The 56,781-nt window shown below is 38.0% G+C and carries 55 protein-coding genes, 1 tRNA gene and 1 riboswitch; of the genes, 31 read left to right on the forward strand and 25 right to left on the reverse strand.

The window, feature by feature from the left end:
• Positions 1–425 precede the first annotated feature (425 nt).
• The 4 genes from H5968_RS12040 to H5968_RS12055 all read left to right on the forward strand — a co-directional run bounded on the left by H5968_RS12040 (position 426) and on the right by H5968_RS12055 (position 5,304).
• Positions 426–1,289 (forward strand): PD-(D/E)XK nuclease family protein, encoded by an 864-nt coding sequence (locus tag H5968_RS12040; protein WP_255427113.1) that lies wholly within the window; start codon positions 426–428, stop codon positions 1,287–1,289.
• Between the two features lie 158 nt (positions 1,290–1,447).
• A complete protein-coding gene (locus tag H5968_RS12045) occupies positions 1,448–2,089 on the forward strand; it encodes a GNAT family N-acetyltransferase (RefSeq protein ID WP_187040150.1) in 642 nt (213 codons plus the stop codon).
• A 133-nt stretch (positions 2,090–2,222) separates the two neighbouring features.
• Positions 2,223–4,541 (forward strand): single-stranded-DNA-specific exonuclease RecJ, encoded by a 2,319-nt coding sequence (gene recJ / locus H5968_RS12050; protein WP_187040151.1) that lies wholly within the window; start codon positions 2,223–2,225, stop codon positions 4,539–4,541.
• 49 nt (positions 4,542–4,590) lie between these two features.
• Entirely contained in the window at positions 4,591–5,304 is a 714-nt protein-coding gene (locus H5968_RS12055; RefSeq protein WP_187040152.1) for a Uma2 family endonuclease, read from the forward strand.
• Here H5968_RS12055 and H5968_RS12060 read toward each other — a convergent pair.
• From H5968_RS12060 to H5968_RS12075, 4 genes are read right to left on the reverse strand one after another with little or no spacing between them, the layout of a single operon-like run.
• Positions 5,292–6,113 carry an energy-coupling factor ABC transporter ATP-binding protein gene (locus H5968_RS12060; RefSeq protein ID WP_187040153.1) on the reverse strand — a complete coding sequence of 274 codons (822 nt, stop codon included), beginning with the start codon at positions 6,111–6,113 and terminating at the stop codon, positions 5,292–5,294. The genes H5968_RS12055 and H5968_RS12060 overlap by 13 nt on opposite strands.
• Positions 6,088–6,900 (reverse strand): cobalt ECF transporter T component CbiQ, encoded by an 813-nt coding sequence (gene cbiQ / locus H5968_RS12065; protein WP_187040154.1) that lies wholly within the window; start codon positions 6,898–6,900, stop codon positions 6,088–6,090. The genes H5968_RS12060 and cbiQ overlap by 26 nt, the downstream gene beginning before the upstream one ends.
• Before the next feature lie 9 nt (positions 6,901–6,909).
• A complete protein-coding gene (locus H5968_RS12070) occupies positions 6,910–7,212 on the reverse strand; it encodes an energy-coupling factor ABC transporter substrate-binding protein (protein ID WP_096570551.1) in 303 nt (100 codons plus the stop codon).
• Positions 7,199–7,978 carry an energy-coupling factor ABC transporter permease gene (locus H5968_RS12075; RefSeq protein WP_187040155.1) on the reverse strand — a complete coding sequence of 260 codons (780 nt, stop codon included), beginning with the start codon at positions 7,976–7,978 and terminating at the stop codon, positions 7,199–7,201. The genes H5968_RS12070 and H5968_RS12075 overlap by 14 nt, the downstream gene beginning before the upstream one ends.
• A 21-nt stretch (positions 7,979–7,999) precedes the next feature.
• Positions 8,000–8,141: riboswitch (cobalamin riboswitch) on the reverse strand.
• Positions 8,142–8,872: 731 nt separating this feature from the next.
• On the opposite strand from H5968_RS12075, the gene ctpB reads away from it, so the two are divergent.
• Positions 8,873–10,222: a carboxyl-terminal processing protease CtpB gene (gene ctpB / locus H5968_RS12080; protein WP_187040156.1), complete on the forward strand. Its 1,350-nt coding sequence runs from the start codon at positions 8,873–8,875 to the stop codon at positions 10,220–10,222.
• 249 nt (positions 10,223–10,471) lie between these two features.
• Positions 10,472–11,167 carry a response regulator transcription factor gene (locus H5968_RS12085; RefSeq protein ID WP_187040157.1) on the forward strand — a complete coding sequence of 232 codons (696 nt, stop codon included), beginning with the start codon at positions 10,472–10,474 and terminating at the stop codon, positions 11,165–11,167.
• A gap of 331 nt (positions 11,168–11,498) precedes the next feature.
• Here H5968_RS12085 and H5968_RS12090 read toward each other — a convergent pair whose 3' ends face one another.
• Positions 11,499–11,780 carry an Npun_R1517 family heterocyst differentiation transcriptional regulator gene (locus H5968_RS12090; protein ID WP_096570543.1) on the reverse strand — a complete coding sequence of 94 codons (282 nt, stop codon included), beginning with the start codon at positions 11,778–11,780 and terminating at the stop codon, positions 11,499–11,501.
• A 704-nt stretch (positions 11,781–12,484) separates the two neighbouring features.
• On the opposite strand from H5968_RS12090, the gene H5968_RS12095 reads away from it, so the two are divergent.
• The 4 genes from H5968_RS12095 (at position 12,485) to H5968_RS12110 (ending at position 17,646) form a co-directional block, all read left to right on the forward strand.
• Positions 12,485–12,841, forward strand: coding sequence for an NAD(P)H-quinone oxidoreductase subunit M (locus H5968_RS12095; protein WP_304944932.1), 357 nt, complete (start codon positions 12,485–12,487; stop codon positions 12,839–12,841).
• 308 nt (positions 12,842–13,149) lie between these two features.
• Positions 13,150–15,150, forward strand: coding sequence for a protein phosphatase 2C domain-containing protein (locus tag H5968_RS12100; protein ID WP_187040159.1), 2,001 nt, complete (start codon positions 13,150–13,152; stop codon positions 15,148–15,150).
• A gap of 141 nt (positions 15,151–15,291) precedes the next feature.
• A complete protein-coding gene (locus H5968_RS12105; RefSeq protein ID WP_187040160.1) occupies positions 15,292–16,881 on the forward strand; it encodes a CHAT domain-containing protein in 1,590 nt (529 codons plus the stop codon).
• Positions 16,882–17,004: 123 nt separating this feature from the next.
• The gene (locus H5968_RS12110; RefSeq protein WP_096570535.1) at positions 17,005–17,646 is read left to right on the forward strand and encodes a hypothetical protein; all 642 of its coding nucleotides are present in this window, start codon (positions 17,005–17,007) and stop codon (positions 17,644–17,646) included.
• A gap of 444 nt (positions 17,647–18,090) precedes the next feature.
• Here H5968_RS12110 and H5968_RS12115 read toward each other — a convergent pair whose 3' ends face one another.
• From H5968_RS12115 to H5968_RS12155, 9 genes are all read right to left on the reverse strand, one after another.
• Positions 18,091–19,461, reverse strand: a complete 1,371-nt coding sequence (locus H5968_RS12115; protein ID WP_096570533.1) for a PrsW family glutamic-type intramembrane protease — start codon at positions 19,459–19,461, stop codon at positions 18,091–18,093.
• A 201-nt stretch (positions 19,462–19,662) separates the two neighbouring features.
• Positions 19,663–20,118 carry a nitrate reductase associated protein gene (locus H5968_RS12120; RefSeq protein WP_137667144.1) on the reverse strand — a complete coding sequence of 152 codons (456 nt, stop codon included), beginning with the start codon at positions 20,116–20,118 and terminating at the stop codon, positions 19,663–19,665.
• A gap of 186 nt (positions 20,119–20,304) precedes the next feature.
• A complete protein-coding gene (locus H5968_RS12125; RefSeq protein ID WP_096570529.1) occupies positions 20,305–20,763 on the reverse strand; it encodes a phosphate-starvation-inducible PsiE family protein in 459 nt (152 codons plus the stop codon).
• A gap of 130 nt (positions 20,764–20,893) precedes the next feature.
• Positions 20,894–23,074, reverse strand: coding sequence for a molybdopterin oxidoreductase family protein (locus H5968_RS12130; protein ID WP_187040161.1), 2,181 nt, complete (start codon positions 23,072–23,074; stop codon positions 20,894–20,896).
• Between the two features lie 121 nt (positions 23,075–23,195).
• Positions 23,196–24,041 (reverse strand): nitrate ABC transporter ATP-binding protein, encoded by an 846-nt coding sequence (locus tag H5968_RS12135; protein ID WP_187040162.1) that lies wholly within the window; start codon positions 24,039–24,041, stop codon positions 23,196–23,198.
• Positions 24,042–24,087: 46 nt separating this feature from the next.
• Positions 24,088–26,034, reverse strand: coding sequence for a nitrate ABC transporter ATP-binding protein (locus tag H5968_RS12140; RefSeq protein ID WP_187040163.1), 1,947 nt, complete (start codon positions 26,032–26,034; stop codon positions 24,088–24,090).
• Between the two features lie 100 nt (positions 26,035–26,134).
• Entirely contained in the window at positions 26,135–26,977 is an 843-nt protein-coding gene (gene ntrB / locus H5968_RS12145; RefSeq protein WP_096570521.1) for a nitrate ABC transporter permease, read from the reverse strand.
• Positions 26,978–27,081: 104 nt separating this feature from the next.
• Entirely contained in the window at positions 27,082–28,407 is a 1,326-nt protein-coding gene (locus H5968_RS12150; protein ID WP_187040164.1) for a CmpA/NrtA family ABC transporter substrate-binding protein, read from the reverse strand.
• A gap of 113 nt (positions 28,408–28,520) precedes the next feature.
• On the reverse strand, positions 28,521–30,071 hold the full coding sequence (locus H5968_RS12155; RefSeq protein ID WP_187040165.1) for a ferredoxin--nitrite reductase: 1,551 nt from the start codon (positions 30,069–30,071) through the stop codon (positions 28,521–28,523).
• A 320-nt stretch (positions 30,072–30,391) separates the two neighbouring features.
• Between H5968_RS12155 and H5968_RS12160 the strand changes: the two genes are divergently transcribed.
• The 8 genes from H5968_RS12160 to H5968_RS12195 all read left to right on the forward strand — a co-directional run bounded on the left by H5968_RS12160 (position 30,392) and on the right by H5968_RS12195 (position 35,307).
• Positions 30,392–30,688: a hypothetical protein gene (locus H5968_RS12160; RefSeq protein WP_187040166.1), complete on the forward strand. Its 297-nt coding sequence runs from the start codon at positions 30,392–30,394 to the stop codon at positions 30,686–30,688.
• Between the two features lie 5 nt (positions 30,689–30,693).
• On the forward strand, positions 30,694–31,098 hold the full coding sequence (locus H5968_RS12165) for a type II toxin-antitoxin system VapC family toxin (protein ID WP_187040167.1): 405 nt from the start codon (positions 30,694–30,696) through the stop codon (positions 31,096–31,098).
• Between the two features lie 284 nt (positions 31,099–31,382).
• On the forward strand, positions 31,383–31,844 hold the full coding sequence (locus H5968_RS12170) for a DUF29 domain-containing protein (RefSeq protein WP_096570511.1): 462 nt from the start codon (positions 31,383–31,385) through the stop codon (positions 31,842–31,844).
• A gap of 269 nt (positions 31,845–32,113) precedes the next feature.
• Entirely contained in the window at positions 32,114–32,317 is a 204-nt protein-coding gene (locus tag H5968_RS12175; RefSeq protein ID WP_096570509.1) for a type II toxin-antitoxin system HicB family antitoxin, read from the forward strand.
• The gene (locus H5968_RS12180; RefSeq protein ID WP_096570507.1) at positions 32,314–32,520 is read left to right on the forward strand and encodes a type II toxin-antitoxin system HicA family toxin; all 207 of its coding nucleotides are present in this window, start codon (positions 32,314–32,316) and stop codon (positions 32,518–32,520) included. The genes H5968_RS12175 and H5968_RS12180 overlap by 4 nt, the downstream gene beginning before the upstream one ends.
• A 72-nt stretch (positions 32,521–32,592) precedes the next feature.
• Positions 32,593–33,036: a ubiquinol-cytochrome c reductase iron-sulfur subunit gene (locus H5968_RS12185; RefSeq protein WP_096570505.1), complete on the forward strand. Its 444-nt coding sequence runs from the start codon at positions 32,593–32,595 to the stop codon at positions 33,034–33,036.
• Between the two features lie 194 nt (positions 33,037–33,230).
• On the forward strand, positions 33,231–34,172 hold the full coding sequence (locus H5968_RS12190; protein WP_187040168.1) for a LysR family transcriptional regulator: 942 nt from the start codon (positions 33,231–33,233) through the stop codon (positions 34,170–34,172).
• Between the two features lie 100 nt (positions 34,173–34,272).
• Entirely contained in the window at positions 34,273–35,307 is a 1,035-nt protein-coding gene (locus tag H5968_RS12195; RefSeq protein WP_187040169.1) for an anthranilate phosphoribosyltransferase family protein, read from the forward strand.
• Positions 35,308–35,357: 50 nt separating this feature from the next.
• On the opposite strand, the gene H5968_RS12200 is transcribed toward H5968_RS12195, so the two are convergent.
• The 4 genes from H5968_RS12200 to H5968_RS12215 all read right to left on the reverse strand — a co-directional run bounded on the left by H5968_RS12200 (position 35,358) and on the right by H5968_RS12215 (position 39,174).
• Positions 35,358–36,260, reverse strand: coding sequence for an MBL fold metallo-hydrolase (locus H5968_RS12200; protein WP_187040170.1), 903 nt, complete (start codon positions 36,258–36,260; stop codon positions 35,358–35,360).
• A gap of 11 nt (positions 36,261–36,271) precedes the next feature.
• The gene (gene panD, locus H5968_RS12205) at positions 36,272–36,655 is read right to left on the reverse strand and encodes an aspartate 1-decarboxylase (protein ID WP_137666533.1); all 384 of its coding nucleotides are present in this window, start codon (positions 36,653–36,655) and stop codon (positions 36,272–36,274) included.
• Positions 36,656–36,832: 177 nt separating this feature from the next.
• Positions 36,833–37,345: an inorganic diphosphatase gene (locus H5968_RS12210; RefSeq protein ID WP_096570496.1), complete on the reverse strand. Its 513-nt coding sequence runs from the start codon at positions 37,343–37,345 to the stop codon at positions 36,833–36,835.
• 857 nt (positions 37,346–38,202) lie between these two features.
• On the reverse strand, positions 38,203–39,174 hold the full coding sequence (locus H5968_RS12215) for a DUF362 domain-containing protein (RefSeq protein WP_187040171.1): 972 nt from the start codon (positions 39,172–39,174) through the stop codon (positions 38,203–38,205).
• A 266-nt stretch (positions 39,175–39,440) separates the two neighbouring features.
• Between H5968_RS12215 and H5968_RS12220 the strand changes: the two genes are divergently transcribed.
• On the forward strand, positions 39,441–41,087 hold the full coding sequence (locus H5968_RS12220) for an alpha/beta hydrolase (RefSeq protein ID WP_187040172.1): 1,647 nt from the start codon (positions 39,441–39,443) through the stop codon (positions 41,085–41,087).
• A gap of 98 nt (positions 41,088–41,185) precedes the next feature.
• On the opposite strand, the gene H5968_RS12225 is transcribed toward H5968_RS12220, so the two are convergent.
• The gene (locus tag H5968_RS12225) at positions 41,186–42,592 is read right to left on the reverse strand and encodes an aspartate ammonia-lyase (protein ID WP_187040173.1); all 1,407 of its coding nucleotides are present in this window, start codon (positions 42,590–42,592) and stop codon (positions 41,186–41,188) included.
• Between the two features lie 115 nt (positions 42,593–42,707).
• On the opposite strand from H5968_RS12225, the gene H5968_RS12230 reads away from it, so the two are divergent.
• The 3 genes from H5968_RS12230 (at position 42,708) to H5968_RS12240 (ending at position 44,657) form a co-directional block, all read left to right on the forward strand.
• Positions 42,708–43,274, forward strand: a complete 567-nt coding sequence (locus H5968_RS12230) for a Uma2 family endonuclease (protein WP_187040174.1) — start codon at positions 42,708–42,710, stop codon at positions 43,272–43,274.
• A 118-nt stretch (positions 43,275–43,392) separates the two neighbouring features.
• Positions 43,393–43,905 carry a CDP-diacylglycerol--glycerol-3-phosphate 3-phosphatidyltransferase gene (pgsA, locus tag H5968_RS12235; RefSeq protein WP_187040175.1) on the forward strand — a complete coding sequence of 171 codons (513 nt, stop codon included), beginning with the start codon at positions 43,393–43,395 and terminating at the stop codon, positions 43,903–43,905.
• Positions 43,906–43,931: 26 nt separating this feature from the next.
• Positions 43,932–44,657: a Uma2 family endonuclease gene (locus H5968_RS12240; protein WP_187040176.1), complete on the forward strand. Its 726-nt coding sequence runs from the start codon at positions 43,932–43,934 to the stop codon at positions 44,655–44,657.
• 137 nt (positions 44,658–44,794) lie between these two features.
• On the opposite strand, the gene H5968_RS12245 is transcribed toward H5968_RS12240, so the two are convergent.
• Complete coding sequence (locus H5968_RS12245; RefSeq protein ID WP_187040186.1) at positions 44,795–45,727, reverse strand: NAD-dependent epimerase/dehydratase family protein; 933 nt, start codon at positions 45,725–45,727, stop codon at positions 44,795–44,797.
• 472 nt (positions 45,728–46,199) lie between these two features.
• Between H5968_RS12245 and H5968_RS12250 the strand changes: the two genes are divergently transcribed.
• The 5 genes from H5968_RS12250 (at position 46,200) to H5968_RS12270 (ending at position 51,557) form a co-directional block, all read left to right on the forward strand.
• The gene (locus H5968_RS12250) at positions 46,200–47,339 is read left to right on the forward strand and encodes a glycosyltransferase (RefSeq protein WP_187040177.1); all 1,140 of its coding nucleotides are present in this window, start codon (positions 46,200–46,202) and stop codon (positions 47,337–47,339) included.
• Positions 47,340–47,454: 115 nt separating this feature from the next.
• Positions 47,455–48,213 carry a sugar transferase gene (locus H5968_RS12255; protein ID WP_137666546.1) on the forward strand — a complete coding sequence of 253 codons (759 nt, stop codon included), beginning with the start codon at positions 47,455–47,457 and terminating at the stop codon, positions 48,211–48,213.
• A gap of 444 nt (positions 48,214–48,657) precedes the next feature.
• Positions 48,658–49,737, forward strand: coding sequence for a GDP-mannose 4,6-dehydratase (gene gmd, locus H5968_RS12260; RefSeq protein ID WP_187040178.1), 1,080 nt, complete (start codon positions 48,658–48,660; stop codon positions 49,735–49,737).
• Positions 49,738–49,854: 117 nt separating this feature from the next.
• Positions 49,855–50,799: a GDP-L-fucose synthase gene (locus H5968_RS12265; protein WP_187040179.1), complete on the forward strand. Its 945-nt coding sequence runs from the start codon at positions 49,855–49,857 to the stop codon at positions 50,797–50,799.
• A 185-nt stretch (positions 50,800–50,984) separates the two neighbouring features.
• Entirely contained in the window at positions 50,985–51,557 is a 573-nt protein-coding gene (locus tag H5968_RS12270; RefSeq protein WP_255427115.1) for a 5-formyltetrahydrofolate cyclo-ligase, read from the forward strand.
• Between the two features lie 2 nt (positions 51,558–51,559).
• On the opposite strand, the gene H5968_RS12275 is transcribed toward H5968_RS12270, so the two are convergent.
• The 4 genes from H5968_RS12275 to H5968_RS12290 all read right to left on the reverse strand — a co-directional run bounded on the left by H5968_RS12275 (position 51,560) and on the right by H5968_RS12290 (position 53,010).
• Positions 51,560–51,633: transfer RNA gene (locus H5968_RS12275), tRNA-Pro, on the reverse strand.
• A gap of 141 nt (positions 51,634–51,774) precedes the next feature.
• Positions 51,775–52,140, reverse strand: coding sequence for a DUF1818 family protein (locus H5968_RS12280; protein WP_187040181.1), 366 nt, complete (start codon positions 52,138–52,140; stop codon positions 51,775–51,777).
• 63 nt (positions 52,141–52,203) lie between these two features.
• The gene (locus tag H5968_RS12285; RefSeq protein WP_187040182.1) at positions 52,204–52,707 is read right to left on the reverse strand and encodes a hypothetical protein; all 504 of its coding nucleotides are present in this window, start codon (positions 52,705–52,707) and stop codon (positions 52,204–52,206) included.
• 66 nt (positions 52,708–52,773) lie between these two features.
• Positions 52,774–53,010, reverse strand: coding sequence for a DNA-directed RNA polymerase subunit omega (locus tag H5968_RS12290; protein WP_096570468.1), 237 nt, complete (start codon positions 53,008–53,010; stop codon positions 52,774–52,776).
• 237 nt (positions 53,011–53,247) lie between these two features.
• Between H5968_RS12290 and H5968_RS12295 the strand changes: the two genes are divergently transcribed.
• Positions 53,248–53,778 carry a hypothetical protein gene (locus H5968_RS12295; RefSeq protein ID WP_096570466.1) on the forward strand — a complete coding sequence of 177 codons (531 nt, stop codon included), beginning with the start codon at positions 53,248–53,250 and terminating at the stop codon, positions 53,776–53,778.
• A gap of 69 nt (positions 53,779–53,847) precedes the next feature.
• On the opposite strand, the gene H5968_RS25130 is transcribed toward H5968_RS12295, so the two are convergent.
• Positions 53,848–54,006, reverse strand: a complete 159-nt coding sequence (locus H5968_RS25130; RefSeq protein WP_222620663.1) for a hypothetical protein — start codon at positions 54,004–54,006, stop codon at positions 53,848–53,850.
• 289 nt (positions 54,007–54,295) lie between these two features.
• On the opposite strand from H5968_RS25130, the gene H5968_RS12305 reads away from it, so the two are divergent.
• The 3 genes from H5968_RS12305 to H5968_RS12315 form a co-directional block, all read left to right on the forward strand.
• Positions 54,296–54,712: a photosystem I reaction center subunit II PsaD gene (locus tag H5968_RS12305; RefSeq protein WP_096570464.1), complete on the forward strand. Its 417-nt coding sequence runs from the start codon at positions 54,296–54,298 to the stop codon at positions 54,710–54,712.
• A gap of 150 nt (positions 54,713–54,862) precedes the next feature.
• Positions 54,863–56,374: an anthranilate synthase component I gene (gene trpE / locus H5968_RS12310; RefSeq protein ID WP_187040183.1), complete on the forward strand. Its 1,512-nt coding sequence runs from the start codon at positions 54,863–54,865 to the stop codon at positions 56,372–56,374.
• 39 nt (positions 56,375–56,413) lie between these two features.
• The coding region (locus tag H5968_RS12315) for a DUF2887 domain-containing protein (protein WP_187040184.1) at positions 56,414–56,781 on the forward strand (368 nt) is incomplete at its 3' end.

Below are 56,781 nucleotides of genomic sequence, written 5' to 3' on the forward strand. Positions count from 1 at the left end.
TTTTGAAGGGTATACCGGAAAAAGTGTGCATTTTTGGGGATTTCAAGAGATGGCAAAGAAATTTTCAAATCTCCTCCTGACTCCTGACTCCTGACTCCTGACTCCTGACTCCTGACTCCTGACTCCTGACTCCTGACTCCTATGCCCTCACGGAAAGACTTTCTCAGCAACCCCTATTTAATTTAACAAAAAAATATAGAAAAATCCGTAGGAGAGAGGATTGATTTTTTTCTAGGGGCGTGGTAGGCTATATAACATATTTGATATAATGGGATGTAAGGTTTTTTAAAAATTTCAGCAACACTCTATTATAATAGAATAGTACCGCGCCCCAGAGAAAAAGTCAACGACCCAAAGATAAAAAGTTGCGCGACTCTAATTAAAAATAAAAAATAAAAATTGATAGATTGATAATCAGTAATTTGATGAAAACAGAAAATGCAAAAATGGTATTAACATCAACTGATAGTAAATTATTAAGACTTTCGCAAGGACACCTCAACTTACTAGAAACCTGTCCGCGTAAATTCCAGTATAATTATTTAGAAAAACTGACGACACCCACAGATCCCAAACAAGAAAAACATCAGATTGCAGGTAGTCGTTTTCACCTATTAATGCAGCAGAGAGAAATAGGTTTACCAATTAATAGTTTTCTGGAAGGAGATCAAGAAGATAAAGAATTGAAAACATTGAAAACTTGGATGACAGATTTTAACGAAACTGCACCAGAAATATTAACACCTGATATTAATAATCAAACCTTCCGAGAAAGTGAACATTATCGAACTTTGCAAATACAAAATTACCTAGTGACAGTAGTTTATGATTTATTAATTGCAGATCAAGAAAAAGCACATATCTTTGATTGGAAAACATATCAAAAACCACAAAAAAGAAATGATTTAGCTAAAAATTGGCAAACCAAACTTTATCTGTATGTTTTAGCAGAAACTAGCACCTATTTGCTGGAAAATATATCTATGACTTACTGGTTTGTTCAGGCTAAATCCCGATCTAACAATATTCCTTTTCACTATGAAACCCAAAAACACAAACAGACAGAAAAACAACTTCATCAATTATTAAATAAATTAACAAATTGGTTAGATGATTATGAAAAGGGTAAACCATTTCCGCAGGTAGAAGAATCTAAAACTTGTAATTTTTGTCAATTTGCTAAACAGTGCGATCGCTTTGCTGATCGGAGGTATGACTCAAAAACTTTAGTAGCACCCGCAATTAATAATCTACCTAATCTTGATATTATTGAAGAAGTAGCACTATAGCAGGGAACTCTTAACAGAGAACAGGAAATATAGCAAAAATTAACCAAATAAATCCAATAAATCCAATAAATCAAATAAATCAAATAAATCAAATAAATCAAATAAATCTAAATCAAATAAATCAAATAAATCAAATAAATCAAAAAATTAACAAAATTATGAAAACCTTTGATGAAAACGATACAATTTATGTTCGGGAATTAGGAATTGATGACATAGCACCTGTTTACCACTTAGGTGAAGAACTATTTACCAGTGATTTATATCCTTATTTATACCGTACCTGGGATGAATGGGAAGTAATAGGACTTTATAATACAGATCCAGAATATTGCTTAGTTGCGGAAACAGAAAGTGAACTTGCAGGATTTATTTTAGGGACAATAATTAGTAAAGCATCATGGACCTATGGTTACATTTTGTGGTTAGGAGTAAATCCTAAATTTCAACGTCAGGGAGTTGCAGATAAATTAGTTGATAAAATTGTAGCGCGAATGATTGAAGATGGGGCGCGGTTTATGTTAGTAGATACTGATCCTACAAATACTCCAGCAGTGAAATTTTTTAATAGAAAAGGTTTTGGTAACATTCGCCAACATATTTTCTTATCAATGAATTTGAGTAAACATCCATATTATGGCAGACTAATAGATTATGAACATCAAAAAGCAGAAAGGGCGGGTTATAGGCGCACACGAACTACAATTCGTTCTCGAAAATCCGAAGGTATTCCTGGGGAAATAGCGATGAATCCCTTAGTGAATGAATCATCAATAGATTTAATTATTAATGAGGAATAAAGAGAGGAGTCAGGAGTCAGGAGTCAGGAGTCAGGAGAATTTTAGATTTTAGATTGGATTCATGAAATACAATCCAAAATCCAAAATCCAAAATATAATCACCAATCACCAATCTCTATTTTAAATTAATTCAATGCAGTGGATTTTATTAGAAACAGAACAAATTCCTGAGTGCTTCATCCAAGCAGTTAAACAGTACACACCTTTATCAAGTGGTATTTTTGCTGCACAATTATTATGGCAAAGAGGAATAAAAACAGAATTAGAATTAGCCAGTTTTGTGAATTTCCAAAGTTATCAAGCTGCAAGTCCTTTTGAATTTGGACAAGAGATGCACTTGGCGGTTAACCGTTTAAAAAAAGCGGCTATATCTGGTGAAAAAATAGCGATTTGGGGAGACTTTGACGCAGATGGTATTACCTCAACTGCGGTTTTATGGGATGGTTTAGGACAATTTTTTATTCAACATGAACAATTAACTTATTATATCCCTAATCGGTTAACAGAATCTCATGGTTTAAATTTAGCAGGAATTGATAATTTAGCCCAACAAGATTGTACATTAATCGTTACTTGTGACACGGGAAGTACAAATATTGATGAAATTATTTATGCCCAAAAATTAGGAATTGATATTATTGTCACAGATCATCATACTTTACCTGCTGAACGTCCTCCGGTAACTGCAATTATTAATCCTCGTTACTTACCAAAAGAACATCCATTATTTCATCTTTCTGGAGTTGCAGTTGCTTATAAATTAGTGGAAGCATTATATGAAACTTTGCCAGATGTACCCCAACGTCCCCTAGAAGATTTATTAGATTTAGTAGCGGTAGGATTAATTGCTGATTTGGTGCAATTAAGTGGAGATTGCCGTTATTTAGCACAAGTAGGAATTGAAAAATTACAAGCAGATTATAAAAAACCTGTTGTTGAAAGAAGACGACCAGGGGTAGGTAGATTATTAGAATTATGCCAGAAAAGTGGCGATCGCCCTACAGATATTTCCTTTGGTTTAGGTCCTAGAATTAACGCAGTTAGTAGGATTCAAGGTGATGCTAGTTTCTGCGTGGAACTATTAACCAGTCGTGATATACAACGTTGTCAAGAACTAGCAGAAGAAACAGAATTAGCGAATACCCGACGCAAATCTTTACAGAAAGATGTACAAAATCAAGTATTAAAAAAAATCTCCCAATTAGATTTATCAACTACCAATGTCATAGTTTTAGAAGATCCACAATGGGCTAACGGTGTGTTAGGTTTAGTAGCAGGTCAAATTGCCCAAGAAACAGGAAAACCGACGATTTTATTAAGTACAGAAAGCGGAGAAGATGAACCAAACAAACCACAATTGGCGCGGGGTTCTGCCAGATCAATTAATGGTGTAGATTTATATCAATTAGTTAACGAACAATCCCATTTATTACATCGTTTTGGTGGACATCCATTTGCGGCTGGTTTAAGTTTACCTGTAGAAAATATCCCCTTATTTACAGATGCAATTAATCAAAAATTACGGCAATCTTTAGGGGGAATAAATCTCACACCCACTGTCCAAGCTGATGTGGTGGTGACAGTTGCAGATTTAGGGAAAGATTTATTTTTAGAACTGAAACTTTTAGAACCTTGTGGAATGGGAAACCCTGTACCAAAATTACTGATTAAAAATTGTTGGTTTGAAAATGCTTGGCATAGAAATCAACAAGATATAAAAGGTAAGAAAATACAATATATTAAAACCGAGTTTGACATTAGAGATGATTCTAGTAAAAATCCTTTTCCTGGTATTTGGTGGGGACATTATAAAGAAGAATTGCCTACAGGTAAATGTGATTGTATTGCGGAAATAGATTTTAATAGCTTTAAAAAACGTTATGAAATCAGATTAATTGCTGTGCGTCCTAGTGCTGATTTAGAAGTGCAAACTGAGAAATCAGCAATGATTTTAGATTGGCGAAATCAGGATGTTTCGGAATTTACTGTAGATGATTCAATATTAATTATTAAAGATTGTCCCACAACTTGGGAGGATGTAAGAGCTTGGTTGAGAAAATCGGTTTATAAACAACAAAAACTAGCTTTAGCTTGGGCAAAACCAGAAAACCAAACTCCCCAGGAAATTTGGTTAACGTTGGTAGGAGTTGCTAAATTTATCAGTCGCAAAAATCAGCTAGTTACCCGTGTACAAATATTAGAAAAACTGGGTATTAGTGATCCTAGTTTATATTTAGGATTTCAGGCTTTGAAATATTTAGGTTTTACTATTGAACGTCAAGATCGTTATCTACAAATTACGTGGAATGAATTTATCAATGATACAACTAAGGCTGAAAATGCAGTTAATCAATTTTTAGCCGCATTACAAGAAGAACAATTTCAAAAAAAATATTTTGCCACAGTTCCTATATCTACTATTCAGGCGATCGCTTTTAATGGTTTACTTTGATAACAGTAAGATATAATCAATTTACCTACCCATAATATTATTTGCAGTTATGGTTAACACTTCTGTAAAAACTGCCCATAATTATCCTGATTATATTCCGCCTTTGGAAAGTGGCGATCGCCTGACTCGTCCAGAATTTGAGCGCCGTTATAGTGCTATGCCAAATCTCAAAAAAGCTGAATTAATTGAAGGAGTAGTTTACGTGGCTTCCCCTCTGCGTTTTGAACCTCACGCCGAACCTCATGCTAATTTAATGGGTTGGTTGTGGTCTTATAAAATAGTTACACCTGGTGTCAGACTGGGTGACAATGCAACAGTAAGACTAGATTTAGACAACGAACCTCAACCCGATGCTGTACTATTAATAGATACAGCCTGTGGTGGCAAGTCTTATATAGGCGCAGATGGTTATATAGAAGGCGCACCAGAATTAATCGCAGAAGTAGCAGCCAGCAGTGCTACCAAAGATTTATATGATAAAAAAAGAGCCTACCGTCGCAATGAAATTGAAGAATATATAGTTTGGCAGGTTTTTGAAGGTACTGTAAGTTGGTTCAGTTTAAAGAATGGTGAATATATAGAACTGGTAGCAAATGAACAAGGAATAATTAAAAGTCAAGTATTTCCAGGTTTATGGCTGAATGTTTCCGCATTAGTAACAAGAAATATGTCACAAGTAATGGCTACTTTACAGACAGGTTTAAGTTCAGGAGAACATCAAGATTTTGTAGAAAAATTAGCTGGAAATAGTTATATATCCTGAAATATCCGTTGTTTCACCCGTTCTAAAACGGCTTTCTCCTCAACAGATAGCCCTGCAAATAACATTTCATATATTAATGGTACACCTAATTCTAACTCCTCTAAAAGATGATACTGACTAAATACATCCTCTGGTGTTCCTTCTAAGATCAATCTTCCTTTATCCATAACAAAAACCCAATCTGCCCAACGATAAACTAAATCTAAATCATGGGTAGCCATTAATAAAGTTGTGCCATTACCATGAATTTTTTTGAGCGTATTCATCAGGTTACGAGTGTGTTTTATATCTAAATATGCTGTAGGTTCATCTAATATTAAAAGTTGAGGTTCTAACACCATGACATCAGCTATAGAAACTCGTTTTTTCTGTCCTAAACTGAGATGATGTACAGGTTTTTCTGCTAAACTATCTAGCCCAAATTCACCTAATATTTTCTCGACTCTGATTTGAATTTCCGCTGGAGATAAACCCAAATTACATAACCCATAGGAGATATCTTCTTCAACAGTAGATGCGACTAATTGCTGTTCTGGATCTTGAAATACTAAACCAATTTTTTGCCGTAATTTTGTCAGATAGTTTCTATGATACCTTAACGGTTCATTCAACCATTTAATAATTCCCCGATCAGGTTCATATAAACCATTAGCTAATAAAAATAGCGTGGTTTTACCACAACCATTTTGACCAATTAAGGCACACTTTTTTCCAGAGGGAATTTTTATATTTAACCCATTTAAAACTGATTGTTGTGTACCTGGATAGGTGTAATATACCTGTTCAAATTCTAGTAAATATTCCTGCATTCCATCCTAATTCTATTGCTATTAAGACTACACAGCCACTAATTGCTTCAATAATATATCGTTTAGATAAATGATAACGTTGGGGATGCCAGACTCTAAATTCTTCTGTCATTCCCCTTGCTGCTAATCCCAAAGAAAAACGATGATATTGTTGTAAAGTACGCTGTAACAATTGTCCTATTAATATTGCTAAACTTCTCATTCCTATTTTCCAGTTGCGGTAGCCACAACGAGAATTTTGTGCTATCCATAATTCATTGGCTGTGTTTAGAAGTATGAAAATAAACCGATACATTAATAATAATAAATCGGTTAAAATTGCTGGAAATTTTAAGTATCGTAGCGTTTGTAATAATTCTGTAAATGGCACAGTTAACATGAGAAAATATAAACAAGAAATGGCTGCAAAGGCACGAAAAAAAATTGCCAAAGCTTGTATACTGCCACTGTGACTAATGTAAATATAAACAGCACCAAACTTTAAACCATAAAATAAATCTCTTTGAATTTGTGAAAAGTTAGCGAAGTTGACCATATTAATTATTAATGCCGGTAAACTTGTCAACCAGAAAAAACTAGCAAAAATTAACAACCGCAAATAGATTTTCAGAGGAATTTTAGCATATACTACCGTCCAAATACCCATCCATAATGATAGTAAAATTTGTACAAATGGATGGGTTAAAAGTGCAAGTAACAGCGTAGTAAAGGCAAAGATGATTTTATGTGTTGGGGGAATTTGTCGCAGTTGATTAGTATAAGCTAAAGTATCTAATTTTAGGCTCATTTTGTAGACTTATTCTTCATGTTTTTGTTGTTGAGAACGTCCTTTATACAAACCAATAACATAACCAATTACTCCCGCACCTATGGCAGCTTGAGCAGAAAATAATAAACTAGCTACTTCTCCACTCGGAGGTTCAAATATTGATTGAAACCAAGGTTGATATGCGGGTTGAATTTCACTAATGGCGGTTTTGGCTTGATCATCTGCACCACCAAATTCAGCATTTTTGACTAATATTATGGGAGCAAACGCTAAAGCGAAAACAGCTAAGACTAATAACCAATTATTGAATCCTTGTTTAGACTGATTCATTACTTTGAGTTTCCCGTTTGATTAACTTTAGCAATTCTAATTCTTGAGGATTATAGGATTGTAACAAATTCCATACCAACACCGTTAGTAGTCCTTCACTAATAGCTAAAGGAACTTGAGTAATAGCAAAGATACCAGCGAACTTGGTAAATGAAGCGATAAACCCACCAACAGGTGCAGGAAAAGCTAAAGCCAGTTGGATAGAAGTAATAATGTAGGTGAGTAAATTAGCGATCGCTGCTGATAAAAATATAGCAATTCTTTGTTTACCACTACACCGAATAATGAGATGATAGATCCAGTAAGCGGCAAACGGTCCAGCGATCGCCATTGAAAAAGCATTTGCTCCCAGAGTTGTCAAACCACCATGTGCCAATAACAAAGTTTGAAATAATAGTACCAAAGTTCCTAAAACTGTCATCGTCAAAGGTCCAAACAGCACCGCACCTAACCCTGTACCTGTGGGGTGAGAACAACTACCTGTCACAGAAGGAATTTTTAACGCTGACAAGACAAAAGTAAAAGCACCAGCTAACCCCAACAATAACTTCAATTCTGGGTTAGCTTGAGTAATGCGAGTCAAACTTCGCAAACCGAAAACAAAAAATGGTAATGCTACAACCCACCAAAAAACCGCCCATTGCACTGGTAAATAACCTTCCATAATGTGCATAGCATAGGCAGGTTTAGGTAAACCAACTACTAAGTAAAAACTAATAAATCCCATCAGGGTTAGACTCATCCAACCCCGTTTTTTTAGAGACATAATCTGTACCTCGCAGATTGATGTAAAAGTATTGTCATCGGCGGGCATCCTGACTTAACCTAATAATGGTTCACAGTTGCGGGACAGCGCCGGACTTGCACCGAACTTTCCCCCTTGCGTCCAATGACTGCTCCTCATCAGAACCGATGGGAGTAACAATATCATGACTAACGCCAGTTGCTAGTAAAGTTTTGCAAATATAGCAAAAGTCAGGAGTCGTATGAGCGAAGCATTCGGGCGACTAATTATCAATTAGACATCTCCGAAAATTAAAGGCGAAGCCATAGTACAATAAAGTATCGGAGCCACGCTCCGATACTTTATTTCGGTGGTTGTGGCTCACTCGATTTTCTTATAAATTTCCCGGACAATACTACCACCAAGCACAAAAAAGGCATCGACAGGCTGTGAAGAAGCAAAAACTAAGGTTATAGTAGGGAAAGTCAGCCAACTTAGCAGGATCAAACACAACCCAAAAGCAATATTTCGTAACAATCGCCACAGTTTTCTCAATCTCATCAGCTAAGAAACTAATGATTTGATGGTAGGTTTGTGCTTCATAACATAGAAAATTAAAGCTTTATTGTTTAATATTGAAAAATCCAGCCATCAATTCAACAAAGCGCTATCTTAGGAAAAGGATCTTAGTTGAAAAAAGAAAGGAGTGATGAAATTCACACAAATGCTGTGGCTGCTTTAACAGTAAAACCACTTCCATCCCAGCGATATTTATTAATAAAAAGACCGTAATTCCCACATCATTTACAAAGGAAAAAATGATGGATTAATCTTAGATTAAGCATAGCTCATAAGTAGAGTATAAAAACTTAAAAATTTCAGGAAAGCCTGATTGCTAAACTGTCAACAATACAATTATTTATTCCATCTGTATACATGAATCAATCTGCGAAACGTCACTCACCGCTCCAAGCAGCCTTGATTGGTGGAGCGATCGCTACAACTGCTACTATATCTTTATTTGGTCAAGCTTGGACAAAGTGTGTTCAAGCCGCTTTACAAGATAGTCCAAAAGCGTTAGTTGACCAAGTGTGGCAACTTGTAAATAGGGAATATGTTGATGGCAAATTTAATCAACAAGATTGGCAAGCAATTAGGCAAAGCTTGTTAAGCAAAGAATATACCTCTAATGAACAAGCTTATGTAGCTATCCGCCAAGCCTTGCAAAGATTGGGTGATCCTTACACGCGGTTTATGGATCCCAAGCAATTTGAAGCCCTCACCCGTCAAACATCTGGAGAGGTTACGGGAATTGGCATTCGCATGGAAATCAACGAAAAAAACCAGCGATTGACAGTGGTTGAACCTATAGAAAATTCTCCAGCCCAAAAAGCAGGTATTAAAACAGGGGATGAAATTGTAGCGATTAACGGTAAACCCACTCTCAATATGAAAGTGGAAGAAGCATCTAATTTGATTCGTGGTCAAGCGGGTACTGCCATCACCTTACGACTGTCAAGACCGGGAAAAAATCAGTTTGATGTCAAGCTGACGAGGGCAACTATCGAAGTTCCCATAGTAAATTATACCCTCAAACAAGACGGTGGCCGTCGCATTGGCTATATTCGGTTAAGGGAGTTTAGCGGCCACGCTGCGGATCAGATGCGAAAAGCGATTCGTGACTTGACTCGTCAAAACGCTGATTCCTTTGTCTTAGACTTGCGTGGCAACCCAGGCGGTTTATTACAAGCAAGTATTGAAATAGCGCGGATGTGGCTAGATAATGGTGGCATTGTCAAGACAGTAGACCGTGTGGGAGGTAGTGAAGAAACCAAAGCCAATCGCACAGCCTTGACAAATCGACCCTTAGCTGTACTTGTAGATGGTAATTCCGCCAGTGCTAGTGAAATTCTTACCGGCGCACTCAAAGATAATAACCGGGCAGTAGTTGTAGGTAGTCAAACCTTTGGTAAAGCCTTGGTACAATCAGTCCATGAACTGAATGACGGTTCTGGGTTAGCTGTCACCATTGCCCACTACTATACCCCCAAAGGTACGGATATTAACAAGACAGGAATTATACCAGATATTCAGCTAGATTTAACGGAAGCACAGGAGCGTCAGTTAGCTGCTAATCCCAATTTAATTGGAACTCTAAATGACCCACAATACGCTCGTGCTATTCTGGCTCTCTCTAATACAAAATTTGCCCAACCTACAACACCTTCTCAAACTTCTCAAAATACTCAACCTTTGAGTATTCGCGCTGAAGATTTGAAATTTTAATTTTAAGGAGTCAGGAGTCATCCAATTTTAGATTTTGGATTTTGGATTTTGGATTGATATCCACTAAAAAAAAGATCCCTGATTTCTCCAAGAAGTCGGGGATCTGCTATTATTTATACTATAAGCAGAGTTATCAGACAATTAGAACATAACTTGCCTTAAATCTTCCTCATCCCCAGTACCCAATCTTAACCAACTTTCGCTAAATTAGAGAAAGGTAAATCAACAGCAAATCTAAGGGAATTTTCAATGTCAGCACAACTGTTACTGGTAGATGATGAACCAGGGTTACGGGAAGCCGTGAAAGACTATTTACAAGAAAGCGGCTTTAGTGTTCAAGTTGCCAGTAACGCCCGTGAAGGTTGGGAATTGATGCAACAAAATACACCTGATTTGGTGATTTCTGATATTATGATGCCCCAGGTGGATGGCTATCAGTTTCTCAAACAACTGCGAGAGGATCCACGGTTTCAGGCATTACCAGTAGTATTTTTAACTGCTAAAGGCATGACAGGCGATCGCATTCAAGGATATCAAGCGGGTGTTGACGCTTATCTACCCAAACCATTTGATCCTGATGAATTAATAGCCATTGTAGAAAATTTACTCACCCGTCGCACTGCTCAAGCCCCAGGGATAGGAGAAGATAGTGAAAATATGGACATTGCCAAATTAGCCCATGAAATTTCCAAAATCAAAGATTTGTTAAGTCCCAGAACTGCCATTGCCCAGACTCCACCTCCATTTAAAATTGATTTAACCCCCAGAGAGCAAAGTGTATTGAACCTAGTAGCACAAGGGTTGATGAACAAAGAAATTGCTCGCCGCTTAGAAACCAGCGTCCGCAACGTCGAAAAATATGTCAGCCGGTTATTTAGTAAAACAGGTACTAATAGCCGTACAGAACTGGTAAGATTTGCTTTAGAACATGGACTAGCTCAGTAGTAGCCAAACGAAAAAAGAATATTACCATGATCAAGAGGATTTACAGAGACAGCTTTCTGATTCAAATTGAATGAAAACGATTAATAAGATTGGTAAAATGCACCTGGTTGAGTTTGCTATCAAACTCTACTAAATGGGTTCTTGTGGTAGAAATGAAACCCTAAGTTTTTGTGAAATTTCCCTGAGTATAAATTTTCAACCACCCTAACCAAAAATTTGAGCAAGGGATGAGCGAATCAACAGACATCCAGGTTTTGAGGTAGTGCAACTGGCAGGGGTATAGATAATCTTCTTGGTTGTGTTGTAGAGTGACTTTATTTCTCTCTATTGTCTATTGGCTATTATCAACAAAGTTTCTTAAGCGCATCAGTTGTCGTCTCATTTGAGGTGATGCTTTGAACTCAGAAACCTCCTGCGCCTTTACAGACGCTTGTAGTGTTTCCAAAAAGTCATCAGATCCCTCAGTGAGTGCGTCTAGTAGCACCTGCAAAAGCTGTTCGCGATCGCCTAACAGACTCTTTTCCTCAATCAAACGGAACTTGAGATGTATTTCGCACTCATAAACACCTACTTCGAGATTATTGATTTGACGCGGTAATGCTTTGGAGTTCATAGTTTTGAGGATTCCTTTACTGGGTGTTTATACAGGTGAGAAACTAAAATATCCAGAAAAAAAATTCTTTATATTTCTTTTAAATACAAAGAACTGATTGAATGTAAGAGGCTTTTCTCATCCATCAAATTTGCGTTCAATTTCTCACTCCCCCCTATTTTTATTCCAAGTGGTTTTTTACTGTCTAGGTTTTGATATTCCCGTGGTAGTTTTGGCATATCTAATTCATACACTATTATTCAGTTTTTAAGATTCTATACAATAAAGTTTCTGTAAGAACTTGTCCAACCTTTTTAAAAGTTTTTACATCAACTTTATGGAAACGTCAATAACTGTGCAACTTTTTACGCTAATCATAGTGAGGTTACTTATGGAAATTAGTGATTATTTTCCCTGTGTTATCAGCCAGTTAACATTTTAGGCAATTTAGGTTAAATCAACAATGTGTTCTTTTTGATATGTAAAAATTTAAGGGGTAAGATAGTCAGTTTGTCAACTGTAGAAATTCGGTTGTAGATCATCATATATACACTGAACTAAATTAGTTTAGCCCAGAATTTTTTCCAATTCTTACTGGTTCTAAATATTACTGGCTATGTCGAAAAAGATATTTTCAACTCAAAGCTTGTAAGTTAAAACAATTAAGGTGAGGGAGAGCAGTTAAAATAGTTGCAGTGTAATTAGCCGAAATCTTACACCTTTTTATGGATAACCCGATGCTGCTCAAGTCCACAACCCGTCATATTCGCATTTTTGCGGCGGAAATGGACAAAGATGAACTAGTTCCTAGCAATCACGTCTTGACGTTAGATGTTGACCCAGACAACGAATTTAACTGGAATGAAGACACACTACAAAAAGTTTATCGTAAGTTCGATGAACTAGTAGAAGCTTCCAGTGGTGTAGACCTAACAGATTATAACTTACGTCGGATTGGGTCAGACCTAGAGCATTTTTTGCGATCGCTCCTACAAAAAGGTGAAATTAGCTACAATCTCTCTAGTCGCGTTACTAACTACAGCATGGGACTACCCCAGGTTGCATCTAACGCCAATAAATAAGATGGAGAGTGGTTGTTGATGAGTTACAAGATTTATAACTACATTTATAACTCTATAACTCACCAACAAATTAGGTGTATGGCAAAACTACCCCCAAAGAGGTAGCTATCCTGGAGAAAGAGGAGAAAAGGCAAGGGTGCAGGGTGCAGGGTGTAGGGAAAAAGTTCAAAGTTCCCAGTTAATAATTCCCAATCCCCAATCCCCAGTCCCAATCTCCTATTATCATTGAGTACAAAAACATCAGCGGACTAAATTACCGCTACTCATGCTGTTGAATAAATTGCCAATCGCTGATCGGTTCGACAAATATGGAAAATGACGCGGCAACGCTTTACTGCCCAAATGAATATTGTCAAGCTGCCAACCCCTTGACCCACAAGTATTGCCAGCGATGCTCCACACCCTTACCCAAGCGTTACCTGTGGGCAGTGGCAGATAGTGTGATCCTGGGTAGTCCTGGAGAAATTTTAGCCGATCGCTATTTGGTCATTGGTCAATCAATCATTCTTGATCTCAAACCTGGTTTACTACCCCAAATACCTGAATTAGATAATTTATACCACATCAAAGCTTATCTAAAACTCATACCTTACCGCTTGCATATACCACAAGTGTATGGGATCATCTCTCTCCATGAAGGAAAATCTCAACCAGAAATCTTAGTTCTAGAAAAACCGCCCCTGTCAGTTGATAGTACATATACTCAAGTACATCTGTGCAGCCAGCTAACAGCAGCGTGGGATGATGCCTCATCAATGCGGCAAATGAATTGGCTGTGGCAGATAGCGCATTTGTGGCAACCGCTTTTGACTGAAGGAGTCGGTTCTAGCTTATTAGACCCCTATTTAATCAGAGTGGAAGGGGGTTTAGTGCGGTTATTAGAATTGCGTTTTGATCAGCAAACAGCACCAACATTGTCACAATTAGGAGTATTTTGGCAACAACTCCTCAAAAATGCCAAGCCAGCCATAGCTGAATTCCTCAAGCAAATTATTGATGCTTTAATTGATGGTGAAATCCACTCATCTGAACAATTAATTACGGTTTTAGATCAAGGACTGACAGGATTGGGGATCGGCTCCTGTCGACGAAACTCGCCAATCCCAAGCACTAACATTAAAATTATTACCCAAACAGATACAGGACCTTCTCGTCAACGCAACGAAGATGCTTGTTACCCACCTAGTGGCGTTCTCGTGAGTAAACCTCCCCAGCAAACCGCCTTAGCTATTGTTTGTGATGGTATCGGTGGACATGAGGGAGGCAACATAGCATCAAATTTAGCCATTGAAACTATTGAGCAAGAGGTGATGCAACTCACTTCTGTTGCTGATGAAAACATAGATCCCTTCAGAATCATCAATAATTTAGAACAAGCAGTAGCACTTGCAAACGATAAAATTAGTCAGCGTAATGATACGGAACATCGCCAAGGACGGCAAAGGATGGGAACTACTCTAGTTCTAGCCTTACCGATTGGCCATGAAATGTACATTACTCATATTGGTGATAGTCGTGCTTATTGGATTACGCGCCACGGTTGCTATCAAGTTACCTTAGATGATGATGTAGCTTCTCGTGAAGTACGATTGGGCTATGCTATTTATCGCGAAGCATTACAACATAGTGGTTCTGGCTCCTTGATCCAAGCTTTAGGCATGAGCAAGAGCGCCTCATTGCATCCTACGTCCCAACGATTTATCATTGATGAAGATGCTGTTTTCTTGCTCACCTCCGATGGATTGAGTGATTTTGATCGAGTAGAAGAGTTGTGGGAAACGGAAATTTTACCAATTCTTGGCGGCAATACAAATATAGAAGATGTTGCAGCCCGACTCATAGAAATTGCCAACACTAAAAATGGACATGATAATGTCACCATCGCTTTAGTACATTACCAAGTCAAATACGGTGAACCAGATATCATTCTCCAAGCGGACATTCCGACTATTACTTCGACTTCGCTCAGTAAAAGTTCAGCCAGTAAAACAGTAGATTTGACACCAAGAACCACAAATGTAACTGCTTTAAGCAATGAGTACCAGCAACCTCAAGGAACTTCAGAAACCAAGCCTCGGCGTACTGCCAAACTACCACTACAGTTGTTGATTATTTTAGGTGTGCTTTTAGGAGCCGGTGGACTGGGATATTGGCTCAAAATCCAACGAGAACCACAATCGACAATTACGCCATCAACTCCGTCTGCAACCCCACAACCAACAACAACGACAACACCAACACCACAAAGCTCAGAAAACCCACAAGATTTATCGCCATCAACTGATGACCAAACTCCCGCGTCTGAGTGATTCTCATCACCATCATGGGATATCATAATGCTGGTGATCACTAAAATTAAAATTCACTTTCCAGAAAAAATTTGTTGTCAAAACTTGTTGTCAAAACTTGTTGTCAATTATTAGTTCTTAGAGTTTAGTTTCCACAAATCCATGTCCTGCCTAAATCTGGCGATCGCTCGTCTAGTAAATACTGGAAATGATAATTTCGCCATTTGGGTCGTTAAAGCTCCCTATCCCAGTGGTTATGTTTTGCGTGACTGTGTTTTTTCTCCTGAACTGAGTCAAATTTGGCAAGAATGGCAGCAAATGTTTGCTGGTCATAGTCCTCTGGATATTGCTTTGGCTTCGACATCTCCAGGGGCTAAGTACATGACAATTGATTTGAATTTACCCCAGGGCGGTCAAACTACCAGTCCCTACAGTAGTCGGTTGATGCAATATTTAGGCATCAGTTTATGGCGTTGGGTATTCGATGGACAAATTCTTGGTAGTCTAGAACGTAGTCGCGGTATGGCTATGGGTCAAAATAAACGGTTGCGCTTGCGATTGGAAATTCGTGACCCTGATCTAATTGCGCTACCTTGGGAAATTATGCAGCGCGAACCCGGCCAATCAGCAATATCTCTTTCCCAAGATATTTTATTTAGTCGGACTATTAGTGAAGTTGAACCTCTGCCAAATTTACGAACAGATCCAGCTTTAAAAGTCCTGTTGGTTTTGGGGCATGATGATAAATTAGAATTGGAAAAAGAAGCTGCTATTCTGGAAAAAATTTTGTCAGAATGTAGTCCATCTCGGAAAAATTCTGTATCAGCTTGTCTGGTGAAGACACTCTTGCAACCCACTTCACAACAGTTAATTCAAGAGTTAGAAACCCAAAGCTACAACGTCTTTTTTTACGCTGGTCATGGTATGCCAGACCCTGATGGTGGTTTATTATTTTTGGGGACTGATCTGACCCTCAATGGCATCGAATTAGCCCAAGTATTGACCCGCACAGGTGTAAAATTAGGGGTGTTTAATGCCTGTTGGGGAGCGCAACCAGCAGCAATTAATCAACAAGCTATACCTGCAAGTAGTTTAGCGGAAGTCCTGATTCGTCATGGTGTCCCTGCGGTACTAGCGATGCGGGATGAAATTGCAGACCAAGAAAGTCACAGTTTTATTCAAGCTTTTGCCGAAGCTTTGCGATCTCGTAAACCAATTGATGAAGCAGTGGCAGCAGCTAGACAAGAACTGTTAACAGTATATAAGTTTAATCAACCAGCTTGGACTTTACCAGTTCTCTACCTGCATCCAGATTTTCATGGTGATTTGATCAAAAGTGTGGATGAAGGAATTACGGAATTACCAGATACTGCTATTTCTGGTATAAATTCTCCAATACCTACGGCTTCTTTGCGATCGCTTTCACCAGAAGGTAAAACTTGGTTACTACGTTCTGGTGTCACTCGTATTGGTCGCACTAAAGATAATGATATTGTTATCCCTGAACTCTATGTTTCTAAACGCCATGCCGAAATTCTCTGCCGGAATATTATCGCTGGTTCTCAATCAGTTCCCACTTATTACCTGCAAGATTTTTCTACTTACGGTACAACTTGGTGTTTAAGTCCAAATGGTTGGCAACAAATTCTCCGTGAAGAAATACTTCTGACATCAGGTATGAAATTAAAGTTTGGCAGTGCTAAAGGCGAAACATGGGAATTTGTGATTGAAGATATGAACAGTGATTGGTGATTGGTGATTGGGAAGAGTAACTAATGACTCATGACTAATGAATTATTTTTTGCGGAAATTTGAATATTCCAGTTGTAGCTGACAACAAGAATAAATTAATGCTAATTAATTGTGAGGTGAAACATGATTAATAAAATCCATGAGTTAGATACTTGTCAATTTTTACCATCGACAGTAGATTTAGAATTATTAGCAGCACTACTACAACCTGAAGATGAGACTTATCCGTGGGATCTGGCTGATCAAGAATCAGAACCTTATTTTCATCAACTAGAACAGCAATTTGAATATGATGATTTATTAGGAGAAGACCTGACTAGGCGATCGCAAGATTTTTATCAGAATTTAGACAAAATTTGGGATCAAGTTTACCATTCTAAAACTGACCGTGATGAACAACCATCTAAATGTATAAAATCAGCTTTACATAGTGTTTTTGCTCCTTCTGTTCCTTTAAGTTGGCTAAATACTATCGCTCAAAAAGCATCGGAAATTATCAATAATGTAGAACAATCTACAAGTGAGAAATTAGTAGAATGTGTGCAAACTTTACTGCCAAATTTGCTCACAGAAGACTTATTTGTTTTAGCCCGCCGTTTTGAACCTGCTATGCGAAGTAATGACCAACAAAAATTGGCAGTTATAATCAGCAATATTGAAAATCGAGATTGGACAGGTTTATCAGAAATAGAACAGGCGAAAGTTAGTTTAGCAATTGCTGATTATGCCTTCAAAGAACTTTCTAATTTACAAGATGAATCGTAAATTTCTGCCGATACAAAAAAGCTAACTAGGGTTTGCTGAAAAAGTCTTTTTGTGGGGGCAGGCAAGAGGCAAAAGGCAAGAGGCAAGAGTTTGGGCTATCTGTTATCCCTAGATTTTATGACTTATTCAACTCAAAATGCACGGTTTTGGGAGTATCCCCCTCAAAAATCTTGCACCTACTTTCTTTTTTAGCAGCCCCAACCCCTTGATTTATCTAGGTTTTACATTTATTCAGCAAACCCTACTTAAAGAAAAAATCGTTCCTATCCAACTCTTGAAACTGTCACCTGTCACCTGTAACCTAGCCTTCACAGATAACTTTTTCAACAAACCCTAGCTAGGGCTTGCGCTAACAGAGCTTGTCGAAGTGTCGAAGTGTTCCCTGTTCCCTGCCTCCACGACAAGACTTTGATGCCTGACAGCACGCCACGCGAACCGCAAACCCTACTTGTGTTCGAGGAAGCGAGTAGCGAAATTTTGCGATCGCGTGGGTGATAATGCTCGTGCTTTGAGAATTGCGGCCATCAAAAATGCATAAGATAAAACACCGACAACCACCAACAGCAAAGCATTAATAGAACCAGTAGCATTCCATAAAGCATGGAGAGCGGAGGCGCTTAAATAACCAACAGTGAGAATTTGCCAACCCATCAAAGGTTTGAGGACAGCTAACCCGATAAAATAGCCTAAATAGCCGCTATAAGCCATGTGTCCAGCGACAGAACCTAAAATGCGGGGAATTAATAGTTGTAAACCCACCAGTTGACCTGCGCCTACTCCTGATTGTTGAGTGACATTTTGTGTAATCATTGGTACATATTGGCCAAGAGTTTCCAGCAAAGTAAAACCCACAGCAGAAGCAGTTCCCAGAAGAATGCCATCTAGTGGTTCCCAAACTCCGATCCGTTCTTTCCAAGGTGATGGTACTGAATCACCGATGAAATATGCAGCTAATATTGGTAATGCCTTGAGTAATTCCTCCATTAAACCTGCACCAAAGAACATTCTGATCAGTAATTCAGTGAAGGTAATAGAATCTTGAGATGAGGGTAAACTACCAGGCAAAATCACGCGAAATACAAAGATAAAAAAATCTAATAAAGGACTGACTAAAATTAGCATTGTACTCACTGCCATAGCTATGAGTACCCACCAAGGCTTTTGTTTACCGCAAAGTTGGTAAACAAAGTAATAAGCAGCTGAGGCGATATAAGAGCCAACAATTACTTGATTTGCTTGGGGATGACCTACAGTACCGAACATTAACACTACAAAGATTACTGTTAATATTCCTGGTATGAGGTAAGCTTTGCGAGTTAAATCTTTACCGGTGGAAATGATGGGAAATAGCTGTGTAAAACTAACAGAGTCATGCTGTGAGTGCAGTTTTCCATTTTTGGTAGAGGCTCTTGCTGTACCTTGGTTAGTTGTGATTACGGTTGGTTGGGAAACAAATTCATGCTCAAATATGAATTGTGGACCATCAGCACCCAAAGAAATGCGATCGCCGTGGTGTAATTCCTGAGAACCTACCAAAAGTTGACCATTTAAAAAAGTACCATTGGCACTGTTTAAATCGCAAATCACCCAGCTAAATCTGCCATCTGGTGATAGGGAGAGGGGACGAACCACTGCATGACGACGAGACACCATCCTGTACATCATGGCATCCAAGACAACTTGGCAGCTAGGATCACGTCCAATGACCATTTCTTGATTCGGAAGCAGTGAGTAGCGAGATTCTGACTGGGAAGCTACTTCATTACTAGACACTAGCCGCAGAAATGCATTCTGTCTTGCGTTTTTGCCTGTCATCGAGTTAGTGAGTGTGTCTAAACAAATTCATGGCTTATGCCATGCTACGCGATCAAATGTTTGGGTAGTAGACTTAATCTTAGCCTGAGAAACGGCAGCACCTCCGATAAATACAACTATAGCTTCACTAACCGATGCTTTGCTCCAGTTCAAAATACAAAATGTTGAATTAACAGCAGTCAGGAGTCAGGAGTCAGGAGGCTAAGTTATCTGACATTCTGCTATTGCTTTGGGAAAGTTGTTGTTTTCATGTCCAGAACGGCTGAGTTTAATTAGAGCGAACCTTTGTAATTGAGTTAACTTTTCCCACTTTTGTAAGGTAATAGTCACACCTATTGCTTGTGCTTTTTCCTGAACACTGGGTGGTATAGTTGCAATGTCCATCCAAGGGGGATGAGGTTCAATGGGTAATTTAGTAGCTTGGTTGCCTGTATGTTCTAAAATTAATTTTTGTAGGTAATCTTGGTAAAATTGAATTTCTGTTTCTTTGGCACAAGGTAATTCTACTAAATTAGCACGTTCTAATGTAGTCATCTGATGCCAATCAGACAATTTCAATTTAATACCACAGGTATCCAATTTGTAACGGACTTGCATCGGTATACAACGGAGAGAGTCAACAAAATCTGCTTCAAATTCAAAAAATTCGGCTGTCATGGGATTTTAGATTTTGGATTTTAGATTTTGGATTTTATGTAAGTAATCAGCTATCAGTAATCAGCTTTTACCTATAAGTGTGGATTAGGAAAATTTTGCAGATGAAATTTGTGTTTTTTAGTATCTTGCTGACTGCTGTTATCGTAGCGTGCCGTTAGGCATTAGCTTACAGCCAAATGCTGAAAGCTAATTTTGATCATTAGACCTACTAGAACGAATTATTAAATAACTAATTGAAAGAGCAAGTACAGCAATTCCTAAACCAATAATATCAATTCCTGTGACTTTTTCTAAATCTAGAATAATAATTTTTCGGGCAACAGCAATTAAAGAAGTAACAATTACTAATTCAACTTGAAAAACGTGCTTTTTGAGATAAGCTGTGATATTTTCTAAAATTTCTAAAGCAATGAGAATATTTAAAAATAAACCAAATACCTTAAATACAACTTTCTTAAATTCACCATAGGGCGCATTAAATAATTCGTTGAACAGAAAAATACTTAAATCTGAAATTGCCACAAAAATAACTATTACCATCAAAATGGAGAGAATCTTAGAAACTATTACTTCGATGTTTTCAATGACGTGCATGAAGTTATCGTCGCTAGTCCAAGCTTTAATTTGCTTAAATAATCTCTTCATTAGTTTCTCACACTCCAATTGATACTCCAAAATAAATCTTCAAGAATCATCAAGAATAATCGTTACTATAGATTATGGACTATATTAGCCGTTCTTGAGGAATTTACTTAGAAGTTTACCATTGTGAAGCTTACCATTGTGAAGACTGAAGCTGATAATTTTTGGTGGTAATTTCTACAGAAATTGGAACTAACTGCACAGCACAAGCTTTTAATTCTGGTTGCAAAGAATCAGGACATGATTCAGAATGAGTTAAAGCGTTAGCTTCAGCATCATCTGCCCATAGCTTACCCCAGTGCATGGGGACAAAAACAGTACCGGGGGATATAGCTTGAGTGATTTTAGTAGGAAACTTAGCTGAACCACGACGCGATCGCACTTCCACCACCTGACCATCAACAATACCTAATTTTTCTGCATCACGGGGATGAATTTCTAGAAACGGTTCGGGGTGCATTTGTTTAATTTTATCAATTCTTCCGGTGCGGGTTTGGGTGTGCCAATGCCCGTATAATCTTCCAGTAGTTAAGATAAAAGGATAATTAGGATCAGGTGGTTCAGCTAAACCTTTAGAATAATATGCACCAAACTTAGCGCGACCATCTGAAGTATGAAAACGTAAATTTGTATATAAACGTTGAGTTTCTGAATTTTTACCCTGAGAAAAAGGCCAATGAGTTGGACCATTTATTGATAACAACTCATGACTTAAACCAGACATATCACAAGGACGATCACAAGTTAATTGAACAAATTCGTGATAAACTTCGGCGGAATTTTGAAAGTTAAACTTATCTTGAAAACCTAATCTTCTGCCCACTTCTGCGAAAATTTCCCAGTCTGGTTTTGCTTCTTTTGGTGGTGTTTGAAAAGCTGAACATAACGTTACTCTTCTTTCAGAATTAGTCATAATTCCAGTTTTTTCACCCCACTGGGCAGCAGGTAATAAAAGATGGGAATAAGCAGTAGTTTCTGTTGGATAATAAGCATCTTGATAAATAGTAAAAGGAGATTTTAATAACGCTTTTTTAGTCCGTTCTAAATCTGGCATACTCACAGCAGGGTTAGTTGCAGCTATCCATAATAATTGGACATTTCCAGATTCTAAACCTGTAATCATATCCCAAGCATTTAAACCAGGAATAGGTGAAATTTTACCCCTTTCTAAACACCAAAAGTCCTCAACTTCTTGGCGATGTTCTGCATTTTTTACTAACCGATATCCTGGTAATAAATGCGATAAACCTCCTGCTTCTCTACCTCCCATTGCATTAGGTTGACCTGTTAAAGAAAAAGGACCAGCACCGGGTTTACCGACTTGTCCAGTCATTAAATGTAAATTAATAATAGTTCTAACTTTTGCAGTACCTTCAGAAGATTGATTAACACCCATTGACCATAAAGAAAGTACAGATTTTGATTTACCCCAATATTTTGCAGCCGTTTCTAAATCTTCAATAGAAATACCACATTGACGGGTAACAATATCAGGAGAATAATGACGAATTACTTCTGCATAAGCTGGAAAATTGCTAGTACAATCATCAATAAAAGCTGTGTCTAAATAATTCCATTTCATTAATAAATAGGCAATTCCATTTAACAAATCAATATCAGTACCAGGACGAATAGCTAAATGTAAATCTGCTGCTTCTGCGGTAGGAGTGCGACGGGGATCTACAACTACCATTTTTACATGACGATTTTTTTTATGATATTTAGCTAATCTGTTAAATACAATAGGGTGACATTCTGCGGTATTTGTTCCTATTAAAAAAGCACAGTCTGTTAATTCTAAATCATCGTAACAACAAGGAGGGCCATCAGAGCCAAAACTTTGTATATACCCAGATACCGCACTAGACATACAGAGACGGGAATTAGCATCGAAGTTATTAGTTCCTAAGCAACCTTTGAGTAATTTTTGGGCAATATAATAATCTTCTGTTTGAAATTGTCCAGAACCATACATACAGATTGATTCTGCACCGTGATTAACTAATGTTTTTTGAATATTTTGGGTGATAATATTCAAGGCTTCGTCCCAGGTAATGCGTTGAAAATCTTGATTTAATGATTTTCTAAACATGGGATAATGTAATCTATTTTTGTGAATTGCTTCGGTAATTGTTGCACCTTTTACACATACCATTCCTTGACTTGACGGATGATTTTTGTCTCCTCTAACTCGCCAAGTTGGAGTTCCATCACTATCTCTATTCGTAGCTTTTCCATGTTGTGCGGGTGGGGAAACTTCTAAACCGCAACCAACACCGCAATAAGGGCAAAGTGTTTTTGTAATTTCATTCATAATATTTGGGATTTTTTTATTGCACGCAGAGACGCAGAGAGAGGTTGTTGCATCTTCTTTGCGTTCTACCCTGCGGGATCTCCTGACGGAGATTGCGTCTTTGCGTGAGTTGTTGAAGAATTTACTCTTCAATGTGGGCGCAACGACGATAGAGAAAGTCTAAAGCGTAATTTCTCAAATGATAATATTCTGGGTTTTCCATGATGAGGCGACGGTTGCGAGGACGAGAGAAGGGAATTTCTAATACTTCGCCAATATTTGCTGCTGGTCCGTTGGTCATCATAACTAATTTATCTGCTAGAAAAAGTGCCTCATCAATGTCATGGGTAATCATTAAAACTGTGACTTGATGATCTGACCAAATTTGCAGTAGTTCTTCTTGTAATTCTTCTTTGGTGATGGCATCTAAAGCACCGAATGGTTCATCTAAAATCAGGACCTGGGGACGAATAGCTAAAGCGCGGGCTATGGCTACTCTTTGTTTCATTCCTCCTGATATTTGATTGGGTTTCTTTTGGGCTGCTTCTGTTAGTCCTACCATTGCTAAATGTTCTCTAACTATTGCCCGTTTTTCGGGTTGGGTTTTATTAGGAAATACGGAATCAACAGCGAGATAAACGTTATCAAAAACATTCAACCAAGGTAGTAAACAATAGTTTTGAAATACCATCATCCGGTCGGGTCCCGGTTCGGTGATGGGTTGACCTTGTAAACACACTACACCGTTTGTAGGTTTATTAAACCCAGAAACCATATTTAAAAGTGTGGATTTTCCACAACCGGAATGTCCAATTAAACAAATAAATTCACCTTCACGGACTTTCAGGTTAATGTCATCTAGAACGGTGTATGGACCTTCGGCAGTGGGGTAAATTTTGTTGACACCATCAATTACTAAAAAGTCTTCTTGTTTCTGGGTTTGTAATTGTTGAACTTTGGTTTTGTTATTGAAGTTTAATGTTGTCATGATTTTTTGGTAATAATAGGTAATTAATGGTTCAAAAAACTAACGACTAAATAAAGACTTCCTCGACTCGAAGCTGGCGTTTAATTTCCGAACTTTTGAGATATTCAATTGGTTCGGAAGGGTTAAAGATTTTGCCATCAAATAGTTGAATTGTTTCTTCTCGTCCAATATCTAAAATGCCCATTTCTCTTGCGGCTGCACCAAATATATCTGGACGACAAACTCTATCAATGACTTCTACCCAGTTTTTGGGGAAAGCTACTAAACCCCATCGGGCTAATTGGGTTAATATCCATAGCATTTCATTACGGTCGGGATAGTTGGCTTTATGGAAATAAAATTGGTGGAAAGTTTGTTTTCGATGGTGATTATTTTGTGGGTAATTATCTATTAAAGCAGAATCTAAATCTAAATTAGTTAATGTGAGAACTTCTTCCCGGTTACGAGTGTCGTCACAATATTCACAGGCTGCTAATAGGGCTTTTATTAATGCTAAATGTGTTTGTGGATTTTCTTGCGCCCAGTCTTCTCGCACTCCTAAAATTTTATCAGGATGTCCATTCCAAAGTTCTGATGTGATGGCAATAATAGAACCTATATTTTCTGCAATTGCGTGTGTGTTCCAAGGTTCTCCAACACAGTAACCATCAATTTTTTTATCTTTTAAAGCATTCACCATTTCCTCTGGTGAAATTGTCATTAAACTGACATCTATATCTGGTTCAATTCCTCCTGCGGCTAACCAATAGCGTAATAATAAGTTCTGCATTGATGCAGGATGAACCACGCCTAAAGTGTGGGTTTTATCTAGATCAGCGTTGATGGTTTTTTGAAATTCTGCTAAATTTGTTACTCCATTATTAAATAATTCTTTGCTGAAGGTAATGGCGCTACCATTGCGAGAAAGGGTCATGGCTGTAACCATTGAAATGGGCGTTTTACCACCTGCACCTAATGTCATTGCTAGGGGCATTCCCGCTACCATTTGAGCAGCATCAAGTTTTCCTGTGGCTACACCTTTAGCAATTTCTTTCCAGCTATTTTCAGGTTTTAGATTGACTTCTAAACCATATTCAGCAAAGAAACCTTTTTCCTGAGCAATTATTAAAGGTGCGGCTTGGGTGAGGGGAATATAGCCAATTTCTAAATGTACTTTTTCTAAATTTTTGTGAGAAATAATTGCTGGGGCTGTGGGTTGTTTTTGCCGTTTTTTCGCTTGTTTTTGTTGGTTGAGGAAGTAGATCATTTCGTTCCGCAAGTTGTAATAACTGGGATGGTTAACTACTTCCAAACGTTGACGGGGACGGGGAATAGGAACTTCTAAAATTTGCCCAATATGTGCTTCTGGACCATTGGTTAACATAACAATGCGATCGCTCAATAATAAAGCTTCATCAACATCATGTGTCACCATCACAGAGGTAATTTTGTGTTCATTACAAATTTTCATTAATTGTTCTTGTAAATTACCTCTGGTTAACGCATCCAAAGCACCAAAAGGTTCATCTAATAACAACAATTTCGGACGAGTAGCTAAAGCACGGGCGATCGCAACTCGTTGTTTCATCCCCCCAGATAACTCACTAGGATGTTTGTTAGCTGCACGTCGTAAACCCACCAGATCAATATGTTCTTCTATTATTTCTCGACGTTCTCTTAAAGGTAAATTTTGATGTACTTCATCAACAGCTAAAGCAATATTTTCTCTTACAGTTAACCAAGGAAGTAAGGAATAATTTTGAAAAACTACCATCCGATCTGGACCAGGTTCTCTAACTTCTCTACCCTCCAAAGTCACCCCACCAATACTAGCTCTATCTAAGCCAGCAATAATATTAAGTAAAGTGGACTTACCACAACCAGAATGACCAATTAAAGAAATAAATTCACCCTGGCGAATTTTCAACTCTATATTTTTTAAAGCGATATATTTACCACCATTAGGGAGGTTAAATATTCTGTCTACGTGGTCAATTTCTAAAAAAGTCTTCATAGGTTTAGCAATGGGTAATTGGTGTTCGTTTAGATCCCCGACTTCTTTTTCAGGCTGTAATTAAATTATAAATAGATGTTAGAAGTCGGGGATCTGAGAATTATTTGTGTTCTGTTTGCACAACTTTATCAGCAATAAAATCCACCATTCTATCTAACAATAAACCCACCAAACCAACATAAACTAACGCAATAATAATCTCACTCAAATTAGTTTCTGTACTCGTGTTGTAGGCATCCCAAATAAACGAACCAATACCCACACCACCAACTAACATTTCGGCTGCGACAATTGCCAACCAAGATAAACCAATACCAATTCTCAAACCTGTGAAAATATAAGGAACAGTTGCCGGAAACACAATTTTCAAGAAATATTTGTCCTTACGTAAACGTAAAACGCGAGCCACATTTACATAATCTTGGGGAATATTTTGTACACCCACAGTTGTATTAATTAAAATCGGCCAAATTGAAGTAATAAAAATTACGAAAATTGCCGAAGGGTTAGCTTGTTGAAAAGCAGCTAGAGAAATAGGCAACCAAGCCAAAGGAGGAATAGTTCTTAATACTTGAAAAATTGGATCTACAGCATTATATAAAAACTTATTCACCCCAATAAATATTCCTAAAACCACCCCTACAACTGCTGCTAAAGAAAAACCTAAAGCTACCCGTCCTAAACTGGTCAATATTTGCCAACCTAAACCCTTATCACTGCCACCATTATCAAAAAAAGGCTGAATAATAAAAGGGTCCCAAGTTTCAGAAAATGTTTCAATCGGACCAGGTAACTGAAAACCAGGAATTAAACAAAGTAATTCCCACAAAACCAGAAAAATCAATAAACCAAAGATTGGTGGTATTACTTTATTTACTAAAAACTTATTAATTACCTTCTGCTGTTTACTACTAACTCTACGACTTCCAACACTAGCAGCCATTTCTTACTCCTTAATTCTCTTTTCTCTGCGCCCGTGAACCTGAAAAATTGAATAAACATACCAAAGGTAACGGGTAGGGGTAATTCATGAATTACCCCTACTACTTAAACTTTCTTAAGTTGCAAACTCTTTAAATATTCCTCCGGTTTTTCTGGATCAAATTTTACCCCATCAAAAAATGTTTCCACACCACGGGAAGAACTTGTAGGAATTTCTGCTGCTGCTACTCCTAAAGCTGTAGCTGCTTTTTTCCATAAATCTTCTCTATTTACCTGATCAACCATTTCTTTGATTTTCGTATCTTTAGGTAAATAACCCCAACGAATTTCTTCAGTTAAGAACCAAGTATCATGACTCTTATAGGGATAGGAAGCATTATCAGCCCAGAATTTCATCCGATAGGCAAAGTTTTCTTCCTTGCGTCCATCACCATAATCAATATTACCTTTAGAACGTTCTAAAATGTCAGCCACAGCCACATTAAAGTATTTTCTGTCAGCACAAATTTTACACATTTCCTCTTTATTTTCTGGCTTTTCACACCATTGTTGTGCTTCCATAATTGCCATTAATAATGCTTGTGCTGCGTTAGGATTTTTGTCAACCCAATCTTTTCGCATAGCAAAAGCTTTTTCGGGATGATCATTCCATAATTCACCAGTAGTTAAAGCAGTATAACCTAATTTTTGGCTAACTAATTGCGCGTTCCAAGGTTCACCTACACAGAAAGCATCAACAGTACCAACTTTCATATTAGCTACCATTTGTGGTGGTGGAACTGCTTCTAAAACCACATCTTGATCAGGATTAATACCACCAGCAGCTAACCAATAACGAATCCATAAATCATGAGTACCACCGGGAAAAGTTATGGCAACTTTCATAGATTTATTATCAGCTTTGGCTTTATTTACAGCGTCTTTTAAAGCTTTACTTTGTAAGCCGACTTTTAAATCTTTTAATTTTTCAGCCACAGAAATAGCTTGACCGTTGGTATTTAATCTGGCCAATAGATACATTGGAACTTTATCATTAATGGTCATTAAATAAGGCATTGGGCTGAGAATATGTGCGCCATCAATACCACCACCAGATGAGGCAATTTTTAGATTATCTCTTGTGACTGGCCAGGATTTTTGTTTGCTGACTTCTACATCAGTCATGCCATATTTGGCAAAGAAACCTTTTTCTTTGGCAATAATTAAAGGTGCAGAATCTGTTAAAGCAATAAATCCTAATTTAGCTTTGGTTGTTTCTACTTTTGGAGCATTACTAACTGTGGAATTGTTAGCAAGTTGGGCAGTGGAAGAAGCTGCACTATCTGTTGTTGCTGACTGAGAGTTATTAGATGAACAACCGTGCGCTATAATGGAAGTCGCTGCCGCTAAACTGGAAGTAATAATAAATTTTCTGCGGGAAATATTGCTCATTTTCAACTCTCAGTTGTTCGATTTTAGATTTTGGATTTTAGATTTATGCTAATAGAAAATCATTGCCCAGGTTTGATTGGGGTTTTCAATGATGTCTATATTTTTCGGTTTATTTAATGGGAAATTAAGGCTTCTTCCCGAACTTTTGCACCGAAGTTTTGAATGAGTATTTCTTTTAATATGGGTTGTACATCTTCACAAGGAACGCTTTTTTGTACACAAGTTCCTAGTTTAGCATCTTTACCAACTTTTCCACCCATATAAATGTCAACACCTTCTACTGTTTGCCCATTTTTACGGACTTTTGTACCCATTAAGCCAATATCTGCTACTTGGGGTTGTCCGCAAGAATTTGGGCATCCTGTCCAATGAATACGGACGGGTTTTGATAATATTAATTCCCGTTCTAATGCTTTACTCATGGCAACGGCACGATTTTTTGTTTCTATTAATGCGAAGTTACAAAATTGTGCGCCTGTACAAGATACCACTGCTCGCATTAATAAACCAGGATTAACACCAAATTTATTTAACAATGGTTCAGTTAAAAATGTGTTTAAAGCTGAATCGGGAATATTAGGAATAATCGCATTTTGTTCAACTGTAAATCTAATTTCGCCACTGCCATAAACTTCACCTAACCGGGCAAGTTGAAACATATCATCAGCAGATAATCTACCGACAGGAATGTTTAAACCTGCATAATTTAATCCTGGTTGTTTTTGGGGATAAATCCCAATATGATCCCGTTTTTCCCAATCAATTTCGTCTTTTGGTGCTGCGGGCGTGAATGTTTTTCCCCAGCGTTTTTCTACTTCTGAACGGAATTTTTCTAAACCCCATTCATCAATTAACCACATTAATCTGGCTTTTTGACGGTTGAGTCGTAAACCATGATCCCGGAAAATTTCGACAATGGCTTTACATAAACTAACTACTTCTTCGGGTTTCACCCAAGCATTTAAAGGAATAGCTGCTTCACAACGTTTACCGGAGAAAAAACCACCGACTAAAACATTAAAACCAAATCCTTCTTTAAATGCTGGTACAAATGCTAAATCATTGATTTCTGCGTGAACTGAATTATCTTTTCCTCCAGTTACAGCAATGTTAAATTTACGAGGAAGATTGGTAAATTCTGGGTTTCCTTCACCTTTATTAGTCAGCATATCTTGAATTTGCTGTACTAATTCTCTGGTATCATACAACTCGTTAGCATCTAAACCAGCTACAGGATCACCTGTAATATTACGGATATTATCCATACCGGATTGGATGGCGGTCAAGCCAACGGTGTTAAATTTATTAAAGATGTCAGGAATATCTGAAAAATTGATCCCGCGAAGTTGTATATTTTGTCTGGTCGTGATATCTGCGCTGCCGTCGTCACCGTAACGCTGTATCACTTCTGCTAAAACATACATTTGACTGCTGGTGAGAATACCGTTAGGTATCCGCATCCGCATCATAAATTTTCCGGGTGTTACTGGACGAAAAAATACACCTAACCATTTTAGGCGATGGTTAAGGTCGTTTTCGTCCATTGCTTCCCAACCAATTTTCACAAATTCGCTGATTTCGTCTTTAACTGCAAGTCCGTCTTTTTCAGCTTTGAATTTCTCGAATTTATTCAGTTTTTCGGTGGTAGTTGCTGTTTCTGTCATTATGTTGTTTTTTGGGAACAGGACTGAGTTAATTGTTTATCCGTGTTCTTATCGATGCTGTACTTTCCACTTTTAAGAAAACAACTGATAGTAGTTTCCTGGTTGGTGGTTGTAGCAATTCGATATTGATAAATTAAGGTGAATTTTTATCACAATTCGTATAGCTTGTTACGAAATTTCTAGAATTATGCAGAAACCGGATATGGGTGTTGCGGGTTTTGCATAATCAATGGTTTTTATGGGTGCAAGTGAGGATAAACAGTAATCTTTAAAAATTTGATAGAATAGGAATAAATGATGATTTCAATGGAAGAAAGATTATGTTATTAACTCAAAATCAACAAGAATCTATGAAAGAAAGAATTGAGAAAGTTGTGAAGATTTTGATGGAAGAACGCCCGTTATTTAAGGAAGAATTAAATGCAGAGGAAATGGTGGAAGAGTTATGTAATTTATTTCAGCAAAACTTACCAATTGCGGAGTTTAATAGTATGGATTATCAGGAATTGAAGTCCCGTTGTAGTGGGATTATGACGACAGAAGCAGTAGCAGGGACATTAAATGAATTAACCCCCGAACAATTAGCAATTTTTGATGAAATGATTAAACGGAAGTAGCGAAAATGACTTATTTATTAGATACCAAGATTGTCTCCTTAGAACTGAAAAATAATCCCATAATTAAGCAAAAACTAAAACAATTTCAATCGCAAGAAGGATTATTGAGTATCAGTTGTGTTACTTACTTTGAAGTTAAAAGAGGCTTGTTTGCTGTTAACGCAACTAAACAATTAGAAAGATTTGATAATTGTTGTAAGGATTATCAAATCATTTTTTTGGATGATTTAGCAATTGTAGAAAAAGCAGCAGAAGTTCATGCGAATCTCAGGTTAAGAGGTTTACCTATTCAAACGGAAGATATTTTAATTGCTGCAACTGCTATTGTTAAGGGTTTTACTGTGGTTTCTAATGATAGTGATTTGTTGCGGGTTGATGGTTTAAAGATTGAAAATTGGCTAGATGAATAAGGAATTTTTTGTAGAGGTGAAGCAAAAGCTTAATGGTGTCAAATTAATTGAAAAAGAACATATTATTTGTTTGCTTCCGCACCCACCATGAAATGATAGCGAAGCGTGGCGTTAGCCATATTTCATGTGTGCATTTAATTTGTAAACTTGAACAGGCAAGATGCCTGTTCCACAGGAGCTAAGAATATGAGTATTATACAATTTAGCTGCGTAACAGCTTATCAATCATCTGAGTCGTTAAATTAAGGCTACAATAAAATAAATAGTAAAATCCTCACCAGTATATGGTTACATCAACACAACCCAAAACTCAAACCCTATACGATCAAGATTATTACCTGTGGATAAAAACAACTATCAACCAACTTCGCACAGGACAATTTTCTGCTGTTGATTTAGAGAACTTATTAGAAGAATTAGAAACTATGGGTAGAAGTCAGAAGCGAACAATTAAAAGTTTATTAATTAAGCTGCTTGTACATTTACTACAACTCAAATACTGGGAACAGGAAAGAGAACAAAATCAAGGACATTGGAAAGGTGAAATTAGAACATTTAGAATACAAATAAAAGATGAAATCAAAGATAGTCCTAGTTTAAAACCTTACATTTTAGAAATATTTGATGAATGTTATCAAGAGGCTAGAAAAGAAGCATCAGATCGTTCTCAACTTCCCCTTGATACATTCCCTGTTATTCCCATCAGTTCTTTAGAACAAATCTTAGATGAAAACTGGTTTCAGTGAAAATGATTAAAATGAGCGAATTTTCAAAGATTATCTAATTTCCTCCCCTGGTAATTACAAATTGCTGGGGATGTTGTACTGATTTTATTAATGGTTTAGAATCCTGGCAGAAAAGATATTTAGTTGAGAAAACCAAAGGTGAGAAAATATTGTTTTCAATGTTGCCTATGTTTAAGCAATATGTGAGAAATTATCATCAAAATTAACTGTTACAATTAACTTAACTACATTGTGCTATAATCATAATCCAATCAATTAACGGTAAAATCATGAAACTAAAAATCATTGTACATCAAGCAGAAGAAGGCGGATATTGGGCGGAAGTTCCTTCTCTTCCAGGTTGTGCTACTCAAGGAGATTCTTTTGAGGAACTTTTACAAAATTTATATGAAGCTATTGAAGGCTATTTATCAGTAGATATCAATGATATTCAACTACAAGATAATGCTAAGGTTTTAGAAATAGTTATATGAAATCAATGACGGGTAAGGAATTAGCTAAAATCTTGGAAAAACATGATTGGGTATTAATTAGAATCCAAGGAAGTCATCATATTTATGGTAAACCGGGTATGAATGTAAAAATATCTGTGCCTATTCATGGCAATAAAGATATTAAAATAGGATTACTAAGACATTTATTAAAACAAGCGGAATTATTTGATTATCTTGATTAAATTCACGACAAAAATTAATTTATGAGTAATAATAAACAATAGTCAAAAATCAAACCATAAATTACAGCATCTATGAAACGTCGTGAATTTTTCAACTGGGTAGGTTTAGGTTTATTAGCAAGTTCTTTACCTGTAGCGATCGCAGCTTGTACCACAGATACAACCACAACTGCATCTTCCCCTTCTCAGGGTGCTGCTAAAGACTGGCAAAAAATCGGTACTGTGGCAGACTTAGACAAAACAGGGCAATTATTAGTACCAAATTCCCCAGTAGGTGCAGTGTTGGTAGTTGGTACATCTAAAGCTGCAAAAAATTTAATTGCTGTTAACCCTACCTGCACTCATCAAGGTTGTACTGTTGCATGGAAAACAGATAAAAATCAGTTTGTCTGTCCCTGTCATGATGCAAAATTTGCCCGTGATGGTAAAGTGCAAGCAGCACCAGCCGAAAAACCACTAAGAACCTACCTGGCTAAAATTGAAAACGATTCTGTGTTTGTTAAACCAGCTTACTAAAGATTTTTATTACTCAATCAAGCATCAAGATGATTTTATTCTGTACGGGTTTAGCAATGCTAAACTCCTACTGAATTTTGACTGCGATATCAGAAATTTTTACAAAATTTTGTATCATAATCTACTAAAATAATGTAATCAACTTGTTAACTTTGTTAAGTTTATTAAAATTGAGAATGTAATTCCTGCTACCTATGCGTTTAGAGCAGTTACAAGCTTTTTTGGCGATCGCCCAAACTGGCAGTTTTCAACAAGCTGCTAAAAAATGTGGTGTCACCCAATCTACAATTAGCAGACAAATTCAAGGTTTAGAAGCAGATTTAGGTGTAGAACTGTTTCACAGAACCACCCACGCTAAACTCACATTGGGAGGTGAACGTTTACTTCCCCGTGTGCGGAAAATTTGCCAAGAATGGGATACAGCAATTTCAGAATTAACTGATTTAATGGCAGGAAAACAGCCAGAATTATGTATTGCTGCAATTCATTCTCTTTGTGCTTCTTATCTACCGCCAATTTTACAACAGTTTTGTCATGATTATCCAGAAGTGCAATTAAGAGTAACATCATTAGGAAGCGATCGCTCTCTCAAAGTCCTCAAAGATGGACTTGTAGATTTAGCAATAGTCATGCACAATCGCTTTTTGATCACTGGTAAAGAAATGGTGGTAAAAACATTATATGATGAACCCATAGAAGTATTAATAGCAGCAAATCATCCCCTGGCGAAATTTGCATCTATACCTTGGAATGAATTAATTAAATATCCCCAGGTAGTATTTAAAGATGGTTATGGAATGCAGCGTTTAATTCAAGATAGATTTGATAAACTAGGAATCAAATTACCCGCAGCTTTAGAAGTAAACACTTTAGATGCTTTTCGCGGAGTAGTTCGTCAAGGAGAGCTAATAGCTTTATTACCTTATTCAGCATTAATAGAAGCAAAGTTTGATCCTAGTCTTGCCGTCCGTCCCCTAGCCAATAATAGTAATTTAGGTGATAATTCTAGTTTGACTCGTCGCGTAGTCATGGTAACAACTCAAGACCGTTTACAAATTCCTCCTATTCAACATTTTTGGCAATTAGTAAGTGATAACATTCCCCCAAAATTAGAACAACAGCGCACAGCATCTTAATATTTTAGATTTTAGATTTTAGATTGGAAATAACTGAAGAAAATCCAAAATCCAAAATATAATCCCTATTCCCCATTCCCTATTCCCTATTCCCTAACTAATGACTAATACATTTAAAGAATTTATCCAAAAAGTCGGTAGCGGTAGTCATACTTCAGAAAATTTAACTCGCACTGAAGCTTATACCGCCATGAAAATGATGTTATTAGCTGAAGCTAAACCTGCACAAATTGGAGCTTTTTTAATTGCTCACCGTATGAAACGTCCCACAGGTGAAGAATTAGCAGGAATGTTAGATGCTTATTATGAACTAGGACCAAAATTACAACCAATTAATAATAATAAAATTCCCATTGTACTAGGTATTCCCTATGATGGTAGAACTCGCACTGCACCAATTAATATTATTACAGCTTTATTATTAGCATCTGCGGGACAACCTGTAATTATGCACGGAGGAATTCGCTATCCCACAAAATACGGTTTACCTTTAATAGAAATTTGGCAAAATTTAGGATTAAATTGGACTAATTTATCTCTAGAAAAAATCCAAGAAATATTTAATAAAACTCATCTTGGTTTTATTTACACACCTAACCACTTTCCCCTCACTAACGCTCTTTGGGAATATCGAGAACAATTAGGAAAACGTCCACCATTAGCGACAATGGAATTAATTTGGTGTCCTTATGCTGGTGATGCTCACATTATCGCCGGTTTTGTCCATCCACCAACTGAGGCTATGTTTCAAACTGCTTTAGATTTACAAGGCGTAAAAAAATATACCTTTGTCAAAGGTTTAGAAGGTAGTTGTGACTTACCACGCGATCGCACAGCCATTATTGGCGTGTCATCTTCCACAACACAAGAAATAGAAAGGTTACACCTTGCACCCCGTGAATATGGTTTTACCCCCAAAAACGTCCCCCTGGGTACAACCGAAGAACTCATCAAAGATATGCAGTCTGTTCTAGCTGGAAATGACAGCGAACTGATGCAAACAACTTTATGGAATGGAGGCTTTTACCTATGGCACTGTGGCATTTCTCCAGATATGCAAACAGGTATAGACAAAGCCAAAGAATTATTTAGCAGTGGTGTAGTCGCAGCTAAACTACAAGAGGTAATTGAATGAAGAATGAAGAATGGGGAACAAGTAATATTTATTCTGTAACCTGTAACCTGTCACCTGTCACCTACAGATAACACCATACCTTCACAAGCTAATAAAACATTAGGAAAAGCAGACTTAACTTCATCCTGAATTTTATCCAGAAAATAATCATCATCATCTGGGTGATGGTGAGATATAACCAATTTTTTCACATTAGCACTTTGCGCTAAATCTACTGGAGTTTTCCAGAGTAATTCAGCATATTCATGATTTTTATTGGTAGGCGGAGTATAAGTAGCATTAGTAACCAATAAATCAACACCTTGAATAATGGGCAAAATCTGGTTTTGCTCTTCTATATCAAGACTATTATGTAAATCTGTAGCGTAGGCAATACTGTGGTTTGCCCAATTTATCCTGTAACCAATTGATCTCTGAGTTTTATTAATTAGTGCGGTTGTAATTTTTACCTCACCTAACTCCACAGCATTACCAGGAGTCATGTTATAAAACAACAACTCTGATTGCATCATTTGTAAAGGGTAGGGAAAGTGAGGTTGGAGCATCTGATCACAGAGGCATTGTTTAATTGATGCACCATTGGAAGCAGCTGTACCGTAAATATGGAAGCAGTTGTCTGTAACAAATGCGGGGGCAAAAAAGGGAAATCCTTGGATACGATTTGATTGGGAGTTGGTAAAAAATAAATGGGCTTCTAGTACCTGTTGTTGTTGCCAAGTTTTTCCCAAAATGCGTAAACCAGTACCTCCATCAAAAATCAAGCGTTTTCCTCCTACGTATATTTCTACACAAGCAGTATTACTACCATAGCGGCAGGTGTGACTGTTTGGGGTAGGAATTAAACCTCGTACACCCCAAAATTTAACCCAAAACTCCCCAGCAGGGTGATTGAGCGGAGGAGTTAATTGATCATTGACGTAGTTTTGGGAATCAGAACGCTCAAGATTTGACATTTTCCTTGAACTTAGAGCTTACTGAGCAGATCATCGTAGTTTCTTACTTCTAACATCCGGTTTTTTTCGTCCACAATGACAACTGTAGGAGAGTAATGTTTTAACTCCTCTAGTGTAAACTGCCCGTAAGCCATTATAATCAAGCGATCGCCTATAATGCCTAGCCTTGCGGCCGCTCCATTTAACTCAATGATTCCTGAGTTAGCTGGAGCCGAAATTGCATAAGTAATAAAACGCTGGCCATTAGCATTATTAACTACTTGTACTTGTTCATAGGGTAAAATACCAGCTTTATCTAAAAGAACTTGATCGATACTGATACTACCCACATAGTTAATATTTGCCCCTGTGAGGGTACAGTTATGAATTTTAGCCAAAAGGAGAGTGCGCTGCATTTCGTTTTGGGTTGTTCCGCAACAACCGGGAGTAGTTTTATTCTATTAAACAGGTTTGTGGTTGGTAATGGGTGATTGGTAATTGGTGATTGGTAATTGGTGATTGGGAAGAATGAATTTATTACCCATTACCCATTACCTATTACCCATTACCCATTACCCATTAACCATCATTTATTATTTTTTAGCAGCAGCGATGCACTTTTCGACTAAGGGTGCAACCCTGTCTACATCCTGCCAACCGAGAATTTCTGTTACTTTTTTCTCCAAATTTTTGTAAGAACGGAAAAATTCAGCAATTTCTTCTAAACGGTGGGGATGGATGTCTTTGAGGGAGTTTACATTGGCATAACGTGGATCTTTGGCAGGAACACAAAGAATTTTTTCATCGCGATCGCCACCATCAATCATTTCCAAAAAACCAATTGGTCTTGCAGGAATTATACAACCTGGAAAAGTTGGTTCATCCATTATCACCATCCCATCCAGAGGATCACCATCATCAGCTAAGGTGTTGGGTATAAAGCCATAGTCATAAGGGTATTTTACCGAAGAATAAAGCACCCGGTCTAGGGCAAAAGCGTTTAAATCCTTGTCAAATTCGTATTTATTTTTACTCCCACCTGCTATTTCAATCAAAACATTAATCACACCCGGTTTAGGTTGGGCAGGAATAAGAGATAAATCCACAACAAAACTCCTTCGCTTATAGTGAGAATCCAGGTAGCACGCAGTTTGGCTCCCCGTGTTAGATTTTAGGACAATTGTGCATCTGTTCCCAAGGCTTTAGGCAAAAAATACAGATCCCCGACTTCTGGGAGAAATCAGGGATCTGCTAATGTATGGTTAAATTAAAATTGCTACAGCACAACTAAACTGGATGTAGAAACAGTTATTTATTGCTTCTGGCTAAATCGTATGTCAGGGTTGACGGATGATGATTGGGAACAATAGGTGAAGAATAGTGGGAAATGATAAATACAGGTAGGGTCAGGGTCACGAGTGCGATCGCCGTTCCCACAATGTCTGCCACACGTTGGGAATATGTGTCGGGAGGTTTGGCAGACTGGCTATTTGAATTCATACAAAAAATTTTTTTGTTCCTATCACTTGTAGTTATACTCTCTTTCAGAGAGTTTCATTTCTATTTTAGCTATTTTTCTCAAGTCAAGCTGCTAACTTTAAAGAAACTTATCCTGTTGCAAAAATGGCATAGGAGCTTTTTATACATGGCATTTTTGTTACAAATGAAATATCAAATATCTGCTTCTTCATGGAGTAATTAATATTTTCCGGAAATTCGTTTAACTACATCAAAATCACTTGATTTAGTGATCGTAGTCACAGAATTATTAATTTTATTGTGCATTTACAGCAATTTTAGATTTTAGATTTTAGATTTTAGATTTTCTCGTTCCCAGTCTCAGACTGGGAATGCAATATAGAGGCTCGGCCTCTGATTTTACCAAAGGCAGAGCCTTTGAAAATTCATTCCCATACAGAGTATAGGAACGAGAAGCGAGAAAATTTAGGATATGTTTGAGCTTTTATCCTTTAGCATAAGCATCCATTGGTTCTTTAATAAACCGAATATAAAGATGCCTAAAAGTGGATTTAATTACACGAGGCATAGCAAAATCAATTGGCATTAAGTTATCAGGTAAACGCCAATCTTCTATTTGCAAAAGTTCAGGAGTTAAATTAGGAAAATCAATTTCACTTAATTCTGGACAAATACCCAATCTTTGAGAAGCTGCAATAGTGGGAACTTGTAAAGGATCAACCTTGAGAATTTCTAACATTGCCCGATCTAAAGCAAACACATTATCCGATCCTGCTAAAACACCTAAATCACGAGGTTCACCACCACTAGGACCATTACCTTCATGACCAACAATACCATCTAAAATTGTTAAAGTAGGGTTAATTGCTCTAGCAGTTTCTACCAACATTTCTCCAAACCTTGTGGTATCTTTCCCCGCCTCAAAATGCCACCAAGCTTTCATTTTTCCAGGCACACAACCAAAGAGATTTTTCACACCCAAAGTTACAGTTAATTGCATATGAGATTTAACTTTGGGTAAGTTAATAATAACATCTGCTTCCATGGCTTCTTTTGATAATAGCAGATGATTAAAATCATTATTCACAGTTTGATAACGTTTACCGTGAAATTCCACAATAGGAATATTCAACTCTTCTACAATTGGTAATAAACCATTAGCTGTAGCGACACCTTTAGCACTACCAAAAGCGGGACTATCTCCCAAAAATGGTTTACCTCCCACTTCCATCACCATTTCAGCCACAGCGCGGACTAATTCTGGGCGTGTGGTACATTCTTTAGTAGGACGAGAACCGGTGAGTAAATTAGGTTTTAAAAGTACGCGATCGCCCCTTTTCACAAAAGCTGCTATTCCCCCCAAAGGTTCTAATAGCGTGGTTAAGGATTCTCTTAAAGCATCTTGTTCGTAAGATTTAGCCCGAATTAAACTAACGGCTGGTTTTGGTGTCTGCATAATTCATTAATAATTGCGTTAATATATCACAATATAGACTATTTTTAGCTAAAATTCAGGTAAGAGGGAAACAATATATAACACTATGTGAACTATAATTACTGATATTGGTACTTTGAGAGATTCCTCCTTTACCGTCAGTAATGATGGTATTGCTATCGTTAGAGTTCGAGCTTTGTCAATCAATGCTCTCCAAATGTTCAGCGTAAATGAATCAGATAAGTTAACTATCTTTGACAATAATTAAACTGGAGTCGTATACCAAGATGTTTACAGGGAAAAGCTGGCAGAAGTTGAAAATATTTGCAGGTGCATTTTGTGTTATTGCTGTAACACCGTTTTGTGAAGTTAACACCTCTGCAATGGCCGCAGATACAGTAATTATCCGCTATGGTCCTCTAAAAGAATCTGTATCCTTAGCAGAGTTGAAAAAAGCTGTGGAAACTGGCAAATTACCAGATAGTTTAGAACTTTACACCAAAAGAATGACCGAGGAGCAACGCCAGTTTTTACTGGGAGGATTGAAAAACACAATCCCCATCAATGTTGTAACTTTAGATAGATTAATCAATACACAAATTGGTACGACTATTCTCAGTGATATCTCTACGGCTATTAGTCGTAAGGATCAAGCCGGGGTAAAGGCCATAAAGGCGGGATTAATTTTAGGGGCTAATTCCCCGCAAGGCTTATCTGTCCTCAGTTTTATTGAGGCGTATCCTAGTAAGCACTTACAAATTAATTTGCCCCAGGCGATTAATGTACTGCGGAATTTGAATAGTGCCTTTTTCCGCACCCAGCAGTTTATGTTGGCGATCGCTCCCCTGCTTAACCCCACAGAAGTGAAATTTAATTCTGCCTTAGACCCTGCGGAAGCAGGAAAAGCAGAAGTACAAACACTTAGCTTAAGTTACAACGACCAAAAGCGACAACGACAAATTCCCGTAGACATTTACTTTTCAACTACGGCAACGGTCAATAAACCCCTAATTGTTTTTTCTCATGGTTTGGGTTCAGTGGGTACTGACTTGCGTTATTTAGCAAAACATTTGGCTTCCCATGGATATGTAGTTGCAGCCCCAGAACATCCTGGAAGTAATGAAGCTAGTAGCAATGCAGCTTACCAAGGTAAAAAACGACTGGTTGAACCCCAAGAATTTTTAGACCGCCCCCGTGATATTAGTTTTATCCTGGATGAATTGGAAAAGCTCAATCAATCACCTAATAATCCCTTACAAGGTAAGCTGGCCACTAATAATGTCATGGTTGTGGGTCATTCCTTTGGAGGTGGTACTGCTTTGGCATTAGCAGGAGGTGAGTTACAAATTGATCACCTCAAACAAAAGTGTCAGCGGAACTTGGTCCAAGGGAGTTTAGGTGAGGTGGTGCAATGTGTAGCCCAAGAATTACCAGAAAAAACCTATCAATTGCGAGATGGGAGGGTGAAACAGGCGATCGCTCTTAATCCCATATCATCTCTGATGTTTGGTGATAGTGGTTTAGCTAAAATACAAATCCCCACATTAGTTTTCGCCAGTTCCGCAGATAAAACCACCCCCGCCTTAACAGAACAAGTCCTGAGTTTTGCTAAAATTCGTTCCCCAAAATGGTTAGTAGGTGTAATTGGGGCTAGTCATTTAAGTGTCAAAGACCCTGATTTTACCGTAGATCAAAGTTACATTCCCGATACTCCCATCTTGAGCCGAGAAATTACTGGTGAACAGGCTAAAGATGTGCGTAAATTTCTCTGTGCTATTACCCTCGCCATGGCTGCACAATTAACCCCTGAAGCTAGTCAATATGCGCCTTTTCTCACGTCTGAATATGCTCAAATCGCCTCAACTCGTCTTTTCCCATTTCGCATAGTCCGAGAACTTCCTCCTCAAGTTCTGGAAATGATGGCGGGTCAGTAGGTATCTGAGTATATCAAATGATTCCTACAAATGATGATAAACTTTAACTTGTATGGGGGTTTAGCATTGCTAAACCCCTACCCAAAACCCCTACCTGGTTATAAAGGTATAATCGCACTCATTTGTTCTAAATCTAAAACAGAAGCTAATTCTTCCTCAGTCATTAAACCCTTTTCCAGAACAATTTGCCGGAGAGACTTTCCTGTTTCCAAAGACTCCTTAGCGACAGCAGCAGCATTAAGATAACCGATGTGAGTATTTAAAGCAGTAACTAATGCTAAACTACCTTCAGCGTAACCCAAGCATCTTTCTTTGTTAGCAGTAATTCCTTGAATACAACTGTTAGTTAAAGCCGCAATTGTATTACCTAAAATTTCCATGCTGTGAATTAAATTATAGGCAATAAGAGGCATCATCACATTTAATTCTAATTGTCCTGCTTGTGCTGCTAAGGCGATCGCGCTATCATAACCCATCACCTGAAAACATACCATTGATGTCATCTCTGCCATTACGGGATTATACTTACCTGGCATAATAGAAGAACCTGGTTGCACTGGGGGTAGTTGAATTTCCTTAAACCCGGTTTTGGGTCCAGAGTCCATCAAACGCAGGTCATGGGAGATTTTAACTAGATCCTGAGCTAAATTTCGCACAGCACCGGAAACATTCACAAACGCACCCATACTTTGCATTGCGGCCATTAAATGGGGTGCAGGCTCTAAAGGTATTTCTAATAGTTGGGAAAGCGTCTCTACTACCCGTTTCCGGTATTCAGGATGGGTATTCATTCCTGTACCGGCTGCACTTCCACCTAAACCGAGAACCATCAAATCACCGGAAGCGGTGTATAATCGGTTTTGATGTTCGCTGAGAATGTGCGCCCAAGCGCGGAAGTTTTCACCCAAACGCACGGGTACAGCATCCTGTAAATGGGTTCTTCCAGATTTCACGATATCGTAAAATTCCACCGCTTTTGCTTCTAAGGTAGAAATTGCAGTTTCTAAAGCAGGGTGTAGAGTTTGGGAAAGTGCTAATAAACCACCGATGCGGATAGCGGTAGGGATGACATCGTTGGTAGACTGACCATAGTTAACATGATCATTAGGACTAACTCGTTTATAATTACCCTTTTCATCTCCCAAAATTTCTAAAGCGCGGTTTGCGAGAACTTCGTTAATGTTCATGTGGTGAGATGTTCCTGCACCTGCTTGGTAAACATCAACTACGAACTGATCACGGAGTTTACCGGCTAAAATTTCATCAACTGCTTGAATGATAGCTTTGCTAATATCTGCGGGAATACAATTTAATTCACCATTGACGATAGCGGTAGCTTTTTTGATATATAAACCTGCGTTGACGTAGGTGGGTAAAGGTTGTAAACCACTGATGGGAAAATTTTCAACAGCGCGTTGAGTTTGAATACCATAATAGACGTTATTGGGTATTTGGCGATCGCCCATCGAGTCCCGTTCAATGCGAAAATCTGTATTGTTAGTCATAGTGTGTCGTAGGTTATCTGAAAATACAGATCATCCCATGTGAGGATGCTAAAAGCCTAATTTAGCAATCTTTTTTAGGATAAACTTGGGTTAAATACTAAAAGGTAAAAATATTATGGTAACAACACCCACCCGTAAATTAACTTTAGCAGAATTTTTACAACTACCAGAAACCAAACCAGCAAGCGAATATATTAACGGAGAAATAATTCAAAAACCCATGCCACAAGGTAAACATAGCATTATTCAAGGTGAGTTAGTGACTACTGTTAATAGTGTAGTTAAACCTCAAAAAATTGCTTTAGCATTTCCAGAGTTAAGATGTACATTTGGGGGACGTTCCATAGTTCCTGACATAGCGGTATTTGCATGGGATAGAATACCCATAGATGAAAAAGGTAATATTGAAAATGCTTTTAATACCCATCCAGACTGGACAATTGAAATTCTTTCTCCAGAACAAAGTATAGCCAAACCCACCAAAAATATTTTACATTGTTTAAATCATGGTACTAGCTTAGGTTGGTTAATTATTCCCGAAGAATATAATATCATAATTTATCCCCAAAACCAACAACCAATTTATTTAGAAAATGAAACAGACATATTACCAGTTCCCGAAATAATGAAAGATTTACATTTAACATTAGGAGAATTATTTGAATGCTTAAAATTAAAATAGATAAAAAATATTCCCGACTTATTATAAAACCTCTTTGTGTTCTTTGCGTACTTTGCGGTTCGTTCATAAAAAACCTGTAATAAAACGAAAAAACCGAAAATAACAAACTTTAAAAATCATGAACATACCAAACACAATCACCTTTTCCCGACTCATAGGAATACCATTTTTATTATATGGCTTATATATTCCCACACCCCAAGCTAAATGGGTCTGTTTAACCATCTTTTTAATAGCAGCATTAACAGACTGGTTAGATGGATATTTAGCCAGAAAACTGAACCAAATTACAGACTTAGGAAAATTTCTAGATCCATTAGTAGATAAACTCTTGGTACTAGCACCATTATTAGTATTAGTAGAACTAGGAAAAATCCCAGCTTGGGGAGTATTTATAATATTAGCACGAGAATTAGCCATAGCAGGTTGGCGTGTTAATCAAACCACTATCAGCGGTGCGAATATTTGGGGTAAATTAAAAACAGTCAGTCAAATTATCGCCATAGCTTTACTCATAGCACCTTTATCAGCAGCTTGGCAAATTCCGGCTTTGATTGCCTTTTGGATATCTATAATATTAACAGTAATTTCGGGAATAATTTATCTAATACCAGCAAAACAAGAACACTAAACAAGAACAAATCAAGGATAAATAATATGTATCAAACAGATCCACCAATTCCTGCTCAAGAAACCCTCCCTACCATGTATGATCTTCCTAGTGAGTACGTGGAGGATGCAGGGTTGCCAGACGAATTTCATCTTTTACAACCAAGACTGTTAACAGATACCTTTTCACCTCCTAATTATCCCCCAGATCAGGTATTTGTAGCGTCAGATTTAAATCTTTATTATGATACTCGTAATCCATTATGGTATAAAAGACCTGATTGGTTTGCGGTGGTTGGTGTTTCTCGTTTGTTTGATCAACGAGAATTACGTTTAAGTTATGTAATGTGGCAAGAAATCATTGCTCCTCTTGTCATGGTAGAATTATTATCACCAAAAACAGAGAAAGAAGATTTAGGCAGAACTTTGAGAGAAGTTAACCAACCGCCTACAAAATGGGAAGTGTATGAAAGAATTGTCAGAGTACCTTATTATATTATTTTTGATAGATACACTGATAAATTACAAGCATTTCAATTAGTGGCAGATCGCTATGAAGAAATAGATGTGAGTTCTGGTAAAATTTGGATGCCAGGAATAGAGTTAGGTTTGGGACTTTGGCAAGGCAGCTTTGAAGGTATTGAACGTTTATGGTTACGCTGGTATGATAGCACGGGAAACTGGGTTCTTACCCCTGTGGAAAAGGAAAGAAAACGGGGTGATAAATTAGCGGCAAAGTTACGAGAATTGGGAATTAATCCTGATGATTTGTAATTACAGGTGACAGGTGACAGGTGACATTTAAGAGGGAATAGAGAATAGGAATGTTCTTTATCCTGACTCCTGACTCCTGACTCCTGACTCCTGACTCCTGACTCCTGACTCCTGACTCCTGACTCCTGACTACTAAATTAAACAGCTTTCAAAATCTCATCATCTACAGAAAAATCAACTTCTGTTTTATCTTGTCCACTGGCTAAATAATCATTGTTTAAAGAATCTTGTAAACCAGAAATTAAATCATATTCCGGTTGCCAATTTAAATCTGTCATCGCTTTATTTACCGATGCAAAAAAGTGTTGTACCCGCATGGGGAAAGCTTTACGTTTACCAAAATCAAACTTTTTGGGATCGTAATGTACTATTTTAAGATCAGCGGCAGATTTACCAGCAGCGATCGCACAAGCACGGGCTAAACCATCAAAAGTGACAAAGCGATCGCCTGACACATTATAAATCTCACCAATGGCTTTTTCATTACCAATCACCTGTAACATCGCCTGTGCTAGATCCTTAACATGACCTAACTGGGTAATGTGCATCCCATTTCCAGGAATAGGAATCGGGCGATCGCGGACAATTCTATCAAAAAACCAGCTTTCCAAAGGGTTATAATTCTGAGGTCCGTAAATATAAGTTGGACGAATGGAAGTAAAAGGAATGCCTAACTGTTGTAAATAAGCTTCCGTTTCATGCTTACCCTTGTGACGACTTTTCGGATCAACAGCATCACCTTCAATGTGGGGCATTTGATCAGACTTTAAATATACCCCAGCCGAACTCATATAAACAAAATGCTTCACCCTACCATGAAAAATTTCCGCCAAGGGTTGAGTATCAGCCAGTTCCCGACCATTATTGTCAAAAATGACATCAAAACTTTCCTGCGATAACTTATCCTTTAACTGAGTTGGGTCAGTGCGATCGCCTATAATCTGTCCTACACCATCAGGTGCGGGATGATTACCTCGATTAAACAAAACCACCTCATGGCCAGCTTTTACCAGCAGTTGAGTCAAGTAGACACCGATAAACCGAGTCCCACCAATAACCAGAATACGCATAAAATCCCAAATCCTTATAAACACAGGTGACAAAACACCCCTATTGTTGAGATTATCAGGTAATTGGTGACTGGTGATTGGTAATTGGGGACTGGGTATTGACACTCTGCGCTCCTTTAGGATCGCAGATTCTTAGTTCAACGAGTCCACTTAGCTGAGATCCCTTACGGTGTCTAACAAGCGATGAATCATAAAACTCTTGTGGTGCGGGCATCTTGCCCGCTACTGGTGTACTTCACTTATATGAAATCTGCTGTAAATATGTCATAGCTAATATAGGACTCCTATTTGATTTTTGAACAAACTCAGTAAACCTTTATTACTTCTTTTCTGTTCCCTATTTCCTTTTCCCCGCCTCTACGAGTAAATTCATAAATCAAACCGAATTGCTATAGGTAATTAATTATATTTTTCCCAGTCCCTAGTCCCCAGTCCCCAGTCACCAGTCACCAGTCACCAGTCCCCAATTAATATGTCTTCAAAATATGCCTTAGTTCATGAGTGGCTAACACCTAAAGCCACAGGAGGTTCAGAACTCGTAGTCAAGGAAATATTAAATCATGTAGATGCTGATTTATATGCCTTAATAGATTTTGAATCTACCAACCCAGAAAGTTATCTTTACCAGCGTCAGATAGGCAAAACCTTTCTGCAACATTTACCCTTAGCCCGTCAAGGGGTACAAAAATATTTACCATTGTTACCATTAGCAATCGAACAGTTAGATTTGCGTCAATATGAGGTAATTTTATCTTCATCCCATGCAGTAGCGAAAGGAGTCCTCACCACTCCAGATCAACTGCACATTTGTTATTGCCATAGTCCAATGCGTTATGCTTGGGACTTGACCTTTGATTATCTCAACCAAAGCAAACTAGGAAAAGGTGGAATTGGATGGGTCACAAAATACTTATTGCATAGTTTACGTCAATGGGATGTATTGAGTGCCAACCGCGTTGATTACTTTATCGCCAACTCCCAGCATACAGCCCGCAGGATTTGGCGTTGCTATCGCCGAGAAGCAAAAGTCATTTACCCACCAGTAAACATCGAAAACTTGCCCTTCTGCGCTGAAAAAGAGGATTTTTATCTGATCGTTTCCCGATTGGTGACTTATAAACAAGTATCCTTGATTGTTCAGGCTTTTAATCAACTCAAACGACCATTGGTGGTGATTGGTATAGGACCGCAAATGAAACAACTGCAAGCGATCGCCAGTCCTCATATCCAAATACTCGGATGGCAACCTGAGGATATGGTAAAAACCTATATGGCTCGTGCCAAAGCTTTTGTATATGCAGCTTGTGAAGATTTTGGCATTGCCTTAGTAGAAGCACAAGCTTGTGGTACTCCTGTTATTGCTTATGGTGCTGGTGGTGCTTTAGAAACCGTGCGAGATATTCGCACTTGTATGGACACCGGAACAGGTATATTCTTTAAAGAACAAACAGTAGCAGCTTTGGTGGAGGCCGTAGAAAAGTTTGAAGTCAATCAGGATTTTTTAAAATCTGAGTATATAAAATTACACGCTAGTCAGTTTTCGAGACAGGTTTTTGCAGATCGTTATCTCGATTTCCTGAATCAGTGTCAAGAAAAAAGACCTTCCCTGTAATAATATTCAGGATTTTTGTATTTATTTTCCAAGCTTTTGGGAATTTCCCCCCAGAATCACTGCCTTTTAGCTTTAAGATTGGGACTATGTGTGGTGTGGATTATTAAGGAGTATGATGACTGCCCAGAGTTCACTTCTCTCCGGCAAGCGATACCCACGTAAAGATGCTAATGCCTCGACGCATACTTTAGTCAAACGTGGTCAAAAATCAAAACCGCCCAAGATCAAACCCAGAGGTTTATCTGATCAGGGTTTAAACGGAGAGTTAGCCAAACGACTGTTCGATATTGCATTTTCTTTGTCGGTTTTGATCTTGTTTTTCCCGATATACATAATCTTGGCCTTACTGATTGCTGTAAGCTCACAAGGTCCAATTTTTTATATCCAAGAACGAGTTGGTAAAAACTATCGTCCCTTTAAATGTATCAAATTCCGCACAATGGTAACAAATGCGGATGAAATACTCGCCCAAATGATGGAAACTTCCCCAGAGTTACGTCAAGAATTTACCAGCACTTTTAAACTGAAAAAAGACCCCCGGATCACCAAAATTGGTCACTTACTGCGAATTACCAGCTTAGATGAATTTCCCCAATTTTGGAACGTTTTAAAAGGGGATATGAGTGTAGTAGGTCCTCGCCCCCTAGTAGCGGAAGAATTGTCCAAATATGGCTCTCATATTAATGAAGTTTTAACCATTCGTCCAGGCATTACTGGATTATGGCAAGTATCTGGACGTAATGATATACCTTACCCCCGGCGAGTCCAAATAGACCTACACTATGTTAAATTCAGAAATTTTTGGCTAGATTTATGGATCATCTTGAAAACCATTAATGTGGTAATCATGCCTAAAAATAACGGGGCTTATTAACGCCCTATGGCTAACGCCACACTCCCCTATCAGGAGTATGGCTAATGCCAAACCCCGCACTTCAGCAGTTAGTTCAGCAACCTAATACAACCACTGGCTTAATCAAAAAATGCTACAACTTTTATTGTTAACTTGATTAATTCTTCATATAAATCTATAGTTTATTTGGTTTTTGCCAATCTCAGAAAAATTATTAGAAAAAAGCCTGAAACCCCTTGAGATCAAGTTTTGGATCTTGGCAGACAAACTTAACCGCTTTGTTTTTATAGATAATGGAAACCTAACTTGTTAAAATGGTTTTTCTTAAGTATAGTAGTTAACATTTGAGCTTTAATAGCAACTAAGACTTGTATGTTTAAAATCAGGCAATTTTAGCAATGAGTTGCTAATTTATCTAGTATTGCCTGTCAATTTTACAACTTCAACAACAAGAGATAATTGGGAATGACAGAAAAAAAACGAGCGTTGATTACTGGTATCACAGGTCAAGATGGTTCTTACTTGAGCGAATTTTTACTAGAACAAGGTTATGAAGTTCACGGAATTATCCGCCGTACCTCCACCTTTAACACAGATCGCATTGATCACATTTACGAAGATCCACATAAAGAAGGTGTAATATTATTTCTACACTACGGCGATTTAACTGATGGTACTACCCTGCGCCGCATTTTAGAAGAAGTTAAACCCACAGAAATTTATAATTTAGGCGCTCAATCTCACGTTAGAGTTAGTTTTGATTCTCCTGAATATACAGTAGATGCTGTAGGGATGGGAACTCTTCGTTTATTAGAAGCCATCCGCGACTACCAACACCGCACAGGGATTCAAGTACGGTTCTATCAAGCCGGTTCTTCGGAAATGTATGGCTTGGTGCAAGCAGTCCCCCAAAGTGAAACAACACCTTTTTATCCCCGCAGTCCCTACGCTTGTGCAAAAGTTTATGCTCACTGGCAAACTGTAAATTATCGAGAATCTTATAACTTGTTTGCTTGCAACGGTATTCTTTTTAACCATGAATCACCTCGCCGGGGTGAAACATTTGTTACTAGAAAAATCACTAGAGCCGTTGCCCGTATTGTCGCTGATAAGCAAAAAGTATTATATATGGGTAATTTAGATGCTAAACGTGATTGGGGTTATGCCAAAGATTACGTTAGAGCAATGTGGCTGATGTTGCAACAAGATCAGCCCGATGATTACGTTATTGCTACAGGGGAAACTCACTCAGTACGGGAATTTTTGGAATTAGCATTTGGTTATGTTAATCTCAACTGGCAAGATTATGTTGAATTTGATCAACGCTATCTCAGACCAGCAGAAGTAGATTTGTTAATTGGTGATCCTACAAAAGCACGACAAAAGTTAGGTTGGCAACCTTCTGTAAGCTTCAAAGAACTTGTTTCTTTAATGGTAGAAGCTGACTTACAAGCCCTTGGGCATACTTCTCCTAATGGCAATGGTTCAAAACAACCCCAAGATATTGCTACTATCCGTCAAGAATTAGGAACTCTGCATTTTTAAGGGAATAGGAAATAGGGAACTCTTAACAGGGAATAGTTATAAATATAATATTCTGAACTCCTGACTCCTAATTTATTCAAATTAATCCAAAATCCAAAATCTAAAATCCAAAATTGAATGACTGGCTTAGAACTAAACAATAAACGTATTCTTGTCACTGGTGGTTCCGGTTTTCTAGGCCGTCAAGTGATAAACCAACTGTGTCAAGCTGGGGCAGACCGTGAGAAAATTACAGTACCGCGATCGCGTGATTGTGATTTGCGAGTTTGGGAAAATTGCCAACGCGCAGTTGAACAACAGGATATAGTCATTCACTTAGCTGCTCATGTCGGTGGAATTGGCCTCAACCGTGAAAAACCCGCAGAGTTGTTCTATGATAACTTGATCATGGGTACTCAGCTAATTCATGCGGGCTATCAAGCAGGTTTAGAAAAGTTCGTTTGTGTGGGTACTATCTGCGCTTATCCTAAATTTACCCCAGTTCCTTTTAAAGAAGAAGACTTGTGGAATGGTTATCCAGAAGAGACTAACGCTCCCTATGGAGTAGCTAAGAAGGCGCTTTTAGTCCAACTGCAATCTTACCGTCAGCAGTATGGGTTTAATGGTATTTACCTACTCCCTGTGAACTTATATGGTCCTGAAGATAATTTTGATCCTAGAAGTTCTCATGTTATTCCAGCTTTGATCCGCAAAGTTCACGAAGCGCAAACCAAGGGAGAAAAACAACTTCCTGTGTGGGGTGATGGTTCTCCTACCCGTGAGTTTTTGTATTCCACAGATGCTGCACGGGGTATTGTCATGGGTACTCAGTTCTACAATGAATCTGATCCTATTAACTTGGGTACAGGTTATGAAATCTCTATTAAAGATCTGATTACTCTGATTTGTGAGTTAATGGAATATGAAGGGGAGATTGTTTGGGAAACTGACAAACCCAACGGACAACCAAGACGTTGTTTAGATACGGAAAAAGCCAAGGAAGCGTTTGGTTTCACTGCTCAATTCAGCTTTGAAGAAGGGCTAAAAAATACGATTGAGTGGTGGCGCAAAAATGCTGCATAGGTAAAAATCTAGCAGTTTATCTGGTTATCTCGTTATCTCGTTCCCAGTCTTATCTCGTTCCCAGTCTCTGACTGGGAATGCCATCAATTGACAATTAACAATGGACAATTGACAATTACCCTTGAATGAAACAATTGTCAATTATCAATTATCAATTCACCTGTCACCTGTTACCTGTTCGCACATTGCTAAAAGTTGATTCACAGCTAAACAAAACAAAACTTAGACGTAGTTTGCTAAGAAAACGTCAATCTATGACTGTTCAAGATTGGCAAAAAAAGAGCGATCGCATTTCTTCCCAACTCCAAAATTCGCCTTTATTTACCCAAGCAACCACCATCCTCGCCTATTTCAGCTTTCGTCAAGAACCTGATTTAAGTCCACTGTTTACCGACTCGCAGCGTCGTTGGGGTTTTCCCCGTTGTGTTGGTAAGTCTCTATCCTGGCATTTGTGGCAACCAGATGATATACTGCAAACTGGTAATTATGGTATTACTGAACCACACCCAGAAGCACCAACTATAGATCCTACAGAAGTCGATTTAATTCTTGTTCCTAGTGTAGCTTGCGATCGCCAAGGATACCGTTTAGGTTATGGTGGTGGATATTATGACCGTTTGTTGAGTTCTCCCGTTTGGTCTAAAATACCCACTATAGGCGTAGTTTTTGATTTTGCCTATTTCCATCAACTCCCCTTTGATAATTGGGATAAGTGTTTACAAAGTGTTATTACCGAATCGCAAATTTACATCCGATAAAATCGGAGCGGCGGGATTCGAACCCACGACCTCCACTACCCCAAAGTGGCGCGCTACCAAGCTGCGCTACGCCCCGTTAACTTAACTTTTAGATTCTTGATTTTAGATTTTGGATTGAGGATTTTTCCAAATTTGTGAATCTAGATTTTGAATCTAACCTTTATTAAGTCACTTTTCTAAATATATCAAAAGTCGAAGGAAAACGCAAGGGGGTTTTTCAAAAAACTTTCAGCATCGCCGCTGCTGCCACCAAGCCCGTTACTGCATGAGCATCCCATTGTCCTTCTGCACATCGCCCAGTGTTGAGGATCAAGCGCAAACTATAGGAGTGGGGATAACCTTCTACCTCCATCCATAATAAATCAGTTTCGGCTTCACAGGCAATTTTTTCTTCATCCATTAATTCTGTCGCTAAATGCTTCATCGTATCTGCAAGCTTATTTAATAAGCGACAAAAATCATCTAATTCAACTTTGGTTAATTCAACCGCCCAATTATCTGTACCAACTAAACCTTTAAATTCTGGTGCGTCTGGATTCCAACCTATACGCCAACCAGTTCCGCTTTTAATTACTTTTTCCATTAGTTATTGGTCATTAGTCATTAGTCATTGGGCATTAGGTTATTAATATTTCCCTGTCACCTGTCACCTGTCACCTGATGATGGAGTATTAAAAATATTAACCAGGACTTGTACTAGCTTATTACGTTGGTTGCGGGTGAGTTTAGCTATAGCAGTGCGATCGCCCTCTAATGGATTTTGCTTTAAGGAATCACTGCCCGGATAGGAAGCTTCATATATAACTTCATTTGCATTCAAATAGTCAGCTAAAGTTAGTTTCCAATCGAAACGATATATAGGCACTCTACCTTTTACATAAATGTGGTAACGAATCAACCGACTAGCTAAGGTGTTATTTTCAGCCACCTTGCCAGTTTCTTTACTGATATATTGATTTTCTTTTGACAGGTCGGGTAATTGCTGATACACTAACTGCCAAATATCACTAGGGCTGATTCTCTGGGCTACAGCAGGTGAGATGCTCAGAAAATCGAAGTTTCCTGAACCGAAAATCAATACACTCAGAGTTATTATTGTAATTATCAGTCCTGATTGAAACCGCAAAAATAAAAGTTTTTTCTTTTTCATTGATTGATTTTACGATAAAAAAACTGGGAATAGGGAACTAATGACCCATTCCCAGTATCATGTAAATTACAAATCGCCGATAATTTCCGGCTGAGTTAGTTCATCAGACATCTCAATAATGGCTCTAAGTACAGGTTTCATCATGCTATCTTCATTATTTTCAAAATCTTCGTAACGCCGACGCTTGGCACGATTAGCTACTTGCACAGTAATCCGATAGCGATTTGAAGCGGCGCTAATAAGATCCTCGGCACGGTGCATAATTTGAGATTGGGTTGTCTCGAACTTGGAACGCTTGAGCATAATTTGTGTTTGTTAGGATTCTCAACCAGTTTAGCAGTACCAAAAGAAACTGAGAAATTGGAATTGTATATATTATAACAATACCTTCGCCAAAACTCTGAAACCCTATTGATATCGTAACGATTTTATTGGGTTTCAGACCTATCTTTGGAAAATTGGCATAGGTATTGTTATAAATAACACATAAATAACACATAAATAACACATAAATAACACATAAATTTTTGATCTGTACTTATGTCTAAAAAGAATTTTATCACTTCCCAAAAATCTCTGTTATTCATACTCGGCGCGAGTCTGACTACTTTTTTTAGTTTATCCATCCAACCCTCACAAGCGGGAAATATACCCCGCCCTTCCGATGCACCACTAGAACTAAATTTATTGACTACTCCCCAAGGTTCTGTCATCACCGCTAACACTATTAACTCCACAAGTTTAACCATCCCTAGTTTGTGGTGGGCTAAGGAAATCTCTGAAAATAAACTTTTAGATAACTGGATAGCATATCCAGCGTCTGAAAATGAATCAGCCCGTGTAGACTTGATCGTAAATCAGCAAATTTGGAGTTTATTAGATTATCTAGAACGCTACCGATTTGTGCATAGTCTGGGTAATTATACTCGTAATTTGGGTTATAACATCCGCGTTTTCAATTATCAAAAAGAAATGTTAGCAACTTACACCTGTAAACTGGATTTAAATCCAGACCTATGTAATATCCAAATGACCAATCAAAGTAAGTTGGGTTTACCAATTGAGAATTGAGAATTAAGAATTGATAATTAGGGTTTGCTGATAGCGTAGCGTGGCGTTAGCCATATAAAACTGAAAAGTTTACACGCAAAGGGTTTTAGCGATTTTGACTTTCAAAAAGTGCAAGCTTTTAAGCCTTCCTGTTCGCACTGATTTACCCAGTTTTACTGCTGCTTCTTTGAGTCTTTGAGCATAGGTAGTGCGATCGCCTGCTTCTAATAAACTTTGAATAACCTCCATTTTTAGTTTCGCTGTTACAGCAGGGTTTCAATAGTTTTGATTTTTTGTGACAATATTCTGTTAAATTGTCAAATAATTTGTCCGCGTTGCCAAACTACCTAGACCACAGCGACAAAAATTGCATCAATCAGATCGGGTGATGGGGAGGAAAAGATTTTTCCCAGTCCCCAGTCCCCAGTCCCCAATCACCCATTTCCTAAAAACTGTTACAGTCTATAACGCGATCGCAACATAAGGTGGGTTACGGTGTTAGTATGCCCTAAAAACGTTGAGAGAAAACCTTAACCTTATGGCAACTCTAACTGGACAAACTCCCCTCTTCGGCGGTAGCACTGGCGGTCTACTCAAAAAAGCAGAAGTAGAAGAAAAGTACGCTATCACCTGGACAAGCCCCAAAGAGCAGGTTTTTGAAATGCCTACTGGTGGCGCTGCTACAATGCTAAAAGGCGAAAACTTGCTTTATTTGGCTCGCAAGGAGTATGGTATCGCTTTAGGCGCTCAACTCCGCAAATTCAAAATCACTGACTACAAAATTTACCGGATTCTCCCCAGCGGTGAAACCACTTTCATTCACCCTGCTGATGGTGTCTTCCCTGAAAAGGTAAATGCTGGTCGTCAAATGGTGCGCCACGTACCCCGCAGAATTGGTCAAAACCCCAGTCCTGCACAACTCAAATTCAGTGGTAAAGCTACCCACGACGCATAAGGTCTAGATACTAGGGACTGGGGACTGGGGACTGGGGACTGGGGACTGGGAATTGTAGATAATGATAAATGCTGATAATTTATCATTCATCTTCTATAATCATCCTCACACCCAATCACCAATTCCCAATCCCTAATCACCAGATTATTTATGATTTTCCCCGACTTCCAACAATTTACAAAACTCGCTCAACAAGGTAATTTTGTTCCTGTCTATCAAGAATGGGTAGCTGACTTGGATACCCCTGTTTCTGCTTGGTACAAGGTTTGTGCAAGTCAACCTTACAGCTTTTTGCTGGAGTCGGTGGAAGGTGGTGAAAAAGTAGGAAGATATAGTTTATTGGGTTGTAACCCGCTTTGGATTTTAGAAGTAAGGGGAGATCAAACTACCCAAACCTATAGAGATGGTTCACAGAAAGTTTTTACAGGTGATCCGTTCAATGTGTTAGCGGAATGTTTAGCACCTTATCACCCCGTAAAATTACCACAGCTACCTTCAGGAATTGGCGGTTTATTCGGGTTTTGGGGCTATGAGTTAATCAATTGGATTGAACCCCGTGTACCAATTCATGCCCAAGATGAGCGTAATCTTCCTGATGGGTTATGGATGCAAGTAGATCATTTATTGATATTTGATCAGGTAAAACGCAAAATTTGGGCGATCGCCTACGCAGATTTAAGGAATAATGAAAACTTAGAAATTGCTTATCAAAAAGCGTGCGATCGCATTCAAGAAATGGTAAGCAAATTATCCTTACCCATATCACCAGAAAATACTAAATTACCTTGGACATCTCCCCAAAATAAACCCAAAGCAGGAATAGAAGAATACACCAGCAATTTCACTAAAAAAGAATTTTGCGCGAGTGTAGAAAAAGCGAAAGAATATATTAAAGCCGGCGATATTTTTCAAGTTGTCATTTCTCAAAGATTATCCACAGAATATAAAGGTGATCCTTTTGCTTTATATCGTTCTTTAAGGCAAATTAATCCTTCACCTTACATGGCGTTTTTTAACTTCCAAGACTGGCAAATTATCGGTTCTAGTCCTGAAGTAATGGTCAAAGCAGAACGAGATGAAGAAGGGGGAATTATTGCCACAGTTCGACCCATTGCAGGAACAAGACCGAGAGGAAAAACCACCAAAGAAGATGAAGCTTTAGCAGCAGATTTATTACAAGATCCTAAAGAAGTTGCTGAACATATCATGTTAGTAGATTTAGGAAGAAATGATTTAGGAAGAGTGTGTGAAAATGGCACAGTTAAAGTAGATGAATTAATGGTAATTGAACTTTACTCTCATGTCATGCACATTGTGAGTAATGTAGTAGGTAAATTAGCAGAAAATAAGACAGCATGGGATTTATTAAAAGCTTGTTTTCCTGCGGGAACAGTTAGCGGTGCGCCAAAAATTCGTGCAATGGAAATTATCAACGAACTAGAACCAACCCGCAGAGGAGTATATTCTGGGGTGTATGGATATTATGACTTTGAAGGACAATTAAATAGTGCGATCGCTATCCGCACAATGGTATTAAATAATCAAACTGTTACTGTCCAAGCAGGTGCAGGTTTAGTAGCAGACTCCGAACCAGAAAAAGAATATGAGGAGACATTAAATAAAGCGAGAGGTTTATTAGAAGCAATTAGATGTTTGCGATGAGTTTTACTGGTTAAAAAGAGGAAATAATTGACATAAATAATGCACACAGACACAATCTTCTACCAAATATTCCTCACTTTCCACACCCTATTATTTGAAATACTGGGTGAACCAACAGAAAACGCCAAAGACTATCAATTCACCTCTGTAGAAGTGAAAGAAAAAGCATTTAGATTTGATGGGATTTTTATGACAGATAATGTAGAAAAACCCATCTATTTTGTGGAAGTGCAATTTCAACCAAAACCAAACTTTTACTGGGAATTAATAGCAGAAATAAACATTTATCTCAATCAATTTAAACCTGTACAAGATTGGCAAGCAATAGCGTTATTTGCAAAACGCAGTTTAGACGTAGGAGAACTGACAGCTTATCAACAAGAATTTATTAACAGTGGGAGAATTAA

Origin of the sequence: Sphaerospermopsis sp. LEGE 00249 (genome assembly GCF_014299995.1) — a bacterium.
Classification (GTDB): domain Bacteria; phylum Cyanobacteriota; class Cyanobacteriia; order Cyanobacteriales; family Nostocaceae; genus Sphaerospermopsis; species Sphaerospermopsis kisseleviana.

What these genes read in the sequence shown, in the direction of transcription:
- H5968_RS12170 (WP_096570511.1), top strand. Translation starts at nt 31,383, where the DNA reads ATGGTTACATCAACACAACCCAAAACTCAAACCCTATACGATCAAGAT.
- H5968_RS12120 (WP_137667144.1), bottom strand. Translation starts at nt 20,118, where the DNA reads ATGACAGCCGAATTTTTTGAATTTGAAGCAGATTTTGTTGACTCTCTC.
- H5968_RS12305 (WP_096570464.1), top strand. Translation starts at nt 54,296, where the DNA reads ATGGCAACTCTAACTGGACAAACTCCCCTCTTCGGCGGTAGCACTGGC.
- H5968_RS12225 (WP_187040173.1), bottom strand. Translation starts at nt 42,592, where the DNA reads ATGACTAACAATACAGATTTTCGCATTGAACGGGACTCGATGGGCGAT.
- H5968_RS12055 (WP_187040152.1), top strand. Translation starts at nt 4,591, where the DNA reads ATGGTTAACACTTCTGTAAAAACTGCCCATAATTATCCTGATTATATT.
- H5968_RS12100 (WP_187040159.1), top strand. Translation starts at nt 13,150, where the DNA reads ATGGAAAATGACGCGGCAACGCTTTACTGCCCAAATGAATATTGTCAA.
- H5968_RS12220 (WP_187040172.1), top strand. Translation starts at nt 39,441, where the DNA reads ATGTTTACAGGGAAAAGCTGGCAGAAGTTGAAAATATTTGCAGGTGCA.
- H5968_RS12185 (WP_096570505.1), top strand. Translation starts at nt 32,593, where the DNA reads ATGAAACGTCGTGAATTTTTCAACTGGGTAGGTTTAGGTTTATTAGCA.
- H5968_RS12070 (WP_096570551.1), bottom strand. Translation starts at nt 7,212, where the DNA reads ATGAATCAGTCTAAACAAGGATTCAATAATTGGTTATTAGTCTTAGCT.
- H5968_RS12285 (WP_187040182.1), bottom strand. Translation starts at nt 52,707, where the DNA reads ATGAAAAAGAAAAAACTTTTATTTTTGCGGTTTCAATCAGGACTGATA.
- H5968_RS12105 (WP_187040160.1), top strand. Translation starts at nt 15,292, where the DNA reads ATGTCCTGCCTAAATCTGGCGATCGCTCGTCTAGTAAATACTGGAAAT.
- H5968_RS12130 (WP_187040161.1), bottom strand. Translation starts at nt 23,074, where the DNA reads ATGAATGAAATTACAAAAACACTTTGCCCTTATTGCGGTGTTGGTTGC.
- H5968_RS12180 (WP_096570507.1), top strand. Translation starts at nt 32,314, where the DNA reads ATGAAATCAATGACGGGTAAGGAATTAGCTAAAATCTTGGAAAAACAT.
- H5968_RS12140 (WP_187040163.1), bottom strand. Translation starts at nt 26,034, where the DNA reads ATGAAGACTTTTTTAGAAATTGACCACGTAGACAGAATATTTAACCTC.
- H5968_RS12115 (WP_096570533.1), bottom strand. Translation starts at nt 19,461, where the DNA reads ATGACAGGCAAAAACGCAAGACAGAATGCATTTCTGCGGCTAGTGTCT.
- H5968_RS12215 (WP_187040171.1), bottom strand. Translation starts at nt 39,174, where the DNA reads ATGCAGACACCAAAACCAGCCGTTAGTTTAATTCGGGCTAAATCTTAC.
- H5968_RS12200 (WP_187040170.1), bottom strand. Translation starts at nt 36,260, where the DNA reads ATGTCAAATCTTGAGCGTTCTGATTCCCAAAACTACGTCAATGATCAA.
- H5968_RS12090 (WP_096570543.1), bottom strand. Translation starts at nt 11,780, where the DNA reads ATGAACTCCAAAGCATTACCGCGTCAAATCAATAATCTCGAAGTAGGT.
- recJ (WP_187040151.1), top strand. Translation starts at nt 2,223, where the DNA reads ATGCAGTGGATTTTATTAGAAACAGAACAAATTCCTGAGTGCTTCATC.
- H5968_RS12045 (WP_187040150.1), top strand. Translation starts at nt 1,448, where the DNA reads ATGAAAACCTTTGATGAAAACGATACAATTTATGTTCGGGAATTAGGA.
- H5968_RS12295 (WP_096570466.1), top strand. Translation starts at nt 53,248, where the DNA reads ATGTCTAAAAAGAATTTTATCACTTCCCAAAAATCTCTGTTATTCATA.
- H5968_RS12075 (WP_187040155.1), bottom strand. Translation starts at nt 7,978, where the DNA reads ATGTCTCTAAAAAAACGGGGTTGGATGAGTCTAACCCTGATGGGATTT.
- trpE (WP_187040183.1), top strand. Translation starts at nt 54,863, where the DNA reads ATGATTTTCCCCGACTTCCAACAATTTACAAAACTCGCTCAACAAGGT.
- H5968_RS12160 (WP_187040166.1), top strand. Translation starts at nt 30,392, where the DNA reads ATGTTATTAACTCAAAATCAACAAGAATCTATGAAAGAAAGAATTGAG.
- pgsA (WP_187040175.1), top strand. Translation starts at nt 43,393, where the DNA reads ATGAACATACCAAACACAATCACCTTTTCCCGACTCATAGGAATACCA.
- H5968_RS12150 (WP_187040164.1), bottom strand. Translation starts at nt 28,407, where the DNA reads ATGAGCAATATTTCCCGCAGAAAATTTATTATTACTTCCAGTTTAGCG.
- H5968_RS12230 (WP_187040174.1), top strand. Translation starts at nt 42,708, where the DNA reads ATGGTAACAACACCCACCCGTAAATTAACTTTAGCAGAATTTTTACAA.
- H5968_RS12095 (WP_304944932.1), top strand. Translation starts at nt 12,485, where the DNA reads ATGGATAACCCGATGCTGCTCAAGTCCACAACCCGTCATATTCGCATT.
- ntrB (WP_096570521.1), bottom strand. Translation starts at nt 26,977, where the DNA reads ATGGCTGCTAGTGTTGGAAGTCGTAGAGTTAGTAGTAAACAGCAGAAG.
- H5968_RS12240 (WP_187040176.1), top strand. Translation starts at nt 43,932, where the DNA reads ATGTATCAAACAGATCCACCAATTCCTGCTCAAGAAACCCTCCCTACC.
- panD (WP_137666533.1), bottom strand. Translation starts at nt 36,655, where the DNA reads ATGCAGCGCACTCTCCTTTTGGCTAAAATTCATAACTGTACCCTCACA.
- ctpB (WP_187040156.1), top strand. Translation starts at nt 8,873, where the DNA reads ATGAATCAATCTGCGAAACGTCACTCACCGCTCCAAGCAGCCTTGATT.
- H5968_RS12250 (WP_187040177.1), top strand. Translation starts at nt 46,200, where the DNA reads ATGTCTTCAAAATATGCCTTAGTTCATGAGTGGCTAACACCTAAAGCC.
- gmd (WP_187040178.1), top strand. Translation starts at nt 48,658, where the DNA reads ATGACAGAAAAAAAACGAGCGTTGATTACTGGTATCACAGGTCAAGAT.
- H5968_RS12265 (WP_187040179.1), top strand. Translation starts at nt 49,855, where the DNA reads ATGACTGGCTTAGAACTAAACAATAAACGTATTCTTGTCACTGGTGGT.
- H5968_RS12175 (WP_096570509.1), top strand. Translation starts at nt 32,114, where the DNA reads ATGAAACTAAAAATCATTGTACATCAAGCAGAAGAAGGCGGATATTGG.
- H5968_RS12155 (WP_187040165.1), bottom strand. Translation starts at nt 30,071, where the DNA reads ATGACAGAAACAGCAACTACCACCGAAAAACTGAATAAATTCGAGAAA.
- H5968_RS12110 (WP_096570535.1), top strand. Translation starts at nt 17,005, where the DNA reads ATGATTAATAAAATCCATGAGTTAGATACTTGTCAATTTTTACCATCG.
- H5968_RS12125 (WP_096570529.1), bottom strand. Translation starts at nt 20,763, where the DNA reads ATGAAGAGATTATTTAAGCAAATTAAAGCTTGGACTAGCGACGATAAC.
- H5968_RS25130 (WP_222620663.1), bottom strand. Translation starts at nt 54,006, where the DNA reads ATGGAGGTTATTCAAAGTTTATTAGAAGCAGGCGATCGCACTACCTAT.
- H5968_RS12040 (WP_255427113.1), top strand. Translation starts at nt 426, where the DNA reads ATGAAAACAGAAAATGCAAAAATGGTATTAACATCAACTGATAGTAAA.
- H5968_RS12245 (WP_187040186.1), bottom strand. Translation starts at nt 45,727, where the DNA reads ATGCGTATTCTGGTTATTGGTGGGACTCGGTTTATCGGTGTCTACTTG.
- H5968_RS12060 (WP_187040153.1), bottom strand. Translation starts at nt 6,113, where the DNA reads ATGCAGGAATATTTACTAGAATTTGAACAGGTATATTACACCTATCCA.
- H5968_RS12085 (WP_187040157.1), top strand. Translation starts at nt 10,472, where the DNA reads ATGTCAGCACAACTGTTACTGGTAGATGATGAACCAGGGTTACGGGAA.
- H5968_RS12280 (WP_187040181.1), bottom strand. Translation starts at nt 52,140, where the DNA reads ATGGAAAAAGTAATTAAAAGCGGAACTGGTTGGCGTATAGGTTGGAAT.
- H5968_RS12255 (WP_137666546.1), top strand. Translation starts at nt 47,455, where the DNA reads ATGACTGCCCAGAGTTCACTTCTCTCCGGCAAGCGATACCCACGTAAA.
- H5968_RS12290 (WP_096570468.1), bottom strand. Translation starts at nt 53,010, where the DNA reads ATGCTCAAGCGTTCCAAGTTCGAGACAACCCAATCTCAAATTATGCAC.
- H5968_RS12190 (WP_187040168.1), top strand. Translation starts at nt 33,231, where the DNA reads ATGCGTTTAGAGCAGTTACAAGCTTTTTTGGCGATCGCCCAAACTGGC.
- H5968_RS12195 (WP_187040169.1), top strand. Translation starts at nt 34,273, where the DNA reads ATGACTAATACATTTAAAGAATTTATCCAAAAAGTCGGTAGCGGTAGT.
- H5968_RS12165 (WP_187040167.1), top strand. Translation starts at nt 30,694, where the DNA reads ATGACTTATTTATTAGATACCAAGATTGTCTCCTTAGAACTGAAAAAT.
- cbiQ (WP_187040154.1), bottom strand. Translation starts at nt 6,900, where the DNA reads ATGAGCCTAAAATTAGATACTTTAGCTTATACTAATCAACTGCGACAA.
- H5968_RS12135 (WP_187040162.1), bottom strand. Translation starts at nt 24,041, where the DNA reads ATGACAACATTAAACTTCAATAACAAAACCAAAGTTCAACAATTACAA.